Origin of the sequence: Stenotrophomonas sp. NPDC078853 (genome assembly GCF_044901215.1) — a bacterium.
In the GTDB taxonomy this organism is placed as follows: Bacteria; Pseudomonadota; Gammaproteobacteria; order Xanthomonadales; family Xanthomonadaceae; genus Stenotrophomonas; species Stenotrophomonas lacuserhaii.
Genome location: NZ_JBJDOQ010000008.1, coordinates 111,106 through 167,178 on the forward strand (window position 1 = coordinate 111,106; position 56,073 = coordinate 167,178).

Below are 56,073 nucleotides of genomic sequence, written 5' to 3' on the forward strand. Positions count from 1 at the left end.
CTGTAGAAATCGACGTTCGGTACAGCTTGCGGGCAACGAAGTACTCGTCCTGCAGCGCGGCCTGCTCCAGCTTCACGGCCACGTCCAGCAGCGGATCCTGCACGCCCAGCTGCTTGAGCACCTTGCCGGTCATTTCGCCGATGACCTTGGCGCGCGGGTCGAAGTTCTTGTACACGCGGTGGCCGAAGCCCATCAGGCGGAAGCCGGAGGTCTTGTCCTTGGCCTTGACCACGGCCGATTCGACGTTGTCGGCCGAACCGATTTCTTCCAGCATCTTCAGCACGGCTTCGTTGGCACCGCCATGGGCGGGGCCCCACAGCGCGGTGACGCCTGCGGCCACCGACGCGTAGGGGTTGGCACCGGTCGAACCGACCAGGCGCACGGTGGAAGTCGACGCGTTCTGCTCGTGGTCGGCATGCAGGATGAACAGCAGGTCCAGTGCCTTGACCACGTCCTGGTTGAGTTCGTAGCTGCCGTCGGCGGCTTCGAAGGTCTGCTTCAGGAAGCGGCTGACATAGTCCAGCGAGGTATCCGGCGTGTTGGCCGGCAGGCCCTTGCCATGGCGATAGATCAGCGCCGACAGGGTCGGCACCTTGGCGATCAGGCGCACGGCGGCCTTGCGGCGCTGTTCGGCGTCGGCCAGGTCGAGCGAGGCGTGGTAGATACCCGACAGCTGCGCGATCGCGGCGGTCAGGATCGCCATCGGATGGGCATCCTTGGCGAAGCTGCCGATCAACGTGTTGATCGATGCATCGACGGTGGCTTCGGCAGCCAGCTCTTCGTTGAATGCCTTCAACTGGGCCGCGTCGGGACGCTCGCCGTTGATCAGCAGGTAGACGACTTCGACATAGCTCGACTTTTCCGAGAGCTGCTCGATCGGATAGCCGCGATACAACAGAACGCCCTTGTCGCCATCGATGTACGTGATGGCCGACTTGCAGCTTGCGGTGGCAGTGAAGCCGGAATCGTAGGTGAAATACCCCGTTTCCTTGGTCAGCTTCGAAATGTCGACGCAGTCGTTGCCGAGAGTGGGTTTGATGACCGGCAGAACGACCGACTTTTCGCCGGCGTTGAGCGTGACCTGATCAAGATCGGACACTGTGTGCGCTCCTTCAAGGGGAAGGCGCCTGCCCAAGCGCATTGGTCAGGCACGTGAATGACGTCCACGACCTGTGCCGCGGATCCCGCCATTATCGCACAGCAGCATTTTCCGGGGGTTAGACGGAAGTCGTAGATGTCGTATAAGGACCCGCCCGAGGCCTCGCCGGGGGGGCGCCCTGCGGTGCGCCGATGCCGGCAACCGGACGCTGCGTTCCACCACCATACGCCACGGCACCGCATCCCGGAAAAGCAAACGGCCGCGCAATGCGCGGCCGCTCACCCAAGCGTGGATCGACGGATCAGCGCGCGTAGCGCTTCTGGAACTTGTCGATACGGCCGGAGGTGTCGATCACCTTGTGCTTGCCCGTGTAGAACGGGTGCGACGAGGAGGAGATTTCGACCTTCACGAGCGGATACTCGTTACCGTCTTCCCACTTGGTGGTTTCCTTCGACGCCATGGTCGAGCGGGTCAGGATCTTGAAATCAGAGGTGACGTCTTCGAAGACGACGTCACGGTACTCGGGATGGATATCGTCCTTCATGGGCGTACACCGTAAATAGGTAAGGGAAACACAAGAGCGGCATTATAAGCCCCACTTCGCGCCGGAGCAACCCGCCTTGAGGCGGGCGCCCCGTGCCTGCCCCGTGCCTGTCTTCAGGCACCCAGCGCCTGCCGCACCAGTGCCTCGAAACGGGACTGATCGTAGGCCATCAGAAGCGCGCAGTTGTCCGGCTGGCCGGTCTGGCGATTCCAGTCGACGAGGGTGGCGCCACGGCTGAACGTGCCGTTCAGCTCGATGTTCACCGGCCGCGACTCCACCTGCAGCTGCCCTTCCGGGTTCAGCGCCCAGGCCATCGCCAGGGCATCGGCGGTGAACCAGCGTCCGCCCTTGCTGTCTTCGGACAGCGCACGGGTCTTGCGCGAGATCAGTTCATAGAAGCGCGCGCGGTCCGAATCAGCGGCCAGCCACTGTTCGGCCTGCTGCAGCGGCAATCCGTGGGCCACGGTCGCTTCCCAGTCCGACACCAGCAGGTGCGGGAAGGCGGCGAACACCACGTGCGCGGCTTCCGGATCGAAGGCGATGTTGAACTCGGCAGCAGGGGTGATGTTGCCGTGGCAGGTGACCGCCCCGCCCATCACCACGATGCGCTTGATGCGGGTGGGCAGGGTGGGATCCAGCTTCAGCGCCAGCGCCAGGTTGGTCAGCGGGCCAAGCATGACCAGCATCAGCTCGCCACGGTACTGGTGCGACAGGCGCAGGATCGCCAGCGCGGCATGTTCAGCTTCGGCGCGGCGGGCGGGGGGCGGCAGGTCGACATCGCCATAGCCGTCGCGCCCGTGCACGTGGGCGGCATCCAGCGAGGGATGCAGCAGCGGATCGGGGCTGCCGGCGAACACGGGGACGTCGTCACGGCCGACCACTTCACACAGCTTGAGTGCGTTGCGGACGGTGTAATCCAGGCCGACGTTGCCGGCGGCGATGGTCAGCGCGACCACCTCATGGCGGGTATCGGCGAAGGCCATCAGCAGGGCCAGTGCGTCGTCCACACCGGGGTCGGTGTCGATCAACAGCGGGATCTTGTGGGTCATCGTTGCCGTCTTCTGAGCGGCAACGGAGTGTCGCACCGCGGTGGCTGCAAATACAACCGGGCGCACCAGCGATGCGCGTTTTCTGGGGGCGGGGCCCGGCGGGAGGGACGGTAGCGCCGACCCATGGTCGGCGGATGCTGCCTGCCATCGCATCGTCTGACGCAGGCCGCGCTTGGCGCTCGCCGAGCGCGGCTCGGCGCTACCGCTTTTCTTCATTTCCCTGCTGGACGCGCGCGCAGCTTGTCAGGGCCGGGCGGGAGGGGGTTGCAGGGGCGTTGAGCGCCATGGATGGCGCGAAACGAGGCCCGCAGGATGCCGCTGTTGCCGTCCCCTGCAAACCCCTCCCGCCCGGCCCCTCAGCCAGCTGGCGAGCATCGGCCGATGCATCCGCTCAGGCCGAGGCGTAACGCACGGCGGTGCCGATCCAGCGGTCGACCACCCGGTCGGCCAGGCCGGGCTGCTCCTGCAGCAGCCGTTCGGCCAGTGCGTGCACGTCCGGCAGCAGGTTGGCGTCGCGCGCCAGGTCGGCGATGCGGAAACCGGCCAGGCCGGTCTGCCGGGTGCCCAGCAACTCGCCCGGGCCGCGCAGCTCCAGGTCTTTCTCGGCGATGACGAAGCCATCGTTGGTCTCGCGCATGGTCTGCAGGCGTTCGCGCGCCATCGTCGACAACGGCGTCTGGTACAGCAGCATGCAGCGCGATACCGCCGATCCGCGCCCTACCCGCCCGCGCAGCTGGTGCAGCTGCGCCAACCCCAATCGTTCGGCGTTCTCGATCACCATCAACGACGCATTGGGGACGTCCACGCCCACTTCGATCACGGTGGTCGCCACCAGCAGATCGATCTGCCCGGCCTTGAACGCCACCATCGTCGCCAGTTTTTCGGCGGCCTTCAGGCGCCCGTGCACCAGCCCGACACGCACGCCCGGCAGCAGCGCCTGCAGTGACTCGTAGGTGGCCTGCGCCGGCGTGGCATCGAGCTCCTCGCTTTCTTCGATCAGCGTGCAGACCCAGTACACCTGGCGTCCCTCGCTGCAGGCCAGCGCGATCCGCTCGATCAGCTCGGGGCGGCGATCGGCGTTGAGCGCCACGGTCTGCACCGGGGTGCGCCCGGGCGGCAGCTCATCGATGGCCGACACGTCCAGATCGGCATATTCGGACATCGCCAGCGTGCGCGGAATCGGCGTGGCGGTCATCACCAGCTGGTGCGGCACGCTGTTGCCGCCCGCGCCCTTGTCGCGCAGCGCCAACCGCTGGTGCACGCCGAAGCGGTGCTGCTCATCGACGATCGCCAGCGCAAGGTCCTGGAACACCACCGCGTCCTGCATCAACGCATGGGTGCCGACCACCACCTTCGCCTCGCCGTTGGCCACATCGGCCAGCACCTTGGCACGAGCCTTGCCGGTGACCTTGCCGGCCAGCCAGGCGACCTGCACGCCCAGCGGTTCCAGCCAGCCGCGCAGGTTGTTGAGATGCTGTTCGGCCAGCAGTTCGGTGGGCGCGGCCAGCGCGACCTGCTTGCCCTGCTCCACCGCCAGCATGGCCGCCAATGCGGCCACCACCGTCTTGCCCGAACCGACGTCACCCTGCACCAGCCGCAACATCGGGCTGGGCCGGGCGAGGTCGTCGCGGATCTGCTTGAACACGCGCTGCTGCGCGCCGGTCAAGGCGAACGGCAGCTGCTTGAGCAGCGCCTTGGCCAGCCTTCCCGGCCCGTCCAGCGGCGGCGCATGGTGGGCCTGCAGGGCGATGCGCTGGCGGCGCAGGCTCAGGTGGTGGGCGAGCAGTTCTTCCAGCGCCAGCCGGCGCTGTGCGGGATGGATGCCATTGGCCAGCGCGGAAAGATCCGCATCCTGCGGCGGCTGGTGCACGGTCAGCAGTGCGCTGCGCAACGATGGCAGGCCCAGGCCATCCAGCCATCCGGGGGGCAGCAGTTCCAGCAGGGATTCGTCCGGCAAGCGCTCCAGCGCCTGCAGGATCAGCTTGCGCATGGTTGCCGGGCCGACCCCTTCCACTGCCGGGTACACCGGATCCAGCCTGTCCCCCAGCGCAGGATCATCGTGGCGCCCCAGCACCTGGTAACTGGGATGGACGATCTCCAGGCCCAGCTGGCCGGGCCGCGGGGTACCGAAGCAGCGCAGCCGGTTGCCGACCGCGAACTGCCCGAGCTGCTGCTGGCGGAAATGGAAGAAACGCAGCACCAGCGTGCCGCGCCCTTCGTCTTCAATGGCGACCTTGAGCATCGGCCGGTAGCGCATGCCGCGCTCCACCGCCATCACCCGGCCTTCGACCTGCGCCGGCACGCCCGAACGCAGGTCTTCGATCAGGGTCAACCGGGTCCGGTCTTCATAGCGCAGCGGCAGGTGCAGCCACAGATCCTGCAGCGTGCCCAGGCCGCGCGCCTGCAGCTTGCCGGCCACCGCCGGACCGACCCCGGCGAGCATCGCCAGCGAGGCTTCACCGGATGGAGCCAGTGCAGGGGCGGCCTTGCGTGCCACGCGGGGTTCAGCCGATGACCATCACCGCATCGACTTCGAAGTTGGCGCCCTTCGGCAGGCCGGAGACTTCGATGGTCGAACGCGCCGGGAACGGCGCCTTGAAATAGTCCTGCATGACGGCGTTGACCTTGGCGAACTCGGCCAGGTCGGTCAGGTACAGGCCCAGGCGGACGACCTGGTCGAGCGAGCCGCCGGCTTCCTCGGCCACGGCCTTGAGGTTGTCGAAGGCACGACGGGCCTGGGCTTCCACGTCACCGACGCCGACGATGTCGCCAGTGGCCGGGTCCAGCGGGATCTGGCCGGAGAAGTACACGGTGTTGCCGGCGCGCACGGCCTGCGAGTAAGGACCGATGGCGGCGGGGGCCTTTTCGGTGTTGATGATCTGGCGGGTCATGGGGGCTCCGGTATCAGGAAAAACAGAGCGTCCATTGTACCGCCCGGGGCGCTTGTATCGGTGGGTGGCGCAGCCGTGCTGGTGGGTGACGAAGCCATGCTGGTGGGTGACGACCGTTGGTCGTCACGCTCTTGTTCCACGCAGAAGCGTGACGACCAACGGTCGTCACCCACCATCAGGTCGTCACCCACTACTACTGGCGACGCACCGATTGCACCACCGACAGGCGACGCAGCCGGCGCATGACTTCGGCAAGGTGGTTGCGGTCGCGCACCTGCACGTTGAAGGCCAGCACGGCGGCATTGAAGTCGCGGTCCAGGTAGTCCACGCGTTCAATGTTGGACTGGCTCTGCGCGATCGCCGCGGCCAGCTGCGCCAGCACGCCGGTACCGTTCTCCACTTCGACCACCAGCGAGGTGTCGTAGTCGCCGGATACCGACGAATCCCAGCCGATCGGTACCCAGCGCTCCGGCGACTTGCGCAGCTCGGCCAGGTTCGGGCAGTCCATCCGGTGCACCACGATGCCCTTGCCGGCGGTGTGGTAGCCCATGATCTCATCGCCTGGAATCGGCTGGCAGCAGTTGGCGAAGGTGACCACGCCGCGTTCGCTGCCGTTGATCAGGATCTTTTCCTGCGAATGGTGACGTGCACCGCCACGCAGTTCGGCGTAGGCCATCAGCGCCTGCGCGGCCTGCGTCGGCATCCAGTTGCCCAGCGCCACTTCGGCCAGCAGCGCCTCCAGCCGCGGGAACCGGTGCTCGGCCAGGAACGCATCCAGGCGGCCCTTGGGCAGGCGCTCCAGCGACGAATCCATCGCTTCCAGCGCACGATCAAGCATGCGGTGGCCCAGCTGCACGGCGTCTTCGTGCTCGAGCTGCTTGAGCTGGTGGCGGATGGCCGTGCGGGCCTTGCTGGTGACCACGAATTCCAGCCACTGCGGCTTGGGCGTGGCCGAACGGGCGGTGATGATCTCGATTGTCTGGCCACTGACCAGCTTGGTGCGCAACGGCACCAGCTTCTTGTCCACCCGTGACGCCACTGCCGTATTGCCGACGTCGGTATGCACCGCGTAGGCGAAGTCCAACGCGGTCGCATTGCGCGGCAGGGCCATGATCTTGCCCTTCGGCGTGAACAGGTAGACCTCGTCCGGGAACAGGTCGACCTTGACGTTGTCGAGGAACTCCAGCGAGGAACCGGCCGCGCGCTGGGAGTCGATCAGTTCGACGATCCACGCATGGGCACGGCTCTGCGCGCTGTTGGGGGTGTCGCCACCGAACTTGTAGGTCCAGTGCGCGGCCACGCCGCGTTCGGCGATCAGGTCCATTTCCTCGGTGCGGATCTGCACTTCGATCGGCGAGCCGTACGGGCCGAACAGCACCGTGTGCAGCGACTGGTAGCCGTTGGCCTTGGGAATGGCGATGAAGTCGCGGAAGCGCCCGTCCAGCGGCTTGAACGCGGCATGCACCGCGCCCAGCGCGTGGTAGGCGTTGGGCACGCTGCGCACCACCAGCCGGAAACCGAACACATCCATGACCTGGTCGAAGGATTTGTTTTCGTCGTGCATCTTGTTGTAGATGCTCCACGGGGTCTTGATCCGGCTGACCAGCCGATGTTCCAGCCCTTCCTTGGCCAGGCGCTGGCTGAGCTGCACTTCCACCTGCGCCATCGCTTCGCGGCGTACCACCGGCTGGCTGCGGATGTGCTTTTCCAGGATCGCATGGCGCCACGGATACAGCGCCTTGAAACCGAGGTTCTGCAGTTCGCTCTTGACCAGGCTCATGCCCAGCCGCTGCGCGATGGGCGCATAGATTTCCAGCGTCTCGCGCGCGATCCGGCCGCGCGCCTCGCTGCTCTGCGCGCCCAGCGTGCGCATGTTGTGCAGGCGGTCGGCCAGCTTGATCATGATCACGCGCAGGTCGCGCGACATCGCCAGCAGCATCTTGCGGAAGCTCTCGGCGGCCGCTTCCTGGCGGTCGCGGAACTTCAGCTTGTCCAGCTTGGTGACCCCGTCCACCAGTTCGGCCACCGGTTCGCCGAACTCGGCGGCCAGCTCTTCGCGGGTCAGCGGCGTGTCTTCGATGGTGTCGTGCAGGATCGCGGCGATCAGCGCTTCCATGTCCAGCCCCAGCTCGGCCAGCACCTGCGCCACGGCAACCGGGTGGGTGATGTAGGGCTCGCCGGACTTGCGGGTCTGACCGGCGTGCGCGGCGGCCCCCACTTCCCACGCACGGCGCAGCAGTGGCAGCTGCTCCGGCGGCAGGTAGTGCGCTGCGCGCTCGAGTTGAAGGACGTAATCGGGTACATCCGCGCGGGATGGCGCGGCTACCTTGGCAGTGGGGCCTGGGTTCATGGCCGAAGCCTATGCCAGCGTCACAATTTCAGCAAATCCTGAATGCGAAACAGCCCGCTTGCGGCGGGCTGTTTCGCATCTGGCCAAGGGTGTCGACTGGACTCAGTCGTCGTTCTTGGACATGTCCTCGTCGGCGACCACTTCGGCGGCGGCCCATTCCAGCGCTTCACGCTCGGCACGCTCGCGCTCGGCCTTTTCGACTTCGTCGATCAGCGCGTTGTCGATGCGACGGGCGGCGATTTCGCGCAGCGCCAGCACGGTCGGCTTGTCTTCGGTTTCGCTGTTGTCCAGCGTGGCCTGCACGCCGTTGGCAAGCTGGCGGGCGCGCTTGGACGCCATCATGACCAGCTCGAAACGGTTGTTAACGACTTCCAGGCAATCTTCTACGGTGATGCGGGCCATACGGGCTCCCGGCGACCGGTCGGCCGCTCAGTCGAATGAGGGAAAGGGGACGGAGTGTAAGGGCAGGGGCTGGACAAAATCAAGCCAACCCTTCCCTGTTCCTTTTGCAATCAGTCAGTTGCAGAAGGATCTGCGGTCAAAAGGGCCTGGATCAGCCCGGCATGGCGGACCTTCTGCGCTTCGCGGCGCAGCCGGCTGGCGGTGAAGATGGCGCACAGCTCATCCACCGCGGTGTCGAAGATCTCGTTGACGATGACGTAGTCGAAGTCGTTGAAGTGCAGCATTTCCTCGCGCGCGGCCGACAGCCGCTGGCTGATCACCGCCTCGCTGTCCTGGCCGCGCTTGCGCATGCGGTCCTGCAGCGCCTGCTTCGATGGCGGCAGGATGAACACCGTCACCGTGCCGGGCACCAGCTGGCGCACCTGCTGCGCGCCCTGCCAGTCGATTTCCAGCAGCACGTCCTGGCCGGCGGCCAGCTGCGGCTCCACCGACTGCCGGGCGGTGCCCTTCCAGTCGCCGTGCACCCAGGCGTGTTCAAAGAAATCGCCGGCGGCGATCATCGCCTCGAACTCGGTCGCGCTGACGAAATGGTAGTGCTCGCCGTTGACCTCGCCCGGACGCGTGGCCCGCGAGGTGAACGAGATCGACAGCGCGATCTGCGGGTCGCGCGCCAGGGTGGCGTTGACGATGCTGCTCTTGCCGGCACCGGAAGGCGCGGCAACGATGTACAGGGTGCCGCGCGCGGGCGTGCCGACCGGGGAAGGTTGGATGCTCATTCGATGTTCTGTACCTGTTCGCGGATCTGGTCGATCAGCACTTTCAGCTCCACCGCAGCATTGGAGGTGCGGCTGTCCACCGACTTGGAGCCCAGCGTATTGGCTTCGCGGTTGAACTCCTGCAGCAGGAAGTCCAGCCGGCGCCCGACCGGATCGCGCTGCTTCAGCACGCGGCGGATTTCCACGATATGGCTGCCGAGGCGGTCCAGCTCTTCATCCACGTCCAGCTTCTGCAGCCACATCACCAGTTCCTGCTCGGCGCGGCCCGGATCCACCGGGTGCGGCAGGTCGGCCAGGCGCGCGGCCAGTTTGACCCGCTGGCCTTCGCGGATCGCGGGAATCAGGGTGCGCACGTCCGCAGCGATGCGCTCGATGGCATCCACACGTTCACTGATGGCGGTTGCCAGCTTGTCGCCTTCGCGTTCGCGCCCAGCGATGAAGCCGTCCAGGGTCTGTTCCAGCAGCGCCAGCGCCTCGGCCTGCAGCGCGGTGGCATCGGTGGCTTCGCCCTGCATCACGCCGGGCAGCTGCAGCAGGTCGGTGAAGCTGACCTGCAGGTTGGGGAAGTCGGACGTCAGCCGGTGCGCCAGCTGGCCCAGCTGGCCGAGCAGGACGTCGTTGACCTGCAGGCTGGCTGAGGTTTCCGGCGTGCGCAGGCGCATCACCAGGTCCAGCTTGCCGCGGCTCAGGCGTGCGGAAATGCGTTCACGCAGCTGCGGTTCCAGCGCGCGCAGTTCCTCCGGCAGGCGGGTGCCGACTTCGAGGAACCGGTGGTTCACCGAGCGCAGCTCGCAGCCCAGCGTGCCCCAGGCGGTGGCGCGCTCGCCCCCGGCGTAAGCGGTCATGCTTCGGATCATGGGGTTTTCCAGATGCTCCCAAAGAGGGAATGGTACCCTAGCGGCTTCATTCGAGCCTCCTGCCTGCCCCCTCCCCGGCGCGGGCATGGACCCGTTCCCCCGCTCCAACGGTACCCCGCCATGTCCGATACCCGCCCCAGTGGCCGCCAGCCTGACCAGATGCGCCAGGTCACCCTCCAACGCGGTTTCACCCGCCACGCCGAAGGCTCGGTGCTGGTCTGCTTCGGCGAAACCCGCGTGCTGTGCACCGCCACCGTGGAAAACCGCGTGCCGGGCTTCCTGCGTGGCAAGGGTGAAGGCTGGGTCACCGCCGAATACGGCATGCTGCCACGCGCCACCCACACCCGCAGCGACCGCGAAGCAGCGCGTGGCAAGCAGGGCGGCCGCACGCTGGAAATCCAGCGTCTGATCGGCCGCAGCCTGCGCGCCTGCGTGGACCGCAATGCGCTGGGCGAGCGCACCATCACCCTGGACTGCGACGTGCTGCAGGCCGACGGCGGCACCCGCACCGCGGCCATCACCGGCGCCTACGTGGCCCTGGCCGATGCAGTGAACCTGCTGCTCAAACGCGGTGACATCAAGCGCAACCCGATCATCGGCGCGGTGGCGGCGGTATCGGTGGGCGTCTACCGCGGCACCCCGGTGCTGGACCTGGACTATGCCGAAGACAGCGACTGCGACACCGACATGAATGTCGTCATGAACGATGGCGGCGGCTTCATCGAACTGCAGGGCACCGCCGAAGGCCATGCGTTCCGTCGCGACGAACTGGATGCGCTGCTGGCGCTGGCCGACAAGGGCGTGGGCGAGCTGCTGGCCGCGCAGCAGGCGGCACTGGCCGCATGAGTCGCCGGCTGGCCCTGACCACCTTGCTGGTGGATGACTACGACCGCGCGATCACTTGGTTCACCGGTGCGCTCGGCTTCCACCTGCAGCAGGACATCGACCAGGGCGGCGGCAAGCGCTGGGTGGTGGTATCGCCCGCCACCGACGGCGCTGCCGGGCTGCTGCTGGCGCGCGCCAGTTCGGACGTGCAGGCCGCGCGGATCGGCGACCAGACCGGTGGACGGGTCGGCTTCTTCCTGGAGACCGACGACTTCGCGCGTGACCACGCCGCGATGCTGGCTGCGGGCGTGGAGTTCCTCGAAGCACCGCGCAGGGAACCCTATGCCACCGTGGCGGTGTTCCGCGACCTGTACGGCAACACCTGGGACCTGCTGGAGCTGGCCTGATGCGTCTTCCCGCTACTGCCAAACTGGTACTTGCCAGCCACAACGCCGGCAAGCTGAAGGAGATGCAGGCGATGCTGGCCGACCTGCCGCTGCAGATCCTGTCGGCCGCCGATGCCGGGGTGGGCGATGTGCCCGAAACCGGCCTGACCTTCGTGGAAAACGCACTGATCAAGGCGCGTGCGGCCTGCCAGGCCAGCGGCCTGCCGGCGCTGGCCGACGACTCCGGCCTGATCGTGGACGCCCTCGGCGGCGCACCGGGACTGTACAGCGCGCGCTACGCCGGCAGCCCCACCGACGATGCCGCCAACAACGCCAAGCTGCTGGCCGACCTGCGCGATGTACCTGCCGGGCAGCGCACCGCACGCTTCTTCGCGGTGATCGTACTGCTGCGCCACGCCGCCGATCCGCAGCCGCTGGTCTGCGAAGGCAGCTGGGAAGGCGTGATCCTGGAGGCGCCGCGCGGCCACAACGGATTCGGCTACAACCCGGTGTTCCTGGACCCGCGCCATGGGCTGACCGCCGCGGAAATGGAGCCTGCCCTGAAGAATACGCTCAGCCACCGTGCGCTGGCCCTGCAGCAGCTGAAGCAGCGGCTGTCCTCGCTTTCCCTGTAACCGACGCTGATGCCCGCCCTCATTCCGCCGCCGCTGTCGCTCTACGTGCACCTGCCTTGGTGCGTGCGCAAATGCCCGTACTGCGATTTCAACTCGCACCAGGCCAAGGGCGAACTGCCCTTCGATGCTTACATCGATGCGCTGGTGCGCGACCTGGACCAGGACCTGCCGCTGGTATGGGGACGGGTGGTGCACAGCGTATTCTTCGGCGGCGGCACGCCCAGCCTGTTCCCGGCCGAGGCGATCGACCGCTTCCTGCAGCAGGCCTCGGCGCGGCTGCGCTTCGCCCCGAACGCCGAAGTCACCCTGGAGACCAACCCGGGCACGACCGAGCATGGCCGTTTCGACGGCTACCGTGCGGCTGGTGTCAACCGGCTCAGCTTCGGCATCCAGACCTTCAACGACGACGCGCTCAAGCGCCTGGGCCGTATCCATGACAGCGCCGAAGCCGAGCGCGCGGTCAAGATGGCGCAGGATGCGGGCTTGGACAATTTCAACATCGACCTGATGTATGCCCTGCCCGGCCAGACCCTGGCCGCCGCCGAACACGACCTGGAGCGCGCCTTCGCGCTGCAGCCGGCGCATCTTTCGCACTACCAGCTCACGCTGGAACCGAACACGGTGTTCTTCGCCCGCCCGCCACAGGGCATTCCGGACGAAGACAGCGCGTGGGACATGCAGGAACACTGCCAGGCGCTGCTGGCGCAGGCCGGCTTCGACCAGTACGAGGTCAGTGCCTATGCGCGGCCCGGGCGGCAGAGTGCGCACAACCTGAATTACTGGCGCTTCGGCGACTACCTCGGCATCGGTGCCGGTGCGCACGGCAAGATCAGCTCCGGGGCCGAGCAGAACGTGCGCCGGCGCTGGAAGCTGAAGCATCCGCAGGCCTACATGGACGCCGCCGGCAGCCCTGCCAGCTTCGGCGGCGATGACATCATCGCGGCGGACCGGCTGCCGTTCGAGTACATGCTCAACCTGCTGCGCCTGCACGAAGGCTTCAGCCTGCGCGACTTCCAGTCGCGTACCGGGCTGACGGCCAGCGCGATCGATGCGCCGCTGCAACAGGCGCTGCAGCGCGGCTGGCTGGAACGCGTGGGCGGCGGCCATGATCACGGACATGGCTGCGACGACCACGGCTGTGCGGGCGCAGACGCCCACGACCACGGCGGGCTGCTGCGGCCGACGGAGCTGGGACGCCGCTTCACCAACGATGTGGTGGAGCTGTTCCTGGGCGAGTAGCGCCGCCCCGCCCGACACGGTAGATTCCGAGCCCGACCCCGGGAAAACGGATGCCCAGCCCCATGCCCTCCTCGCCTCCGCCGATGCCTGAGGACACTGCACGCTTCGCCGCGGTCGACGCCCCACCGCGCGTGCGCCGGCTGCTGGGCGCGCTGCTGGCGCTGTCGCGGCAGTCGTTGACCGCGCCGCTGACGCTGACCGTGGTTGAGCTGGAGCGTGAACTGCTGCGCGAGGCCGAGCGCGCCCGCAACAGCCAGGTGCAGGCCGACCTGTTGGCGCAGGCCCGTCAGATCCATCCCTTCGCCGAAGGCTTCAGCCACCGCTTCCTGGAACACCTCGCGCAGGCCTTGGCGGCGCTGTTCGCGCCTGCCAGCGAAGCACCGGCGGCAGCCGAACCGCCGCGCCCGTCGATGTCCGCGCTGACCCTGGTCAACGACACCGACATCGATCGCGACATCGTGCTCAACGAGATCATGCGGCGCGAAATACTGCGCTCGGCCAACGCGCTGCAACTGCTCGGACAGCGGCTGGCGGTGCTGGCCGCCGCGCCGGCGCTGGATGCCGAGCATGTACCGTTCGGCCCGGTGATCCTGTGCGGCATCGTGCGCCGGATCGGCGATGAAGGCGGGCTCGAACTGGAAGCCCAGCTGGCGCTGTATCGCAGCTTCGAACGCCAGGTGCTGGAGCGGCTGGGCGAGCTGCTGGAGCGCGTCAACGTGCTGCTGGGTCACGAAGGCGTGCTGCCCGGACTGGTCTACACCCCTTACCTGGCGCGCTCGGCGGCGACCCGCCGGATCGTCACCCAGCCAGGCCGCAGCCAAGCCGGGGCCGCACGCGCCCGCACCACGCCGGTCACCAGCTGGAACGGTGCCAGCAGCACTGCCGCCAGTTCCTGGTCGGCGATGATGCAGGCCGAACTGGGCGGGCATCCCGCCCAGAACGGCGCGCCCCAGCCGCCGCCGCTGCCCACCGCTGCGCCGGATCAACCGGCGACCGCGCCCCCGGTGGTGGACCTCGCAGCGCCGGCTATGAGTGCACTGCACGAACTGCTCGCCGGTGCGCGGCAGGCGATGGCCGCCGAGGTGGCTCCGTCGCACCGCCCGGAGGCACCGCTGCCGGGCGCTGCGGTGGCAGACGAACGCGCCGTGGCGGGGGGTACGGCCGATGCCAACGCGGTACCCAGCGCGATGGTCGACGCGATCCTCGGGCAGCTGCAGGCACGCATCGCCGGCGGCGCCACCTCACGCAGCATGTCCGACCTGCAGACCGCCCTGCTGACCCAGCTGCGCGCCGAACACGGCGAGCAGGCGGCGCTGACGGTCAAGGATGGCGACACGCTGGACCTGCTCGGCCTGTTGTTCCAGCAGATCCGTCAGGAGCAGCGTCCGCAGACCGCAGGCAACGACCTGGTCGGCAGGCTGCAGGTGCCGCTGGCACGCGCCGCGCTGGCCGACCCGGGCTTCTTCGTGCGCGACGAGCACCCGGCCCGCGAGCTGCTCAACACCATCGCCGAACTGGGCGCCAGCGGCCTGCAGGAAGATGACCTGGACCCGCAGCTGGTGCAGAAGCTGGAGCGCACGGTGGATACCGTGGTGGCGCAGTACCACGACGATCCGGCCGTGTTCGCCGCCGCCAACGAAGAAGTACAGCAGCACTTCCGTGCCGCTGCGCACAAGGCCGAGCTGGCCGAGCGCCGCCACGTGGAAGCCGCGCGCGGCAAGGAGCGGCTGGAGGTCGCACGCCAGCAGGCTGCCGCGCTGATTGAACAGGCCTGCGCGCAGGACCAGCCGCCACGCTTCGTGCAGACGCTGCTGCGCCAGGCCTGGGCCGACGTGCTGACCCTGGCCCAGCTGCGCCACGGCGAAGACTCCGCACTGTGGCAGCAGCGCTTGCAGCAGACCGCGCGCATCACCGCGGTTACCGCCCAGCCCCCCGGCGGCGAGCATGCGGCCGACGACGTCCTGTTCGGCGAAATCGAGGCAGCCGTCGTGCAGATCGGCTGCCACCATGACGAAGCGCGAGCCATCGCGCGCCGCCTCTCCACCCCCGGCGGCGAAGACGACAGCACCTCGCGGACCGAGCTGAGCGCGCGGCTGAAGGCACGCACCCGGCTGGGCGAACAGGCCGAAGCCCATGACACCCGCCGGCTCGCACCGCTGGCACGCAGCAACGTCGAAGAAGACTGCTACCGACAGCTGCGCACGCTGCCGTTCGGCACCTGGTTCGAGTTCATCAGCAACCAGCAGGGCGACCTGCACCGCCAGCGCCTGTCCTGGTACAGCCTGGTCACCGAACATGCCCTGTTCGTCAATCCGCGCGGGCAGAAAGTGGCCGAGTACACACTGGATACACTGGCCCGGCTGATGGCCCTGGAGCAGGCGCGCATCGTTACCGAAGACAAGGGACGGCTGATCGATCGCGCCTGGCAGGCCACCCTGCGCACGCTGCGCTCACTGGCCGGCACTGAACAAGGGGAAGCCGCATGAGCGCCGACGACGACAGCCCCGACACCCGCCGCGCGCCACGCCGCAACGTGACCGACCTGGTGCCGGTGACCGACCTGGTCGCCGAACGCGTGGTCGGCCGCCTCGGCAATATTTCCGAGACCGGCATGCTGATGCTGGCCTCGGTGCCGCTGCGCGAAGACGCGCTGTACCAGCTGCAGTTCACCCTGCCACTGGCCGATGGCCGCGCCGCCCCGGTCGAGGTCGGCGTGCACCTGCTGTGGGCCGATCCGGCGCACGTGGCAGGACAGGCCTGGGCCGGTTTCCGCTTCATCACCCTCTCGCGCGAACACCGCGAACTGCTGCGCGGATGGATCGGACAGGAATCTCCGGCGCCCTGAGCGCCGGTTCCGGCACAGCAGTCGCGCGGCGCATGCGGCACAATCAGGGGCTGTTTTCCAGCGAGTCACCGCGATGATCCAGCACGACCCCGGCGCCCTTTATCCCGACCACCTGGCCGTGCTTTGCCGGCGGGCCGAAACAGCGCTGGCGCGCGGCGGTTTCGACCATCTGGTGGTTCCCAGCGGCACCCTGCACTACCACCTGTTCGACGACCGCGATTATCCCTATGCGGTGAATCCGCAGTTCAAGGCGTGGTTGCCGCTGACCCGCGTACCGCACAGCTGGCTGGTGTTCACCCCGGGCAAGCGTCCCACGGTGATCTTCCACCAACCCTTCGACTACTGGCACGTGGTGCCCGACGCACCGGGTGGCTGGTGGGTGGAGCACTTCGACATCCAGGTCATCCGCAAGCCGGAAGAAGCGCTGGCACTGCTGCCGCGCGACCGTTCGCGCTGCGCCGTGCTGGGCGAGGCCCAGAGCACGCTGGGCGAGTGGGTGCCGAACAACCCGGCGCCGGTGCTGGATTACCTGGAATACCACCGGGCTTGCAAAACGCCGTATGAGATCGCACTGATGCGCCAGGCGCAGGTGCTGGGCGTACGCGGCCATCGCGCCGCCGAAGCGGCGTTCCGCAACGGCGCCGATGAGTTTTCCATCCACATGGCGTACTGCGCGGCAGTCGGCCAGGATGCCAACGAGCTGCCGTACGGCAACATCGTGGCACTCAACGAGCACGCCGCCGTGCTGCACTACACCGAACTGGGCCGCACCGCGCCGCAGCCGCTGCGCAGCTTCCTGATCGATGCCGGCGCCAGCGCACTCGGCTATGCCAGCGACATCACCCGCACCCATGCGGCGCACGGCCACGACGAGTTCGCCGCGATGATCGGCGCGGTCGACGCCGCCCAGCAGCAGATGTGTGCCGCGGTCCGCCCGGGCTTCGACTACAAGCAGCTGCACGTGGACGCGCACCTGTCGTTGATGGGCGTACTGAAGGACTTCGGCGTGCTCAAGGTATCGCCGCAGACGGCGGTGGAAACCGGCATCAGCGCGGCCTTCTTCCCGCACGGCATCGGCCACCTGATCGGCCTGCAGGTGCACGACGTGGCGGGCTTCGCCGCAGGCGACGCCGGTGGCCGGATCGAACGTCCGTCAGGCCACCCCTACCTGCGCCTGACCCGCGTGCTGGAGGCGGGCATGGTGGTGACCATCGAGCCGGGCCTGTACTTCATCGACATGCTGCTGGACGAAGTGAAGCAGGCCGGGCATGGCGCCAGCATCGACTGGGATCGCGTGGATTTCTTCCGTCCTTACGGCGGGATCCGGATCGAGGACGAAGTGCTGTGCACTGATGGCGAGGCGGACAACCTGACCCGGCCGGAGTTTGTGTTGGCGAACGGGTGAAACCCCTCGCGGGTGGCGTTTAGAGCTGCAGCTGAGGGTGGGCCGGGCGGGGAGGCTGTGCGGGGCACGCGCAAGTACGTCCATGTAGCTCTTCGCGGCTCCTTCCGCTCAAGGCCCCGCACACCCTCCCCGCCCGAACCCGTGACAGGTTCCGGTGGCCGCCACCCGCGCAAAAAAAGAAGAAGAAAAGCGGTAGCGCCGAAGGCAGCGGCAGGAGCCGCTGCCAACGTCGCTTGCGACGGCCCGCAGGGTGCCGGTCAGGACGACCGGCATAGCCATCCTCGGCGAGCGCAGCGGGCAGTTGGCGGAAACAGTCCGCCGACCATGGGTCGGCGCTACCGAAGGTCCCAACGCCACCATGGACCTGTCGAAGGTGGGGCGGGGTGGCTGTGCAGGACCGTCTTTTCGCATGGATGCGAAAAGCGAGCCTACACGGACGTACTTGCGGCGTGTCCTGCACAGCCACCCCGCCCCGCCAACACGCAGCGCTGCAGCTCTTGACGTTGACGTTGCCGTGGCTTGAAAAAAAGCGGGCCGCCGGGCCGCAGGCCCGGCAAACCCCCTCACCCCTGCATGAACGCTTCGATCTCGTCGGCGCTGCGCGCCAGGCCCTCGGTCAACACCCGATGCCCATCGGCGGTGATCAGCACGTCATCCTCGGTGCGGATGCCGATGCCGCGCCAGCGCGCCTCCACGCTGGTGTCGTCGGCACCGACATACAACCCCGGCTCGATGGTGAACACCATGCCGGGCTCCAGCAGCCGCGACTCACCCGCCAGGCGGTAATCACCGACGTCGTGCACGTCCATCCCGATCCAGTGCCCGGTCTTGTGGCGATAGAAGCGCTTGTACTGCTCCTGGGCGATGTTGTCCTCCACGCTGCCCTTGAGCAGCCCCAGCCGCAACAGCCCCTCGGTCAGCACCTGCACCGCGGCCAGGTGGCCCGCTTCATACGACACGCCCGGCCGTGCCTGCGCCAGCGCGGCCGCCTGCGCGGCGCCGACCAGATCGTGCAGCGCGCGCTGTTCGGCAGTGAAGCGACCGTTGACCGGGAAGGTGCGGGTGATGTCGCTGGCATAGCCACGGTACTCCGCGCCGGCATCGATCAGCACCAGATCACCGTCGCGCGTACGCGCGTTGTTGTCGCGGTAATGCAGGATGCAGCCGTTGCGCCCTGCACCGACGATGCTCGAATACGCCGGGCACGCATCATGGGCGCGGAACACCCGCTCCAGCTCGGCCTGCAGCTCATACTCATGGATGCCCGCGCGCGCAGCCCGCATCGCCGCGCAGTGCGCCTGCACGCTGATCTGCGCGGCCTGTTCCATCAGCGCGATCTCCGCGCCGGACTTGAACAGGCGCTGCTCGTGCAGCAGATGGCCCAGCTCCTGGAACTCGTGCGGAGGCTGCGCGCCATGGCGTACCTGCGAACGTACGCGGTTGACCCAGCCGATCAGCTTCAGGTCGAAATCAGCATCGCGCCCGAAGTGGTAATACACCCGCGAGCGCCCTTCCAGCATCCCCGGCAGAATGTCGTCGAGGTCCTCGATGGGATAGGCGTCGTCCATGCCGAAATCCGCCACGGCGCCTTCCTGGCCGGCACGACTGCCATCCCAGGCTTCACGCTCGGCATCGCGTTCGCGGCAGAACAGGATGACCTCGCCGTGCCGGCGCCCGGGAATCAGCACCAGTACCGCTTCGGGCTCCGGGAAGCCGCAGAGGTACTGGAAATCCGAATCCTGGCGGTACGGGTAATGCGTATCCAGGCTGCGCACTTTCTCCGAGGCGGCCGGCAGCACCAGGATCGCCTCATCGCCGGCCATCTCCATCAACTGGCGTCGGCGCCGCTTGTACTCGGCCGCGCCGATCCCGGTGCGCTGGCGCAGGTCCATGCGATCGCCCGCCATCAGTTGAGGCGCTGGCGGTGGCGCGCGGCCATGACGCAGTCACCGTGCAGCAGCAGCACGGCAATGCGGATGAATTCCTCGATCTCGGCCAGCGCTTCGTCGTCGTCCTCGCCGTCACTGTCGAAGTCCTCGCTGGACGCCTGGGCCAGCTTGGCCAGGTCGTTCAGGGCCTCCTCGCCCTCTTCGGACAGCGCCGGGCGCTTGTGCCCCGAACCCAGCCCGAAGCCCCCCAGGAACGCGCGCGCCCAGGTGAACAGGGCATCCACCTGCGGCTCGGTCTCGGTGCTGTCGCTGAGCAGCAGCTCGAAGCCGAAATCACGGTCCTCCAGCTGCTTGATGGTCACCTCCAGCAACTGCGCCAGCGCGCTGCCCTCGGCCACCGGCTGCAGCGCATCATCGGCCAGCACGCGGGCCGGCCAGTCATTGCCCGGCGCGCCGCCAGCGGCCAGCCAGCCACACAGGCCGCCGTGCAGCTCGGCCGGGCTGGCGCCCAGCCCGAGCGCTGCGCTGGCACGGGAAACGTCGTCGATGGAAGGAAGTTCGGTCATCTGCGGGCTCATAGGTGATGGGGACGACCCACGCATTGCTGCCTGCGTCGTCGATGGGCTAGTTTAGAACGTGGCGCGTCGCCCCGCAGCCCGTGCCGCTGACGCTTGACCGTCATCAACGGCCCTGAGACTCTTGCCGCCATGGACCATCCCAGCCCGCTCGACCAGTTGCAGGCCTTCGCCGCCCGGGTGGAGGCGCTGCTTGAGCGTAACCAGCGGCTGGCCGAGGAGAACCGCAGCCTGCGCCACCAGCAGGAACAGCTGGTCAACGAACGCTCCACGCTGCTGGCCAAGAACGAGCAGGCCCGCTCGCGCGTGGAAGCGATGATCACCCGGCTCAAATCCCTGGAGCAGCACACATGAGCGGTGCCGAACCGGTAAACGTCCGCCTGCTTGATCGCGATTACACGGTCGGGGTCACCGCCGAGGAGCGCGACAGCCTGGTCGCCGCCTCGCGCCTGCTGGACGCGAAGATGCGCGAAATCCGCGGCAGCAACCGCATGGCGGCCGTCGACCGCGTCGCCGTGCTGGCGGCATTGAACCTGGCGCATGAGCTGCAACAGCTGCGCGATGAAAACGACCGCCAGGCCGTCGCCCTGCAGCAGACGTTGGCCGACATGAACCGTCGCCTGGACCGCGCGATCGACGCGTAACATCGTGGAGTCTGAATTGGCACGCACTGTTGCCGACGAACGGACTCCCCCTGCGCAGCGAGCTGGTTATACTGTTCCTGCGTTCTCTGCGGTACACGACGGCATGTGCAAACATTCGCCTTGTCCCTTAAGAACGACACCGGGAGCGCGACGGCGCCGGGAGTGCATGTCCGCCTTGCAGCGGGAAGCCCGATGGTTCCCCAGCGTTCCCACTTGAGCCCCTGGGTTCAAGGTCGTTTCGCATGCATCGTCATCGCGGAGAGTGCAATATTCGACAAAGGCGGCGTCTTCGGATGTCGCCTTTGTTTTTTCCGGTCGGCGGCGCGGCACAATAGCGCCATGCCCTCCTCGCCCCCCTCGATACCCGCCCCCCGCAACGCGCTGCGCGCCGAACTCAGGCAGCGTCGCCGTGACCTGCCCGCTGCCGCCCGGATCGACGCCGCCGACCACCTCGCTGCACGCCTGCTGGCCCTGCCGTTCGCCCCGCAACGCGGGCATGTGGCCGGTTACTGGGCGATGGATGGCGAAATCGCCCTGCACCGCTGGCAGTTGACCTTGCCCGACACGGTGGCCTACTGCCTGCCGGTGCTGCACGAAAACGTCCTGCGCTTCGCGCCCTGGCGTCCGGGCCAGGCGCTGCGGCAGAACCGTTTCGGCATTCCCGAACCCGACCTGGACCCTGCCGATACGCTGGATGCCGGCGCGATGGACCTGGTGGTGACCCCGCTGGTCGGCTTCGACGCACAGGGCGGCCGGCTGGGCATGGGAGGGGGCTGGTATGATCGCAGCTTCGCCTTCCGGCACGACCGCCCTGCACCGCCGTGGCTGGTCGGCGCGGCATTTGCCGTGCAGCAGGTCGATGCGTTGCCGGTCGCGTCCTGGGACGTGGCGGTGGACGCCATCTGCACCGAAGCCGACACCCTTTTCGCCTCGCACGTGACCGCATGACCGCCCGCAAGCGCTACTGGCTGATGAAGTCCGAACCGGACGCCTTTTCCATCGACGACCTGCAACGCGTCGGCACCGAGCCCTGGAACGGCGTCCGCAATTACCAGGCGCGCAATTTCATGCGCGACGGGATGCACGTCGGCGACGGCATCCTGTTCTACCACTCCAACACCAAGGTGCCCGGCATTGTCGGCATCGCCACGGTGGCCAGTGCCGCCTATCCCGATGACACCCAGTTCGATCCGCAATCGGACTACCACGACCCCAAGGCCACCCGCGAAGAGCCGCGCTGGATGCTGGTGGACGTGGGCTTCGAGCGCAAGCTGGAGCGCGTCATCGCGCTGGATGAAATCAAGCTGCACGCCGATGCGCTGGGCGAGGGTTTTCCGCTCACCGCCAAGGGCAACCGCCTTTCCGTTTTCCCGGTGACTGCCGCGCAGTGGAAGCTGCTGCTGTCGCTGGAACGCAGATCCTGATCCTGATCCTCCATCGAGACCGCCCGCATGTCCGAAGCCAAGCGCCTGGCCGCTGAAAAAGCCATCGAATACGTCGAAGACGGCATGATCGTCGGGGTCGGCACCGGCTCCACGGTCGCCTACTTCATCGATGCGCTGGGCCACATCCAGCACCGCATCAAGGGCGCGGTGTCCAGTTCCGAACAGAGCACCGCGCGCCTGAAGCAGCTCGGCATCGAGGTGCTGGAGCTCAACCACACCGGCACGCTGTCGCTGTATGTCGACGGCGCCGACGAGTGTGATCCGGGCAAGTGCCTGATCAAGGGCGGCGGCGCCGCACTGACCCGCGAGAAGATCATCGCCGAGGCCAGCGAGCGCTTCATCTGCATCGTGGACCCGTCCAAGCAGGTGCCGGTGCTGGGGCGGTTCCCGCTGCCGGTGGAAGTGATCCCGATGGCACGCAGCCTGGTCGCCCGCCAGATCCGCGACATGACCGCCGGCCAGCCAACCTGGCGCGAGGGCGTGGTGACCGACAACGGCAACCAGATCCTGGACATCCACCACCTGCAGATCACCGATCCGGAAAAGCTCGAGCGTGAGCTCAACCAGCTGCCCGGCGTGGTCTGCGTGGGCCTGTTCGCGCGCCGCCGCGCCGATGTGGTGATCGTCGGCGGCGAACCGCCGGTGGTGCTCTGATTCCCTGCGGGGCGTGCGCTGCAAGGCCCGCCTGACCGTTTCCCCTCTCAAGGAAAACCCCATGTCGATCCGTTCCCTGCTCCTGCTGCCGCTGCTCGCGCTGGCCGGCTGCGCCACCGGTGCGTCCCAGCACTGGGTGGAGCTCGATGGCGCCCGCTACAAGGTGGAACTTGCGCAGAACGATGAAACCCGCGCGCGCGGACTGATGTTCCGCGACAGCCTGCCCGAAGACCACGGCATGCTCTTCATCCACGAGCGCGAGGAACCCCTCGCCTATTGGATGAAGAACACCCGGATCGGCCTGGACATCCTGTACTTCGACAGTGCACGCAGGCTGGTCAGCCAGCAGCGCGATGTGCCGCCGTGCTCGGCGGGTGACCGTTGCCCGCCGTATCCCAGCAGTGGGCCGGCACGCTACGTGCTGGAGCTCAACGCCGGCCAGGCGGAGAAGATCAAGTTGAAGGACGGCACTGAACTGAAACTGGGCCCGGGCATCCCGCCGCTCTGACCGCAAGGACCAGGATGCCGGTCGTCGGCCGGCATTCTTTCACCTGCTGCAGCTTGAAACCTTGCGGCATTGCCGCCAGTCTGTAGGCATGCAGGAGCGCATCACATTGCCCGACTGGGACACCCTGGCCGAACTCGACGACGAGTCGCTGCCACTGCTGCCCACTGCGTTGCTGATCGCGCGCGACGAGTATCCGGCACTGGACCCTACGGTGTACGACGCGACGGTGCAGGCCCATGTCGACCACCTGCGCGCGGAAGTGGAGATCATCCCTTCAGCACCGCTGAAGATGGCCGCGATCAACCGCCATCTGTTCGATGAGCTGGGTTACAGCGGCGACCACGACGAATACTACGATCCGCGCAACAGCTACCTCAACGAAGTCTTCGAACGCCGCCTGGGCAACCCGATCTCGTTGGCCCTGGTGCAGATGGAGGTCGCGCGGCGGTTGGGCATCGCGCTGGATGGGGTGTCCTTCCCCGGCCACTTCCTGGTACGCCTGCCGATGGAAGAAGGAATGCTGGTGATGGATCCGTTCAACGGCGGCCGGCCGCTGGGCGTGGAAGAACTGCGCGAGCGCGCAAGCTCCCACCTGGGTGGCCAGCGACCGGATGACCAGGTGCTGGCGCAGATCCTCGATGCCGCGCCCAGCCGCGCGATCCTGATGCGCATGCTGCGCAACCTGCAGGGCGTCTATGCGGAAAACCACCAGTGGGACCGTGCGGCGCGCAGTGCCGACCGCCTGCTGAAACTGGCACCGGAAAACGACGATGCGCTGCGCGATCGCGGCCTGGCCTACCTGAAGCTGGAGTACCTGGCCGGTGCGCGTCGCGACCTGGGGCGTTACGTGCAGCGCAATCCCGATGCGGGCGACGCGCAGGCCCTGCGCGAGAAACTGGTGGACCTGGGCGGGCCGCGCACGCGGCTGCATTGAGCGGCCGCTACGACGCCCGCCTCAGTCCAGCTCGACCATCTCGAAGTCATCCTTGCTCACCCCGCAGTCCGGGCAGGTCCAGCTTCCGGGGACATCTTCCCAGGACGTGCCCGGCGCGATGCCCTCCTCGGGCAGCCCGTCCGCTTCGTGGTACAGGAATCCGCAGACCACGCACATCCAGGTGCGCAGCCGGGCCCGGGGGGTGTCGCTCATCGGATGTTCCCCTTCAAAATGACGTCCTTCCATGCATTTTCCGGCCATTGTCCCATCGTGGCCACGCAACCGGTAGCCATCCATGTCCCAAGCACCTGCCACGCCTCGCGGCGTGTACCTGATCACCCCCGACGAAGCCGATACCGCGCGCCTGCTGGCCCGTGTCGAGCCCCTGCTCGCCGCCGGCGCCACGTGGCTGCAATACCGCAACAAGACCGCCACGGCGGCCCTGCGCCACGAGCAGGCGACCGCGCTGCAGGCGCTGTGCGGACGTCACGGCGTGCCGCTGCTGATCAACGACGACGCAGCGCTGGCGCATGCGGTCGGCGCGGCCGGCGTGCATATCGGTGAAGACGATGGGGGCGTGGCGGCGGCACGCGCGCTGCTGGGGCCGGCGGCGCTGATCGGTGCGTCCTGTTACGACGAACAGATGCTGGCGCAGCAGGCGGTCGCCGCGGGCGCCAGCTACGTGGCCTTCGGCGCCTTCTTCCCCAGCCGCAGCAAGGCGACCACCCGCCGCGCCACCCCGGAGCTGCTGCGGCAAAGCGCCGCACTGGGCGTGCCGCGGGTGGCGATCGGCGGGCTGACGCCGGACAATGTCGGTCCCGTCATCGCCGCCGGTGCAGACCTGGTGGCGGTGATCAGCAGCGTGTTCGAGGCCGCCGACCCGGTCTCCGCCCTGCGTGCCTATCTCGCCTGCTTCAAGGATCCCGCATGAACCACGACCAGTCCCACGCCCTGTTCACCCGCGCCCAGGCGCTGCTGCCCGGTGGCGTCAATTCGCCGGTGCGCGCGTTCAAGTCGGTGGGCGGCGAGCCGTTCTTCGTCGAACGCGCCGACGGCGCCTACCTGTACGACGTGGATGGCAACCGTTACATCGACTACGTCGGTTCGTGGGGCCCGATGATCGTCGGCCACAACCACCCGGCGGTGCGCCAGGCCGTCAAGAAGGCCGCTGACAGTGGCCTGTCCTTCGGCGCGCCGTGCGCGGCGGAAGTCACCATGGCCGAGACGCTGACCCGGCTGGTGCCCTCCTGCGAGATGGTGCGGATGGTCAACTCCGGTACCGAAGCCACGCTGTCGGCGATCCGCCTGGCGCGCGGTGCCACCGGCCGCAGCCGCATCGTCAAGTTCGAAGGCTGCTACCACGGCCATGGCGACTCGTTCCTGGTCAAGGCCGGCAGCGGCATGCTGACCCTCGGCGTGCCGACCTCACCGGGCGTGCCGGCCGGCCTGAGCGAGCTGACCCTGACCCTGCCCTACAACGATTTCGATGCCGCCACCGCGCTGTTCGAAGCCCAGGGCGAGCAGATCGCCGGCTTGATCATCGAACCGGTGGTCGGCAATGCCAATTGCATCGCGCCGCGCGAGGGCTACCTGCAGCACCTGCGCGAGCTGTGCACGCGCTTCGGCACCGTGCTGATCTTCGATGAAGTAATGACCGGGTTCCGGGTTGCGCTGGGCGGCGCACAGGCGCATTACGGCGTCACCCCGGACCTGACCACCTTCGGCAAGATCATCGGCGGCGGCATGCCGGTGGGCGCTTACGGCGGCAAGCGCGAACTGATGCAGCAGATCTCACCGGCCGGCCCGATCTACCAGGCCGGCACGCTGAGCGGCAATCCGGTGGCGATGGCCGCGGGCCTTGCGATGCTGGAGCTGGTGCAGCAGCCGGGCTTCCACGCGCAGTTGTCGGCGCGCGCCGCGCGCCTGTGCGCGGGGCTGGAACAGGCCGCCGCCGAGGCCGGCGTGAGCGTGACCACCACCCAGGTGGGCGGCATGTTCGGCCTGTTCTTCACCGACCAGAAGGTAGAGACCTATGCCCAGGCCACTGCCTGTGACATCCCCGCCTTCAACCGTTTCTTCCACGCGATGCTGGAACAGGGCGTGTTCCTGGCCCCGTCCGCCTACGAGGCGGGCTTCCTGTCCAGCGCACACGACGACGCGGTGATCGAGGCCACCCTCGCCGCCGCCCGCATCGCCTTCAAGGCCTAACCGAACACCAGTCTGCCCTTCATCATCGCGAAGTGACCGGGGAACGAGCAGAAGAAGGTGTAGTCGCCGCCTTTCTGCAGGGCGCGGGTGGAGAACCGCACGCTGGTACTCTGCCCGCCGCCGATCACCTTGGTATGCGCCAGCACGCGCGGATCGCCCTTGGGCAGGTAGCTGTCGGCGAGCGTGCCGCGCATGCCGGCCATTGCCACCGGTTGGTAATCGGCGGTGCGCGTCAGCACCCAGTTGTGGCCCATCGCGGTGGCCGCCATGCGGCCGGTGTGGCGCAGTGTCAGGGCCACTTCGGTGCAGTCGGCGGCAAGCTTGATCTCGCGCGCGCTGAAGGTCATCTGGTCGGTGCTGTCGATGTTCACCGCGCAGACGCGCGCCATTGCCGCCGGCGCCAACAGCACCGCGCCCAGCCCTGCCCCCCATGCCCATTGCTTCATCGTTGGCTGCTCTTGGTTGTTGGTGCGCCCCATTGTAGGAAAGCAGGGCGGCGCGCGGCTGTGACCGGCTGTCGCAGCCGCGCCGGCATATCGGGCATCCTTCGGTCATGAAACCGAGCATCGAGTTGCTGCTGCTGGACGTGGATGGCGTGCTGCTGGATTACCAGCGCAGCGTGCGTGTGCGGCATATCGCCCACGGCCTGTGCGTGGACAGCGCGCAGGTGCAGCAGGTGCTGTTCGAAACTGGCCTGGAAACGCGCTACGACAGCGGCATGACCGATACCGCCGCTTACCTGCGCGCGTTGAGCGAGGGCCTGCAGGCCGAGGTCAGCGAGGCGCTGTGGATCCAGGCACGGCTGGCGGCATCGCGGCCGCGCGCCGAGGTGGTGCAGCGGATCCTGGCCCTTTCCGAATCCGTGCGCATCGGTGTGCTGACCAACAACGGGCCGTTGATGGCCGAGGTGCTTCGCGCCCTGCTGCCGACGCTGTGCCACCGCGTGGGCGAGGGCCTGCTGTGCAGTGGCGCGCTGGGTGGCCGCAAACCTGATCCGGCGCTGTACCTACGCGCGCTGCAGCGACTGCAGGCCGCGCCGTCGCGCACGCTGTTCATCGATGACCTGTTCACCAACGTGCGCGGTGCGCGGCTGGCCGGCCTGCAGGCCGAAACCGTGCGCGACGGGCGCAGCGTGGGCCGCTTGCTGAAGCGCCACGGCCTGCAATGACGGCCGGAGGCCGTCACTGCGTCCGCAGCGCTCAGCGTGCGGCGATATAGCTGGCCACGGCTGCGCGCAGGCGCTTGAGGCCTTCGGCGATTTCCTCGTCGCTGATGTTCAGCGAAGGCACGAAACGCAGCACGTCCGGACCGGCCTGCAGGGTCAGCAGGCCGTGTTCGGCGGCGTGGTCCAGGATCACGCCGGCCTGGCCCAGGTGCTCCTTGGACAGCACCGCACCGAGCATCAGCCCGCGTCCACGCACCTGCCCGAACACGCCGAACTCGGCGTTGATGCGCTCCAAGCCCTCGCGCAGCGCGCGTGACTGGCGCTCGACGTTGGCGGCGATTTCATCGGAAGCCAGCTTGCGCAGCGCCACCCGTGCCACCGCAGCGGCCAGCGGATTGCCGCCGAAGGTGGTGCCATGGGCCCCGAACTGCATGGTCTCGGCGACCTTCGGGCCGGCCAGCATCGCACCGATCGGGAAACCGCCGCCGAGCGCCTTGGCCAGGGTCACCATGTCCGGCACCACGCCATCCTGCCAGTGCGCGAACAGGGTACCGGTGCGGCCCATGCCGGCCTGGATCTCATCCAGCACCAGCAGCGCACCGTGCTGGTCGCACAGTTCACGCACGCGCTTGAGGAAGCCCGGCGAGGCCGGCATCACCCCGCCCTCGCCCTGCACCGGCTCCAGCATCACCGCGGCCACGTCACCGGCGGCCATCGCGGTTTCCAGCTGCACTTCATCGTTGAAATCCACGTAGCGGAAGCCCTGCGGCAGCGGCTCGTAGCCTTCCTGGTACTTCGGCTGGGCCGTGGCGGTCACTGCCGCCAGGGTGCGGCCGTGGAAGCTGCCGCGGAAGGTGACGATGACCCGCCGATCCGCCGGGCGCCCCTGCGAGGAGGCCCACTTGCGCACCATCTTGATCGCCACTTCGTTGGCTTCGGCACCGGAGTTGCACAGGAACACGCGCTCGGCGAAACGGCTGGCCTTGACCAGTTCCTCGGCCAGGTGCAGCGGCGGGGCGCTGTAGAACACATTGCTGGTGTGCCACAGCTTGCCGGCCTGTTCCAGCAGCGCCGCCGTCAGGTCCGGATCGTTGTGGCCCAGGCCGCACACGGCGATGCCCGCCGCCAGGTCGATGTATTCGCGGCCCTGCGAATCCCAGACGCGCGCGCCCTGCCCGCGCTCGAGCACGACCTGGCGCGGCTTGTACACCGGCAGGTAGTAGTGCGACAGGGAAATCAGGGGGTCGGTGGCGGCGGTCATGGCGGTCCGGCGAGCTTCGGAAAGCGCCCATTCTCGCCCCGCAGCCGGTGCGGCACAATGCGCCCATGCGCCCTTTCTCCGCTCCACAGCTCAATCCCGCCAGCGCCACCGGCTGGCGCCGGTACTGGTTCGACATCATCTACCGCCACGACACCCAGCCTTCGCGCAACTTCGACCTGCTGCTGGTGTTGGCGATCATCGCCAGCGTCATCGTGGTGATGGTCGACAGCGTGCAGCACCTGCACCTGCGCTGGGCCGCAGGCCTGTACGTGCTGGAATGGGCGTTCACGGCGATGTTCACGCTGGAATACGTGCTGCGGTTGGCGGTGGTGAAGCGCCCGCTGCGCTACGCGGTCAGCATCTGGGGAATCATCGACCTGCTGTCGATCCTGCCGACCTACCTGTCCCTGTTCATCCCCGGCGCGCAGAGCCTGCTGGTGGTGCGTGCGCTGCGCATCCTGCGGGTGTTCCGCATCCTCAAGCTGACCCGTTACATCGAAGAAAGCGGCGTGCTGATGCTGGCGCTGTGGCGCAGCCGGCGCAAAGTCCTGGTGTTCCTGTTCACGGTCATCACCATCACCATCATCGCCGGTGCGCTGATGTACCTGATCGAAGGGCCGCACAACGGCTTCACCAGCATCCCCAGCAGCATGTACTGGGCGGTGGTGACCATGGCCACGGTCGGCTTCGGCGACATCGTGCCGCAGACCATGCTCGGCCGCTTCGTCACCTCCATCCTGATCCTGATCGGCTACAGCATCATCGCGGTGCCGACCGGCATCTACACCGCCGAACTGGCCAGCACGATGCGCGAGGCCGAGCACAACGAGAAACGCGATGGACGTGGCTGCCTGCGCTGCGGGCTGGAAGGCCACGCGCCCGACGCACGCTACTGCCGGCAGTGCGCCGAGCCCCTGCCGGAACTGTTCAACCAGGTGTAACGGGCGGGCGGCGCAGGCGCGCCCCCGCCCTGCCGACCTCAACGTGCCATGCGGTTGCTCATGTCGACCAGGTCGTTGTAGCTGGCCAGCAGTGCCGGCGCGGTGCCGGACGGCGGCATGCCACCGCTCTCCAGCAGGATCTGGTCACTGCGGCTCAACGGCTGGTTGGCCTGCAGGCGTTCGATGCGGCGCCCGCCCTCGCTGGCCAGCTTGTCCGCCGAACGCTCCATGTGGCCCCACATCGGATCGCCCTGGCCGATCTTCGCCTTGGCCGCTTCTTCCAGCACGGCCTGGTAGCGCGCCAGTTGTGCACGGCCGGCGGCGAGGTCCGGCGCGTCGCCGTCCAGCACCTTCACCAGCTGCTTGCCCTCGCCGATGATGCTCAGGTGGTAGAACGCCGCACTGCGTCCCTCTTCCTTCTCGATCGCTGCGATCTGCTCCTTGCGGCGCTGGTCTTCGTTCGCTTCCAGCGCCGCATCCATCGCATCACCGGCTTCGAAGAACGCCGAATAGGCCTGCATCAGCGGCGCATGGCGCTGGCGCATGCCCTCACCGCCATCGCGCTTGTAGTCTTCGCGATCGTAGTAACGCACGGCATCGCCGATCTTCTCGTTGAGCGCGGTGAAGGTTTCCTGGTAACGGCGCGCGGCCGGATCCAGCGCCGCATTGGCCGGCTGCTGTGCCAGGGCGGCGGTCAGCGGCGCGCTGCAGAACTCGACGCGGTGGGACAGCACCGTGCCCGGTGCGCGTACGGTTTCTTCCTTGCCGGTGGGGCCGGCCGCCGGATCGGCGATCCACGAAACATAGCGCTGGAAGCTTTCCTGGATCGGCTGCTGCACACCGTTGAAGCAGGCGATGTAGGCGTTGATCTTGTCGGCGCCCTCATTGGCGGCAGGCGTCGATGCGCCCTTCTGGCAGGCGGCCAGGCAAAGCGCAACGGAGGCGGCGAGCAAGGCCGTACGGAAGGTCGGATTCATGGGGTACTTCCCTGTTGGAAACGATTACAGCCGCGCACCATAGCAGACGCCGCTGTCAACGCGCCGTTGAATCAATCCAGGAAAAGATCCGGCAGCAGTCGATGCGCGGGATCCACCGCGTAACCGGAAAGATCGGTCACGCCGGCCGCGGCGAGCACCTCGTCATCGAGCAGGAACTGGCCGTGGAAGCCGGCCGCTTCGCGCACCAGCACCGCGTGCGCGGCATCGGCCACGATCTGCGGCGTGCGGCAGCCCTGCACGTCCACGCCCGGGATCATGTTGATCGCATCGGTGGCGATCACCGTGCGTGGCCACAGCGCATTGACGGCCACGCCGCGTGGGCCGAACTCCGCCGCCAGCCCCAGCGTGACCAGGCTCATGCCCATCTTGGCCAACGTATAGCCGGTATGCGGCCCCCACCACTTCGGGTCCAGGCTGGGCGGCGGCGCCAGGCTCAGGATGTGCGGGTTGGGCGCCTGCAGCAGGTACGGCAGGCAGGCCTGCGCGCACAGGAAACTGCCACGCGCGTTGACCTGCTGCATCAGGTCGAAGCGCTTCATCGGCGTCTCCAGGGTGCCGCGCAGCCAGATCGCACTGGCATTGTTGACCAGGATGTCGATGCCGCCGAAGGTGTCCACGGCCGCTGCAACCGCCGCCTGCACCTGGTCTTCCTCGCGGATGTCGCACTTCAGCGCCAGCGCCTGCCCGCCAGCGGCGGTGACCGCTTCGGCGGCACTGTGGATGGTGCCGGGCAGTTTCGGGTTGGCCACCGAGGATTTGGCCGCGATGGCCACGTTGGCGCCATCGCGCGCCGCACGCAGGGCGATCGCCAGCCCGATCCCGCGCGATGCGCCGGTGATGAATAGAGTCTTGCCCTGCAGGTTGGACACCACGTTTCTCCTGGTCACCGGCCAACGCCGACGCTGCATTATGCGCGCGGCCACCGCGCGCGGTCGCAGTGCGGCCTCAGGGCTTGGGCCCCTGTCCCTCGTTGTCTTCCCAGTGCAGGATGCGCCGGGTGACGAAACGATAGACCGGCTTGCCGGTGGCGAACCACAGCTCACGCACCCACGAGGTGCGCTTGAGCACGCGCATTTCCACCGGCGTCAGCGATCCGCGGCAGTACATCCGTTTGTGCTTGAGCAGGTGGCGCAGGTCTTCGCGCGCCAGCAGGCGCATCCAGCGCGAACGCGGGTTGCCGATCACCGCCAGCTGGAAATCGATCAACGCCGGATGCCCGGCTTCGGTCACCAGCCAGTTGGCTTCCTTGGCCAGGTCGTTGTGTGCCACCCCGCGCCGGTGCAGGTCCTGCAGCAGACGGCGCGCATCATGGAACCAGGCCACGTCGCCGCGTGGCGGCCGCTGGTACATCGCATCGCCGGCCATGAAGCTGCGGTCCAGCCAGCGGCCGTCCCATGCCAGCAGCTTCGGCACCGCCTGCATGCCATCGATGTGTCGCAGCGCGCGCGCTTCGCGTCGTGCCAGCCACCAGGCAGGCACCCGCAACCACCACGGCGTAGCACCCAGGTCGCGACGCACGAAATGGCCTTCGGCCTGCTGCACCAGCAGGATGCGGCCGAAACTGTCTGACTTGAGCGCGTGCTGCGCGAGCGTGCGGTTATCTGCCATGGCCCATTCTAGGCGATCCCTCCAGGCGAGCCACGTGTCTCGATCAGCCTGCATCAAGCAGGCAACCAGTCACCTGCACGCCTTTATAATCCGGCGATGGACTCTTCATGGATCGACGCCACCCTCGCCTGGATTGCCGCCAATCCGGTGCTTGCCGGTGCAGCCATCTTCCTCATCGCCTTCTGCGATGCGGTCATCATCCTGGGCGCCATCGTGCCTGCCCTGCCGTTGTTGTTCGCGGTGGGCGTGTTCATCGGCCTGGGGCAGATATCCGGCCCGTATGCGGTGGCCTGTGCGGCGCTGGGCGCGTTCGCCGGCGATGGCATCAGTTACTGGATCGGCCGCCGCTGGGGCGACCGGCTGCGCGGCGTGTTCCCTTTCAGCCGCTATCCGCAGCTGCTGGACCGCGGCGAAACGATGTTCCGCCGCAATGCCTTCAAGAGCATCCTGGTGGCCCGTTACGTCGGCGCCATCCGGCCGTTCGTGCCGGCCATCGCCGGCATGATGAAGATGCAGGCCAGCCGCTACATGCGGGCCAGCGCCATCGCCAGCGTGTCCTGGGCGGTCCTGTTCCTGTTGCCGGGCTGGGTGCTGGGCGGCGCGTATGACGCCGTCGCGGCGGTCGCCGGGCGGCTGGTGGTGGTGGTTGGCCTGCTCGGCGTGATTCTCGGGTTGGTGTGGGCCATCGTGCTGTATGGCTATCGCTGGTCGGCCGCACGCATGGATACCTGGCTGGCGCGGCTGCTGGACTGGTCGCAGCGCCACCCCACGCTGGGGCGTTACTCGGTGTCGGTATTCGATCCGCAGCGGCGCGAATCGGTGCCGCTGGCGATGCTGGCGCTGATGCTGCTGGTGCTGGGCTGGTGCTGGTTCGCACTGCTGATGGTGGTGGTGGCGCACGGCGAACCACTGCGCATCGACCTGGCCGTGCACCACGCGATGCTGGCACTGCGCAACCCGCTGGCCGACTACCCGATGGCCGCGCTGGCTTCGCTGGGCGCCTGGCAGGTGCTGCTGCCGGCCACCGCGGTCGGCATGGGGTACCTGCTGTGGCGTCGGCGCTGGATGGCCGCCGCACACTGGCTGGCGGCACTGGCCTTCGGCCTGGCACTGACGATGCTGCTGGGCGCCACCGTGGACGTGGTGCGCCCGCCGGATGCCAGCAGCGGCTTCGGCTTCCCGTCCGTCTCGGTAACCATGGCGACGATCACCTTCGGTTTCTTCGCCGTGCTGATCGCCCGGGAGCTGCCTGGCCGGACCCGCGTCTGGCCCTACCTGGTGTCCGGTTTCGTGGTCAGCCTGATCGGCTTCTCGCGCATCTACCTCGGCGCGCACTGGCTGAGCGATGTGATCGGCGGCATGTTGTTCGGGCTGTTCTGGCTGCTGGTGCTGGGCATCGCCTACCGCCGCCGCTTCAACCGTTCGTTCTGGGTCAAGCCGGTCGCCTGGCTGTTCTACGGCACCTTCCTGGTGGCGGCGGTGTGGTACGCGCCGCGCAACATCCCGGTCAAGCTGGAACGCTTCGAACCGCACCAGGCCGCCCCGGCGCCGCTGCAGGCCGATCGCTGGTGGCAGCAGGACTGGCAGACCATGCCGGCGCGTCGCAACGAATTCGACGATGACCAGCGCTGGCCGCTGGACGTGCAGGTGGCCGGCCCGCTGGCCCCGTTGCAGGCGCGGCTGGAATCACAAGGCTGGAGGATGCAGCCGCAGGCCGGATGGGAACAGGCCTTGTTGATGCTCGACCAGGACACCGGCCCGGAAGCGCTGCCGGTGCTGCCGGCCACGCTGGATACGCAGGTGGAAAGCCTGCTGATGGTGCGCGATGGCGAGCGGCCGGACGAGCGCCACGTGCTGCGCCTGTGGCCGGCGACCAAGGTGCTGCAGCCGGGCGACGTGCCGCTGTGGCTGGGCAGTGCGCAGACGCTGCGTTTCACCCGCCACTTCGAGTGGATCGGCATGTGGCATCCGCTGCGCGGGATCGACCCGGCGATGGCGGCGGTCAAGGCATCGGTGGACGGCCTGCCGATGCAGGAAGGCGTGCATCCGGGATCGGGCCTGCCGGTGCTGCGCCTGCGCACCGAATAACGCCTCGGCCGTTACGGGATCCAGCCCAGCAGCAGGTCCAGGCGGGCGTGGACATCGTCGAGCTGCAGCAACTGCAGCCGCTGGGATTCTTCCAGCGGCAGCAGCTGCGCCAGCTGCCAGCCTACCCAGGATGCCTGGTCGAGCAGCGCCGGCGTGGCAGGTGCATAGTCCTCACCGGCCTGTTCGATGATGTGCTGCAGCAGGGTCGACAGCAGCGCGTGCTGCGGCCGGAGTTCGTCGTCGGTATCCGGCGCGCACCAGCGCACCTCGCCCACCACCAGCCCGTTGTCGCGCACGCGGGTCTGCTCGACGTGGAAGCGCCGCGCACCGCGCAGCCGCAGCTGCAGCACGCCATCGCTGCCCATGTCGAAATCATCCACCCGGGCTTCCACGCCGAAGGCTGCAGGCACCGCAGGCGCGCCTGCTTCATCACCCTGCAGGATCAGGCACAGCCCGAATCCACCGCCGTCGCGGCTCGAATCACGCAGCATGTCCAGGTAGCGCCGCTCGAACACGCGCAGGCCGATGCTCGCACCCGGCAACAGCACCGCGTGCAACGGAAACAACGGCAGCGTCGCGACCACGCTCATGCCCCCTGCAGCTGCGCCAGGAAGCGGCGCGGCGCGGCATCGAAGCCGCCATTGGACATGAACACCACGTGGTCACCGGCTCTGGCGAGGGCGTCCAACCGGGCCAGCAACGCGTCGGTATCGGCCACCGCCAGCGCCTGGCCGCGCACCGCGTCCATCACCGCGGCGGCATCCCATTCCAGCCCGGGCCGGTGCAGGAACACCACCGCATCGGCCAACGCCAGCGAAGGCGCCAGGGCCTCGGCGTGTGCGCCCAGCCGCATCGAATTGCTGCGGGGCTCCATCGCCACCACGATGCGCGCATCGCCCACCTTGGCACGCAGGCCCTCCAGCGTGGTGGCGATGGCGGTGGGGTGATGGGCGAAGTCGTCGTACACGGTAATGCCGCCGGCCTGGCCGATCACTTCCAGCCGCCGTTTGACGCTGTGGAAGCGTGACAACGCCGGCAGCACGTCGGCCAGCACCACGCCCACGGCGTGTGCGGCGGCCAGCGCAGCCAAGCCATTGAGCACGTTGTGGCGGCCCAGCAACGCCCAATGGACCTCGCCCACCCGCTGACCGCGATGATGCACGATGAACGCGCTGCCATCGGCGCGCAGCAGTTCGGCGTGCCATTCCAGCGTCGCATCGAAACCGAAGCGCTCCACCGGGGTCCAGCAGCCCATCGCCAGCACCTCGGCCAGGCGCGGATCCTCGCCGTTGACGATCAGCCGGCCGCGCGCCGGTACGGTGCGCACCAGATGATGGAACTGGCGCTGGATCGCCGCCACGTCCGGGAAGATGTCCGCGTGGTCGTATTCGAGGTTGTTGAGGATCGCCACCAGCGGCCGGTAGTGCACGAACTTGCTGCGCTTGTCGAAGAAGGCGGTGTCGTACTCGTCGGCCTCGACCACGAACTCGCGGCCCTGCCCCACCCGTGCGGACACGCCGAAATCCTCGGCGACCCCGCCGATCAGGAAGCCGGGCGCGCGCCCTGCGCTTTCCAGCAGCCAGGCCAGGATGGTGGTGGTGGTGGTCTTGCCATGCGTGCCGGCCACGGCCAGTGTGTCACGACCTGGCAACACCCGCTCGCTGAGCCACTGTGCGCCGGAAATATAGCGCTGGCCGGCGTCGAGCACCGCTTCGACGGCGGGATTGCCGCGCGAAAGGGCATTGCCGATGACCACCTCGGCACTGTCCGGCGGGACGCTGTCGGCACGATACCCCTGGTCCAGCTGGATCCCCAGCGTTTCCAACTGGGTCGACATCGGCGGGTAGATCGCCTGGTCGCTGCCGCTGACGCCATGTCCCAGCTCACGCGCCAGTGCGGCCACGCCGCCCATGAAGGTGCCGGCGATTCCAAGAATATGTACGTTGCTCATGACCCGCATTGTTACCGATCGGCCCGGTGGTGGGCCATCCTGACAAGCAGAAGGTCAGATAAGTCCGACAGACAGCTCAGACAAAGCCAAAGACATGTCAGGGAAATCCTGATAGCGGCTGCCTATGAACATAGACACAATTCACAGTGCCAGCCGCAGTTCCCAACCGGTCCTACTCCCCAAGAGGCCATCCCCATGGGAGCTCACGCTGCGGGGCCCTGAGCAAGCCCACCGCTGGCTTTAACATGACACAGGCCTGGTCCGAAGGGACCAGGCCTGTGTTTTTTCAGGCGCGAACCGCAGGCCTCGACGGCCTCATCCGGCCTTCGGCAGCACGGCGTGGATGCGCGCTTCGACTTCTTCCAGCTCGCCGATGCCATCCAGGCGCGCCAGGGTGCCCCGTTCGGCATAGAAATCCACCACCGGCGCAGTCTGCTCGGTGTAGACCTGCAGGCGATGGCGGACCGAATCCGGATTGTCATCCGCACGGCCCTGCTCCTTCGCACGGCCCGCCAGGCGCTCGATCAGCTGGTCGGCATCCACGTCCAGCTGCACCACCGCATCCAGCGGCTGGCCGATGTCGGCGAGCACGCCGTCCAGTGCCTTGGCCTGGGCCACGTTGCGCGGATAGCCATCCAGGATGAAGCCCTTGGCCACGTCGTCCTGCGACAGGCGCGAACGCAGCATGCCGAGCAGGATCTCGTCGGACACCAGGTTGCCGGCATCCATCACCGCCTTGGCCTGCTTGCCCAGCTCGGAGCCAGCGGCCACTTCGGCGCGCAGCAGGTCGCCGGTGGAAATGTGGGCGATGCCGAGCTTTTCCTTCAGGCGGGTTGCCTGCGTACCCTTGCCCGAACCGGGCGGCCCCAACAGAACCAATCGCATCTAGCTGACTCCAACGTGTTGAAATTCATGAACGCACGGCGTCCGGACGGACCGGTATCGCTGCACCGCAATACCCGCACTTTACCGCATCCGGGTAATGTCCCTGCAATGTCCCTGTCCCGACACGAGGTTCCGATGCGCCCAGGCACCCTGCTCTACGCCCAGTCAGGTGGCGTCACCGCCGTCATCAATGCCACCGCTTCGGCGGTGATCCAGGAAGCCCGCGCACGTGGTGTCAAGGTGCTTGCCGCACGCAACGGCATCCTCGGCGCGCTGCGCGAAGACCTTATCGATACCTCGCGCGAGCCGATCAGTGCCATCCGGGCGCTGGCCCACACGCCCGGCGGCGCGTTCGGGTCCTGCCGTTACAAGCTCAAATCCCTGCAACAGGATGCAGCCCGTTACGACCGGCTGCTGCAGGTGCTGCAGGCCCATGGCGTGCGCTGGTTCCTGTACAACGGCGGCAATGATTCGGCCGACACCGCGTTGAAGGTGTCCGAACTGGCGCGCGAGCGCGGGGTCGAGCTGAGCTGCATCGGCGTGCCCAAGACCATCGACAACGACCTGGCCGTGACCGATACCTGCCCCGGCTTCGGCTCGGCGGCCAAGTACACCGCGGTATCGGTTCGCGAGGCGGCGCTGGACGTGGCGGCCATGGCCGAGACCTCCACCCGCGTGTTCATCTACGAAGCGATGGGCCGCCACGCCGGCTGGCTGGCAGCGGCAGGCGGATTGGCCGGTACGAACCCGGACGAGGCCCCGCAGGTGATCCTGCTGCCGGAACGCGCCTATGACGAAGCGGCCTTCCTGGCCAAGGTAAGCGCGGTGATCGAACAGGTGGGCTACTGCGTGGTGGTGGCCTCCGAAGGCATCGCCACGGCCGATGGGACCTTCGTCGCCGATGCCGGCGGCAGCAAGGATTCTTTCGGCCACACCCAGCTCGGCGGCGTGGCCGCGCACCTCGCCGGCCGGGTCAAGGACCAGCTAGGCCTGAAGGTGCACTGGACCGTGCCTGACTACCTGCAGCGCTCGGCACGCCACATCGCCTCCCGGACCGACTGGGAACAGGCGCAGGCGGTGGGCAAGGCGGCGGTGCGGTTGGCGCTGGCCGGCCACAACGGGGTGATGCCGGTGATCGTGCGCAGCAGCGACAAGCCCTACCGCTGGAAGATCGAATCGGCGCCGCTGGCGAAGATCGCCAACCATGAGAAGAAGATGCCGGCCAGCTTCATCCGCAAGGACGGTTTCGGCATCACCGAAAAGGCCCGGGCCTACCTGCAGCCGCTGATCAAGGGCGAAGCCCCCCTGCCCTACGGGCCGGACGGGCTGCCGAAGTACGTCACACTGAAGAATGTCGCGGTGAAGAAGAAGCTGGAGCCGTTCGAGGCCTGAGGCTGATACCGGTAGCGCCGAGCCATGCTCGGCGGCTTCTCCGGGCCGTGCATCGGTGTCCGATCCAGGCCGCGTGTGGCGCCCGCCGAGCATGGCTCGGCGCTACCAGTTCTACTGGCAGGCCTTGCCTTCCATCTGCAGCTGCGCGGCGAACATCGTCACCTTCGGGATCGCGCCGCTGCTGGCCTGCTTCTTGGCGTCTTCCAGATAGATGCGCGACTGGCCCTGGCCGTCGCGTTCGGTGGTCAGCGCCACCGGCAGCCGCCACACCCGCACCACGGCCTGCTGGGCCGGACACGCCGCCGACGGCACCCGGATCACGTCGTTGAGCTTCCAGCCCTTGGCCTCGCTCGGCTGCGCCTTGGCGTAATCGACGAAGCGCGCCCGCGGCTGGCACTGCTCGCTGGTGCGTACCGGTGCGAAGCGGTAGGGCTGCGCCGCATCACCGGTGAAGGTGCCTTCCAGCCGCGCGCAGGCTTCGGGAATCTGGCGCAAGGTATGCACCGCGCCGACCGCCTGGGCGGCGCCCACCGCACGCTGCAGCTCGGGCGTTTCCACCGCCAGCGCCGGCAGCGCCGGGGCCAGCAGGGCCATCATCAATACGGGCAGGCGCATCGGTGTTCTCCACGACAGTAGTGGCCGCACGGTCGCAGAGCCTGGCTTAACCGCGCGCAAAGGCGCTGGCGCCTGCTGGCCCCGGACCGCATACTGCGGCCACCAGGGAATGCTGAACACCGCCATACGTCGGACGACCATCACGGTCAGTTACGGGTTGGTTACAAGGCTGCAGCCCGTCGTCCCCCTCGTGGTGAAGTTCACCACCGCTGGATGTCTTTCATCCACATCGGGAGAGGTCATGCTGGAACGTCACGGGCTGTCATTGGCGCTGCTGTGCGCCGTCATCGCAATCCTGTTCGGAATAGTCTCGGTGCGCTGGATCCTGCGCCAACCCAGTGGCAATGCACGCATGGCCGAGATCGCCGGCGCGATCCAGGAAGGTGCCCGTGCGTACCTCAACCGCCAGTACCTGACCATCGGCATCGCCGGGGCGGTGCTGTTCGTGCTGGTCGGGATCTTCCTGAGCTGGTACACCGCGATCGGCTTCGCGATCGGCGCGGTACTGTCCGGTGCCGCCGGCTACATCGGCATGAACGTCTCGGTACGCGCCAACGTGCGCACCGCCGAAGCGGCGCGGCATGGCATCAGCGCGGCGATGGACGTGGCGTTCCGCGGCGGCGCGATCACCGGCATGCTGGTGGTCGGGCTGGGACTGCTGGGCGTGGCCGGCTACTACGCCATCCTGCTGCGGCTCGGCCTGGACGTGGCGCAGGCCCTGCATGCACTGGTCGGGCTGGCCTTCGGCTCCTCGCTGATCTCGATCTTCGCGCGCCTCGGCGGCGGCATCTTCACCAAGGGCGCGGACGTCGGCGCCGATCTTGTCGGGAAGGTGGAAGCCGGCATTCCTGAGGATGATCCGCGCAATCCCGCCGTCATCGCCGACAACGTCGGTGACAACGTCGGCGACTGCGCCGGCATGGCCGCCGACCTGTTCGAGACCTACGCGGTGACGGTGATCGCCACGATGCTGCTGGGCAGCCTGATGATCGCCGAAGCCGGACGCAACGCGGTGCTGTATCCGCTGGTGCTGGGCGGGGTGTCGATCATCGCCTCGATCATCGGCGCGCTGTTCGTCAAGGTGAAGCCGGGCGGATCGATCATGGGCGCGCTGTACAAGGGGGTGATCGTGTCCGGCGTGCTGGCGGCGATCGCTTTCTATCCAGTCACCACCGCATTGATGGATGACAATGTATTCGGGCCCTACGCGCTGTACGGCTGCGCCCTGATCGGCCTGGTGCTGACCGGGCTGATCGTGTGGATCACCGAGTACTACACCGGCACCCAGTACAAGCCGGTGCAGCACGTGGCGCAGGCGTCCACCACCGGCCATGGCACCAACATCATCGCCGGGCTGGGGATCTCGATGAAGTCCACCGCGCTGCCGGTGATCGCAGTGTGCGTGGCGATCTGGGGCGCGCATGCGCTGGCCGGGTTGTACGGCATTGCCATCGCGGCCACCGCGATGCTGTCGATGGCCGGCATGATCGTCGCGCTGGATGCCTACGGCCCGATCACCGACAACGCCGGTGGCATCGCCGAAATGGCCGACCTGCCGCCAGAAATCCGCGCCATCACCGATCCGCTGGATGCCGTCGGCAACACCACCAAAGCGGTCACCAAGGGCTATGCGATCGGCTCGGCGGCGCTGGCTGCGCTGGTGCTGTTCGCCGATTACACGCACAACCTGCAGGCGGCCAATCCGGGCATCGAGTTCCGCTTCGACCTGTCCGACCATGAGGTGATCATCGGCCTGCTGATCGGCGGGTTGATTCCCTACCTGTTCGGTGCGATGGCGATGGAAGCGGTAGGCCGCGCGGCAGGCGCGGTGGTGGAAGAAGTCCGCCGCCAGTTCCGCGAGATCCCGGGCATCATGGAAGGCACCGGCAAGCCGCAGTACGACCGCGCGGTGGACATGCTGACCCGTTCTGCGATCCGCGAAATGATCGTCCCGTCCCTGCTGCCGGTCGCCGTGCCGGTGGTGGTCGGCCTGCTGCTGGGACCGCGCGCGCTCGGCGGGTTGTTGATCGGCACCATCGTCACCGGACTGTTCGTGGCCATCTCGATGACCACCGGCGGCGGCGCGTGGGACAACGCCAAGAAGTACATCGAGGATGGCAATTTCGGCGGCAAGGGCAGCGAAGCGCACAAGGCCGCGGTGACCGGCGACACCGTGGGCGACCCCTACAAGGACACCGCAGGACCGGCGATCAATCCGCTTATCAAGATCATCAACATCGTGGCACTGCTGCTGGTGCCACTGCTCTGACAGCGGCGGGCGCGATGGGATGGGCACATCCATCACATCGCGCCCGCGCAGGGTCCCGGCATAATGGCGGTGACCTTTCCCAGCAGATGCAGCGATACGATGATCACCACCGAACCGAACATGACCAACCTGTTCCTGCAGCTCGGCCTGGACGCCGGTGAAGCGGACATCGCCGCCTTCATCCTGCAGCACCAGCTGCCGGCGCAGACCAAGGTCACCACGGCCTCGTTCTGGAGCGAAGGGCAGCGTCATTTCCTGGCCGAGTCGCTGAAGTCGGACAACGACTGGGCGATCGTGGTGGATGAGTTGAACGAAGCACTGCACAGCGACGCCACCGCGCAGGCGAATCCGGCCTGAGCCGCAGCGCTCAGAGGCAGTCGGTCAGCGCCTGGTAACTGCTGACATCCGTGCCGGGCAATGGCGTATCCAGCGCGTCCGGCCCGCGCAGGCGCTCCAGCAGGGCCGCCAGCGATGTACCCGGCACCACCGGCAGGCGGCAGGCCCAGGTCCGCGCATCCACCGAAGGCTTCGGATCAAAGGATCCGACCGAGGCATGGCTGCCGGCAAAGCTCCACAGACATGCGGCGACCGTGCCGCCATCGCGGGAGACCGCACAGCGCAGCTGCAGGGCACGCAGGTTGCCGTAGTCGCCTTCGCAGAAGGTGTCGCCGCAGATGTAATCGAAGCCGCGCACCAGCGCGCGTTCCATCACCGCGAAGGCCGCCTCGCCCGCGCCCGCGCTGGGGTAATCCCGTGCATCGACATGGCTGCCCGCGGCGAGCGGTGCAGCCGCAAGCAGCAGCATTCCGGCGATGATCATGAGGCGGCGCCCTGCTTGGCCAGGCACCGCGCAACGGCCTGCCGCAGGCTTTCGGCCGCGCCGGGCAGCCGAACCGCCAGCGGATCGTCCACCTCCAGCGCTGCGTGGAAGGCGTCCACTGCGACGGCGTCGCCGAGCGGCAGCACGCAACGCCAGACCACCACGTCGGGGTCGATGCTGCCTGACGCGCGCACCTGCAGATCGCTGCCGGCGATGACCCAGACGCACGCCGCGACCGTGGCGTCGGCCACCCGGACCGAACAGCGCAGCTGCATCGGCCACAGGAATCGCCGGGGCAGGCAGGCCCCTTCGCCACATGCCATGTGGAAGGCACCGGCCAGATGGTCCTCCAGGGCATGGAACCGGTCCCAGTTGGCCTCCGGGGCCGGATGGTCGACCAGATCGATGAAGGTCGCCGGCCCCGGTGATCGGGGCGCCAGCGGCCCATCCGCAGCAACGGCGATGCCGGCGACCACCAGCAGGCTGCTGATTGCCCACGCCGCGGGACGCCCGGAACGTACCTTCAAGTCATTGAAGAAAAACATGAATCACCCCTTCGGCAGGTGTATCCATCCTCCCCCTGCGCGGCCGTTCGCTCCATCAGAGAACCTCGTGGTGCCGGTCGCGGGCATGCCGCAGCACGCTGCCGGGCAAACGCATAAAATGGTCTTCTTTTTTCGCCCCACAACCGGAGTACACCCATGGGTCTGGAACTCGTCTCCCCCGGCAAGAACCCGCCGGAAGAAATCAACGTCATCATCGAGATCCCGAAGGATTCCGAGCCGGTGAAGTACGAAGTGGACAAGGACACCGGCGCGATCTTCGTCGACCGCATCCTCTCCACCCCGATGCGCTACCCCTGCAACTACGGCTACGTGCCGAGCACCCTGTGTGGCGATGGCGACCCGGCCGACGTGCTGGTGGTGCTGCCGCTGCCGCTGATCCCCGGTTCGGTGGTGCGCTGCCGTCCGGTGGGTGTGCTGAAGATGAGCGATGAAGCCGGCAGCGACGAGAAGATCCTGGCCGTGCCGATCTCCAAGGTGTTCAGCGGCTACGCCCACGTGGAAGACATCGCCCAGGTGTCCAGCCACTGGCTGGAGCGCATCGGCCACTTCTTCGAGCATTACAAGGACCTGGAGAAGGGCAAGTGGGTCAAGCTGGACGGCTGGGCCGGCGCTGCCGAAGCCAAGGCGATCCTGGTCGAAGCCCACCAGCGTTACCTCGACGGCAAGGCCTGAGCCTTCCGTCCGTCGCCCTGGCCTCCCCGCCAGGGCGGTGCAGTTCGCGGTTTTCGGCCTTGTGGCACATCTCTCGTCACGCCGAATCGGTTAAATTGCGACACTTCACATCGACCATGGCCGTGCCATGGTCCGCAAGGGGAACGTGTCGTGCGCATTCTGTTTGTTGGGGACGAAGCCAGCCTGCCGGCTGAGCTGAGCGAATTCATTGCCGATCTTGGGGAAGAATGGCATACCACCACCGTTGTCGACGGCCATGCCGCGATGGCGGCCGTAGCGGCATCATCGCTGGATGCGGTGATCGTCAGCCCTTACCTGCCGGACATGGATGCCACCACGCTGCTGGGGCAGATCCGCACCCTGCGCCCGGAAACCATCCGCGTGGCGCTGATCGATGCCCAGCAGGGCAACCGCCCGCCGCCGGCGCGCTTGATCGGCATCGCCCATCGTTTCCTGCCGCTGCCGCTGGCGCCGGAGGTGCTGCTTGAGGCGCTGAGCAGCCTGGAAGAGCTGCGCGAACTGCTGGACAGCCCGCGCCTGCGCGATGCCATCGGCCGCATCGAGAAGCTGCCTTCCCCGCCGCATCTCTACATGAGCCTGACCCGCGCGCTGGAACGTGACGACGACGCCGACAGCAACGAGGTCGCCAAGCTGGTGGCGGCCGACCCGGCGATCGCCGCCAAGGTGCTGCAGCTGTCCAACTCGGCCTTCTTCAGCAGCGGCCGCACCATCTCCGACCTGCGTACGGCGGTGACCCGCCTGGGCCTGTCCACGCTGCGTGACCTGGTTCTGGCCAGCGAGGTCTTTTCCGCCTCCACGCTGTCGGCGGCCGAACGCAATGCGCTGCAGCAGCGCGCGCTGCTCGCTTCGCGGCTTGCCGCGCGCCTGTTGCCGGCATCCAGCGCCGAACTGGGATCCACCGCTGCGCTGCTGGCCGACATCGGCCTGTTGCTGCCGGGGGTACGCAACGAACGCACTGAACCGGCCGCTGCAGGCACCGACGATGGCCGTCCGGGACATGCCGAAGCGGGCGCTTATCTGCTCGGCTTGTGGGGCCTGCCGATGCCGATCGTGGAGGCGGTCGGCTTCCACCTGCAGCCGCAGCGCTCGAACACCCGCAGTTTCTGGGTGACCGGCGCGGTGCACGTGGCGCTGGCACTGGTCAACGGCGAAGCGGTGGACGAAGACTACCTGCAGCGCGCCAACGTGCTGCACAAGCTGCCGGAATGGCGCGAGCACGCCAATGCGTTGATGGGATTGTCACCGGCGGACGCCTGATCGCCATCGCGGAAGGCTGAGGCCCGCGTTGTCATTGGGTAGGCGGGACGGGGTGACTGTGCAGGATACGCCGCAAGTAAGTCCCTGTAAGCTCGCTTTTCGCATCCATGCGAGAAGACGGTTCCTGCACAGTCACCCCGCCCCGCCTTCGACACGCCTGCGGTGGTCGGCGGAGCGTGTCAGGGGACATGACAGGCAACCGCCCAGCATGGCTCGGCGCTACCGGTTTCCTTCGCAGACAAAGAAAAGGGGCGGACCTTGCGGTCCGCCCCTTTTCACTTACGCATCAGTGCTTCGATGGATCAGAAGCGCTGGGTGTACTTCATGTAGAGGAAGCGACCGACATCGAAACCGCCGTAGTAGGCGAAGGCGCTGTTCGGAGCCGAGTACTGCAATGCGCCGCGGTGGTCGAACACGTTGTTCGCGCCAACTGCGATGGTGGCGTCCCACGGTGCGGTGTAGCTGACCTGCAGATCGTGGAAGGTGTTCGAACCGGTCTTGCGGATCGGCGCTGCTTCACCATTCTGGTAACGATCCGGATCGGTGCAGCCGATGTCGATGCAGTCTTCGGCCATGCCCGAGTAGTAACGCGCGGTCCAGTTGACGCCGAAGTCACCCTTGGTCCAACCCACGGTGGCGTTGGAACGGACGCGGAACAGGCCCGGAGTACCGACCTGACCGATGGTGATGGTGTCACCGGCGCTGTTCTGGCCTTCTTCATCGTAGGAGGACAGGTAGCTGGTCTGCCAGTCGATGCTGAAGTTACCGATCGCCATTTCCGGCAGACGATACTTCACACCCAGGTCGTAGCCCTGCGTTTCCACCTTGCCCAGGTTGGCGGTGCCGTAGGTCAGCGCGGTGATGTTGCCGGCCGGACCACGAACCACGCTGGCGCAACGCGAGGAATTGCCGAGCACGTAGCAGTCACGCAGGATGCGGTCGACGCTGTCGGCGATGATCATGTCGCTGATTTCGTACTTGTACCAATCCAGCGAGATGTCCAGGCCCTGCACCCAACGCGGGCTCCAGACCAGACCTGCGGTCGTGCTCTTGGAGGTTTCCGGGCTCAGGTTCGGATTGGCACCCGAGATGAACTGGTCGTTGGTCGCACACGGCAGGGTGGTGCAGGGATTGCCGCCCTGGCCCAGCTGCACGTAGTTGGCCGGCACGCCGGCGGCGGAGCAGGCAGCATTGCCGGCAACACTGCCCGGCGCGGTGACACCGCACGGATCGATGTAGCGTTCAAAGCTCGAGCTCAGGCCACCGTACAGATCGCTGATCGTCGGAGCGCGGAAGCCCTCGGCGTAGGTACCACGGACCAGCAGTTCGTCGATCGGACGCCAGGTCACGCCGAACTTGCTGTTGAGGGTGTCGCCGAAGTTGCTGTAATCCGAGTAACGGGTCGCCATGTTCAGCGACAGTTCCTTGGCGAACGGCATATCCGAGAGGATCGGCACGTTCAGCTCGAGATAGGCCTCGTTCAGGTCGTACTCGCCGCGGGTCGGCTTCTGGCCCAGACCGGTCGACATGCCCGACTGTGCGAAGGCGTCCGGCACGTAGCTGCCTTCTTCCTTGCGGTGCTCCACGCCCACGGCGAAGCCGAGGTCACCGGCCGGCATGGTCACGATGGAACCAGCCAGGTTGGCGGTGAAGCTGGTGGTCTTGGTCTCACCACGGGTGGTGTAGGTCGGGAACAGGAATTCCTGCAGCGCCGGGTCAGCCAGCGAGCCCTGGCCTGCAACGCCGTTCGGCAGCAGCGGGTTCCACGGACGGCAGTCGCCCACGATCGGGTCTGCAGCGGTGCCGCAGGTCGCGACGCCAGCGCTGTTGATGAATGACGGGCCCAGGGCCTGCTCGGTGGCGATCAGGCTGGCATCACCACGCTGGGTGACGATCGACTCGTTGCGGTTCCACAGCGCGCCGACGTCCCAGTCGAAGGTCTTGCCGGCGAAGTCGAAGAAGCCGCTGATGGTCGGCGCGAAGCGCGTGGTCTTCAGCTGGCTTTCGGTGGTGCGCGGCACTTCCCACAGGCGGCGGCGGAAGTCGATGTCCTGGCCGAGCGGGTTGAAGGCGCTGTCAGCCGACAGCGGGGTGAGGAAGCTGCGCGACTGGTACGGATAACCGGCGATCTGCTGGAACGTGTTGCGCTCGTTGTACAGCAGGTCGGTATTGAGGCTGATCGAGTCGGTGAAGTCGTAGGTGCCGTTGATGTAGACGGACTTGCGCTCCACGCCGGTCAGCGCGGTCATCTGCTGATTGGCGTTGGCCCACTCATTCTGGGTCAGCGGGTGGTAATCGGCCGCATTCAGCGGATCGCCACCAGCGTTCAGGGTCTGCCACACGGCCGAGGCGCTGCCGCAGTTGTAGATGGTCGGGTTGCACCAGCTGCCGTTCTGGCTCAGTGCGCTCCAGGACGCCGGGGTCGAGTTCGGACCCAGGTTGCCGTCCTTGCTGTACCAACGGTCCTTGGCGAAGACCGGATCGGCCTTGTTGTATTCAGCCGACAGGGTCAGGCTGCCGCGCTCGCCGGTAGCACCCAGGGTCATCGAGTACTGTTCGGTGTTGCCGTCACCTTCGCCGTACTGCCCGAAGTAGGCGGTGGCTTCGCCACCTTCCACGTTCTTGCGGGTAATCACGTTGACCACGGCGGCGATCGCGTCGGAACCGTAGATGGCGGACGCGCCATCCTTCAGCACTTCGATGCGCTCGACGGCGCCCATCGGGATCTGGCTCAGATCCTGCAGGCCCGAGGTGGTCGCGCCCAGGCGCTTGCCGTTCATCAGCACCAGGGTGCGCTCAGCGCCCAGGTTGCGGATGTCGACATAGTAGCCGCCCACGTTCTCACCCGAAGCCAGCGACTCCGAACGGGAGATCGCCGGGGAACCGGCCGAGGTCAGGTTGTTCAGCACGTCGGCGACCGAAGAGAAGCCCTGCTTTTCCAGGCTCTCGCGGCTCAGCGTCAGGATCGGCTGCTGGGTTTCAACGTTGGCCGCGCGGATGCGCGAGCCGGTGACCGAGATGCGATCCAGGTCGGTGGTGCCTGCTGCGGCGTCCTGCGCCGAGGCGAAGCTCGGGCTCAGCGCCAGCGCAATGCCGGCCGGCAGCATGCCCAGCCGCACGGCGGGGGTACGGAAATTCATGTCTCTCTCCAAGGTACGTTAGTGGCGTGTTAAAAACGCCATCAAACGTTACGATTGTGTTGCGATCCTTGGTTTGCGTGATGCAGCGAGAGACTTTGCCGAGTGTGGCGACAGCTTGGCGGCGCTTTCACGATAATGCGACGCAGACGTGCCGAAACGGGCACGGAATGCCCTGGCGAAGCTGCAGCAGTTGTCAAAGCCACTGGCAGAAGCGACTTCGCCGATCATCATGTCGGTATCGCGCAGCAGGTCGGCCGCGCGCTCCAGCCGCAGCCGTGCCGACAGTGCCTGCGGGCTTTCTTCGTACAGGCTCTGGAAGGTCTTGGACAGGTACCAGCTGGAGAAGTTGGTCAGTTCGGCCAGTTCGCCGATGCGCACCACGCGGTGGCTGTTGCCTTCCAGATACAGGCGGGCGCGCTGCATGCGACCGAACACCTGGCGCTTGCGGCTGCGCGAGCGGCCCGGGCAACGCTGCACGGTGCCGGCCATCGTGCGCTGCAGCGATGCAAGGTGCAGCAGCATCGGGCGCAGCGCCTGCGCCGGCAGGCCACTGTCCAGCGCATCGCGCCACAGGCGCAGGGCAACCCGCAGCTCGGCCTGCTTCATCAGGCCACGGCCGGCATACAGGCCGCAATCGGCAAGTTCCATCAACATGCGCATGGCATCGGCATTCAGCGCCAGGCCGATGCACAGGCCACTGCGGCCGGCCTGGACCAGCGGACGCGATTCCTTCTCGAAGGCGATCCACTCCCCACGGCGCATCCGGAAGCGACCCTCCTTGGCCTCCACCCACGCACTGCCGCGGACCTGGATCCACACGGTGAAGCAGCTGCCGGCGGTCTGCAGGCTGCCCAGCCGGGCCACGCTCAGGCAGATCGGCGTCGCGTCATCGGGCGACTTGTCGAGGGAGATCGTTTGACCGCGATCGGCCAGGGAGAGCTGACGCATGGAGCACCACGTATTTACCAATACAGGGTGTCCGTTTTGCCAAATCAGGCGTCAGCGGTCAGGACGTTGCGACGACTTCGCGACGAAATCGACACGATGTCCGCACGAAAAACTTACGAAACCATTTATGGCTTTATTTTCAATGAGTTGACGAAAGCAGGGAAGACTTCTGCCGGGCGTTCGGGCAGCGCCATCACGCCGATGTCGGCACCGTCGGACACGGCGAGCGACACATACACGTCATTCCCGTCAACGCTGCTGCTCAATCCATTGCCGGCACTGAGCCGAGACGCATCCAGGCAACGCGAAACCGCCTCGACGCCATCGGCGATGCGCAGCAGGCCGGAGCTGCACTGGCTGGATTCATCCAGATAGTCGACGCGGCCGCCGCCGGCCACCGACCATGCCCGGTAGCGCCAGCGCGAGGGCTTGTCGGCGCTCAGCTGCTGGACGCTGGCCGGCGACAGTGATGCATCCACCGACCACAGTCCACTGGCGCCCAGCTGGGTGAAGACCACGCGTCGCCGCTCACTGTCAAAGCGCGCCTGGGACACGCCGTACAAGGTCGCCAGTCGCTGCCAGTCGCGCCGGTCGTACAGACTCATGCGGGTGCGCTGGTCGTCGCCCCGCTCTATGACCAGCAAACGATCCGGATCATCCAGGTACAAGGCCTGCAATGGGCGCGCCACCGGCACCGGCACCACGCTCAGCTGTTCATCGCGCGGAGTTATCTCGTAGATGTGGGGCTCGCCCTGGTCATCACGGCCCAGTACCAGCAGGTGGCGGCTGTCGGCCGACCATGCCGGTGGCTGCCGGGTATCCGGCCGCAGTCCCTCGATGGGGCGCAGGGATTGCGGCTGCTGCAGGTCGGCCCACCACAGGGCGTAGCTGCCGGAACGGTCTGAAGCGAACACCATCTGCCGGTCGTCCGGTGCCAGCATGGGCTGGCTGTCGCGGCCGCTGGAGGCGAACAGCCGCTGTGCCCGCGCAGGGTCCTTCACAGGCACCTTGTACAGCCCGAACTGTGCCTTGCGATGGACGAAGGCCAGGAAGTTCGTCGAGCGCGCCACCGCCGGCCACTGTGCGTCGTCCAGGCCGAGGTCGCGCAGCGTGCGTGCCTCGGTGTCCAGCTGGTACAGGCGCGCTTCGCTGTCCACCCGGCGACCGAACACGATCTGCCGGCTGTCACCCAGCCAGGCCCAGCCACGGAACTCGGCCGCGTCGTCGGTCAGCTGCTCAAGCGGCCCGCCTTCGGCCGGCATCCGCCACAGGTCACCGACCTGCGGGTTGCGCACGAACACCAGCCAGCGCCCGTCCGGGGAAATACGCGGGGCGTAATCGAAGTCGTCCTTGTGCGCGGCATAGGTCAACGCACGCCACCGCCCGCTGGCAAGGTCCAGTACCCGGATCCCGCGGTGGGCGTAGGTGCCCACCATGCTGCCGAACACCAGCCCGCTGCCGTCCGGCGTCCAGTCGAAACTGAGCAGTTCGGTACCGTCGCAGCGCGTGGCCTCGCGCACGTTGCCGCCGGTCGCGCTGGCGATCAGCACTTCGCAGCGACCATCGCCGGAGAAGCGCGCGAAGGCGATCTCGCGGCCGTCCGGGGACCAGTTCGGGAAGCGGTCCACCGCCCCGTCCGGACGGTCCACCAGATTGCGCGCCGGCGCGTTGCCGGAGGTCTGCACCTTGATCTGGCCGCTGCCGTCTTCTTCACTGGCTTCGTACGCTACCTGCGAGCCATCCGGCGACAGCGTGGGATAGGTTTCAAAGCCCGCACTGGCGGTGATGAGTCGATACGGGCGCTGCGGACTGCCGATCACCCGCGTGCCGTTTTCCACCGCCGCGTCGACTGCCGAGGGTGACGTATCCCGATGCAGCAGCAGCCAGGCCATCACGCCCAGCGCCAGCAGCATGGACAGACCCACGCCCAGCAGCACCCAGCGCCGGACGCGTCGCCAGGCACTGCGGGGCCGTATCGGCGCCAGCAGCAGGGGCTCGGGGGGCGTGTGGGTGGCGCCCATCTCCGTGTCCATGTGCATGGCCAGGTCCACGTGGTTGTCTGCGTCTACGTCCACATCCCTGCCAGCGGGCGGCTGCACCGGCGGCGGCGTTGGCGCTTCGCCCGCCGGCAGGGCGGACCGTTCAACCAGGTCCACCGCAGTCACCGCTACCCGCAGGCGGTAGCCGGTCTTGGCGATCGTCTCGATGTAGGCAGGACCGTCCTCGCTGTCGGCGGTGAAGGCCTTGCGCAGCTGGGTCACGGCCTGGGTCAGCACATCATTGGTGGGAAGCGTGTCCGGCCACACCTCGGCGAACAGCTCATCCCGGGTCACCACGCGCCCATTGCTGCGGACGAGCACGCGCAGCACGCCCACCGCCTTCGGGGTGAGCCTGCGAAGTCGCCGCGCGCCGGGCACCTGCACTTCACGTGACGACAAGGTCACGGTGCATTCGCCGATGCGCAGGATATCTGCATCATGGAAAGGGCTGTTGCTGATGGTCATCTATCTCGAACGCGGGCGGCAGGCGGGATGCCAGCCAGGCGCGCGTGAATGACCGGGAGGTGCAATCGCGAACAGCCAGACTCTGCAAACAGCATGAACCCATAACGCAAATGAATCGAAGCGCGCGAATACTAGCCTATGAGAGTTAACCGCACATGCTGCGGCGGACATCAGGCACTCTCTCGCCCACGTATTCAGATAATCAGTTTCACTCTTCGCGCCTTCCGGGGCGCGATTTTTTTATCTGCCATTCATTTTTGTCGGTGCTCAAGCATGGTCAGGCCGACCAGTCGCGATACCACCAGGGCCACGTACATGACCCCGCAGAACTGCGCCAGCATTACCAATGCGCGTGCCTGGGGGTGCACCGGCACCACGTCGCTGAGCCCCACCCCGGACAGTAAGCTGAAGCTGAGATAAAGCAGCTCCATCCAAGTGCGGAATTCTGCATCGCTGGTGGCCAGGAAACTCCCTGGATACCACTGCTGGCAGACCGAAAACGCAAACGCGAACGCCCACGCGAGCAGGGTAAAGGTGGCGCCTGCAGCAAACAGTTCGTCGCGGGTGACTTTATGGTCCTGCAGCATGTAGGCGATCAACGCACCGGCGGTATAGAAGTACAGCAGGCTTTCCAGCAGCTGCGCCGTGGTACCCAACCCGGTCTTGCCCAACAGCACCGCGGCGATGGAAAACACCACCGAGGGAATGGCCAGCAACAACGCAAGCCAGGTGCCCAGCGGGCTGCGCTGCACCACCCACAGGGCGAGCCCGAGCACGGCGATGCCGAAGGTGCCCACTGCCGCCCGCCCCGCCGCGGTGTCATCCATTGCCGGATACACCAGCACGCCCAGCAACTGCACCGCCAGCAACCAGGCGGAGGGATGGCGACGGGCGATGGCGAGCCAGCGCAGGGTGGGCGGGATGGGCATGGCGCGGCCTTGGGAAACGATGGGCGGAGGATACCGGGGGCGAGCGTGACGACCAACGGTCGTCACCCACCAGGACCGTTGGTCGTCACCTGCCAGCGGCTACGGTTGTCCGTCCCCTACCCGCCCGCGGACCTCCTGGCTGATCTTCATCGAACAGAACTGTGGCCCGCACATCGAGCAGAAATGGGCGCTCTTGTGTGCGTCCTTCGGCAGGGTCTGGTCGTGCAGCTCCCGGGCCTTTTCAGGATCCAGGCCGAGGTGGAACTGGTCTTCCCAGCGGAACTCGAAACGGGCCTTGCTGAGCGCGTTGTCGCGCACCTGCGCGCCGGGGTGGCCCTTGGCCAGGTCCGAGGCGTGGGCGGCGATGCGATAGGCCATGATGCCGTCGCGCACGTCCTGCCGGTCCGGCAGGCCCAGGTGTTCCTTGGGGGTGACGTAGCAGAGCATCGCCGTGCCGTACCAGCCGATCATCGCCGCGCCGATCGCACTGGTGATGTGGTCGTAGCCCGGCGCGATGTCGGTGGTCAGCGGCCCCAGGGTATAGAACGGCGCCTCGCCGCATTCGCGCAGCTGCTTGTCCATGTTCTCCTTGATGAGGTGCATCGGCACGTGGCCCGGCCCCTCCACCATCACCTGCACGTCGTGCTGCCAGGCCACCTTGGTCAGTTCGCCGAGGGTTTCCAGTTCGGCGAACTGCGCCGCGTCGTTCGCATCGGCGATGCAGCCCGGGCGCAATCCGTCGCCCAGCGAGAACGTCACGTCGTAGGCCTTCATGATTTCGCAGATGTCCTCGAAATGCGCATGCAGGAAATTCTCCCTGCGATGCGCCATGCACCATTTGGCCAGGATGCTGCCGCCGCGCGAGACGATGCCGGTCATCCGGCTCGCTGTCAGCGGCACGTGCGCGGCCCGCACCCCCGCGTGCACGGTGAAGTAATCCACGCCCTGTTCGGCCTGTTCGACCAAGGTATCGCGGTACACCTCCCAACTGAGGTCTTCGGCACGACCGCCGACCTTTTCCAGCGCCTGGTAGATCGGCACGGTACCGATCGGCACCGGTGAGTTGCGGATGATCCACTCGCGGGTTTCGTGGATGTGTTTGCCGGTGGACAGGTCCATCACCGTATCGCCGCCCCAGCGGATCGCCCAGACCAGTTTCTCCACTTCTTCGGCGATGCCCGAGGACACCGCGCTGTTGCCGATGTTGGCGTTGATCTTGGTCAGGAAGTTGCGGCCGATGATCATCGGCTCGCTTTCTGGATGGTTGATGTTGTTGGGGAGTACCGCCCGGCCACGTGCGATCTCGCTTCGCACGAATTCCGGCGTGATGACGCGCGGGATGGCAGCACCGAAGGACTGCCCCGGATGCTGCTGCAGCAGTCCGGCATCGAGCACCGCATGCAGGCGCTGGTTCTCGCGGATGGCGACGAACTCCATCTCCGGGGTGATGACGCCCTGGCGGGCGTAGTGCATCTGGGTCACGTTGGCGCCGGCATGCGCGCGACGGGGCGGGTTGCGCGCCGGGAACCGCACCGCGGCCAGCCGGGCATCGCGTTCGCGCGAGCGACCAAACACCGATCCCGGCCCGCCCTGCAGTCCCGTGTCGGCGCGTTCTTCGATCCAGCCCCGGCGCAGCGCCGGCAGGCCCACCGCCAGCTCGATCCGCGCCATTGGATCGGTATAGGGGCCCGAGCTGTCATAGACCGCCAACGCGGCATTGTCGCCGCCGCCGAACGCGTCCGGGGTGGGGCTGAGCGCGATTTCGCGCATCGGCACCTGCAGGTCGGGCCGGGAACCGGCCACATGCACCTTGCGCGATCCCGGGATCGGCCGGGTGACGGTTTCGGAAAGCTGCTGCACCTGCCGCTGCAGGTCATCGTACTGTGCGTTCATCGGGCTTCGTCCAGTCAGGTTCGGGGACGAAGCGGCGGTGCGCCGACGCACGCACGCCGACCCCGGGAGGGCCCACGCACGGACGGCATTGCAAAGCTTCCCTACGCCGGTATGAGCCGGATCAGGTTCCAAGGGACTATCTCAACCACGGCCAGTTCGCCGCGGTACCCCCGCTTCAGCGCGCATTAGAACACACCACCGCTGTCGCGGACGACACACTGACGAGTCCATGACGCCACGCTGGGTAACATCACCCAGCGCACTGTCGCGCCTGCTCCTGCAGGCATGCGGCCGTCCGCCGTCCTCCGCCCTGCTGGCATTGCCCGGCATCGCACCGCAAGCTTCTGCTCGCTCCCTCATTCGCTGATCGGAGAAGCCCCTCCATGGTGTTTCGAATTTCCATCGCACTGGTCGCTGTCCTGGTGCTGCTCGCCGGGCTCGCACCGGACTCCTTCAACGCCGTCGTACAGGCCGTGCTGGCCGAGGTGGTCCGCGGCGCTGGCTGGCTGTACCTGCTGGTCGTGTTCCTTGCGCTGACCTTCCTGCTGTACCTGGCGTTCGGACGCTTCGCCAACCTGCGCATCGGTGGCGAAGATGCCGAGCCGGACTTCTCCCGCGCCAGCTGGATGTCGATGCTGTTCGCCGCTGGCATGGGCATCGGTCTGGTGTTCTGGGGCGCGGCCGAGCCCGTTTCGCATTTCGTCAAACCGCCGGAAGGGCTGGAACCCATGGGCATGGACGCGGCGCGTGCCTCGATGCGCTATGCCTTCTTCCATTGGGGCCCGCATCCATGGGCGGTGTACGCGTTGATCGGCCTGGCCATGGCCTGGTTCCAGTTCAACCGCAACGGCCGCGGCCTGGTCAGCGACATGCTGCAGCCGATCATCGGCCGACACCATCGCGGCTGGATCGGCCACGCGGTCAACATCTCCGCCGTGGTGGCGACCGCGGTCGGCGTGGCCACCACGCTGGGCTTCGGCACCATCCAGATCGCGGCGGGTCTGGAGCGGGTGTTCGGCATTCCCTCCAGCGTACCGACCCAGATGGTGATCATCGCGGTGGCGTTCGTGCTGTACATGGCATCGACCCTGAGCGGGGTGGAGCGCGGGGTCAAATGGCTGTCCAACTTCAACCTCGGCCTGGCTGCGTTGCTGTTGGCCATGGTGCTGGTGCTGGGTCCGACCGGCTTCATCTTCGACACTTTCACCACCACGCTGGGGTCCTACCTCAACCAGCTGGTGACGATGAGCCTGCGCATGTCGCCGTTTTCCGGCAGCACGTGGGTGGCCGACTGGACCATCTTCTACTGGGCGTGGTGGATTGCCTGGGCACCGTTCGTGGGGTCGTTCATCGCGCGCATCTCGCGAGGGCGCAGCGTGCGGGAGTTCGTGATCGGCGTGGTCATCGCGCCCACCGTGCTGGGCTTCGTCTGGTTCTCCGTATTTGGGGGCACCGCGCTGTGGTCGCAGTTGTTCGGCCATGTCGATCTGGTGGCCGCGCTGGGCAATGGCTACGAAACGGTGCTGTTCACCATGTTCGACAGCCTGCCCTTCCCGCTGCTGCTGGCCAGCGTCGCGCTGGTGCTGCTGATGATCTTCTTCGTGACCTCTGCCGATTCGGCAGTACTGGTGTTGGCCAGCATGTCCACCGATGAGGCCGGTGACCCGCCGCCGAAGCGCAAGCTGGCGTGGGGCGTGGGGGTTGCGCTGATCGCGGCGGCCTTGTTGCTGGCCGGCGGGCTGTCCGCGCTGCAGGGCATGATCACCATCGCCGCGCTGCCCTTCGCCGTGCTGATGATCCTGGTGATGGTGTCGTTGTACCGCGTGCTGGACCAGGAATGGACACGCGAGCGGCGCAAGGCGCAGCGCGCGCGGCAGATGATCGAGGCGTGGATCGAACGCGAGATGGCGGCGCAGGAAGAGACGCGGCTGGAAGCAGAGAACGCGGCTGAGCGCGACTGATGTGTGTGGTGGGTTGCCGGGCTGCGCCC

52 protein-coding genes, 1 other RNA gene, 1 pseudogene and 1 riboswitch are annotated in these 56,073 nt (G+C 67.2%); of the genes and pseudogenes, 26 read left to right on the forward strand and 28 right to left on the reverse strand.

Annotated features, from left to right (window positions below; genetic code table 11):
* The 9 genes from ACI2JH_RS10440 to ACI2JH_RS10480 form a co-directional block, all read right to left on the reverse strand.
* Positions 1-1,099: citrate synthase (locus ACI2JH_RS10440; RefSeq protein ID WP_404736143.1), on the reverse strand; the 1,099-nt coding region annotated here is incomplete at its 3' end.
* A gap of 301 nt (positions 1,100-1,400) precedes the next feature.
* Complete coding sequence (locus ACI2JH_RS10445; protein WP_042614414.1) at positions 1,401-1,643, reverse strand: type B 50S ribosomal protein L31; 243 nt, start codon at positions 1,641-1,643, stop codon at positions 1,401-1,403.
* A 113-nt stretch (positions 1,644-1,756) separates the two neighbouring features.
* Complete coding sequence (locus tag ACI2JH_RS10450; protein WP_404736144.1) at positions 1,757-2,692, reverse strand: nucleoside hydrolase; 936 nt, start codon at positions 2,690-2,692, stop codon at positions 1,757-1,759.
* Positions 2,693-3,083: 391 nt separating this feature from the next.
* Positions 3,084-5,189 (reverse strand): ATP-dependent DNA helicase RecG, encoded by a 2,106-nt coding sequence (gene recG, locus ACI2JH_RS10455; RefSeq protein WP_319278797.1) that lies wholly within the window; start codon positions 5,187-5,189, stop codon positions 3,084-3,086.
* 7 nt (positions 5,190-5,196) lie between these two features.
* Positions 5,197-5,583: a RidA family protein gene (locus ACI2JH_RS10460; RefSeq protein ID WP_101098300.1), complete on the reverse strand. Its 387-nt coding sequence runs from the start codon at positions 5,581-5,583 to the stop codon at positions 5,197-5,199.
* A 193-nt stretch (positions 5,584-5,776) separates the two neighbouring features.
* A complete protein-coding gene (locus tag ACI2JH_RS10465) occupies positions 5,777-7,933 on the reverse strand; it encodes a bifunctional (p)ppGpp synthetase/guanosine-3',5'-bis(diphosphate) 3'-pyrophosphohydrolase (RefSeq protein WP_101098301.1) in 2,157 nt (718 codons plus the stop codon).
* A 102-nt stretch (positions 7,934-8,035) separates the two neighbouring features.
* Positions 8,036-8,335 (reverse strand): DNA-directed RNA polymerase subunit omega, encoded by a 300-nt coding sequence (rpoZ, locus tag ACI2JH_RS10470; protein ID WP_042614409.1) that lies wholly within the window; start codon positions 8,333-8,335, stop codon positions 8,036-8,038.
* Between the two features lie 110 nt (positions 8,336-8,445).
* On the reverse strand, positions 8,446-9,111 hold the full coding sequence (gmk, locus tag ACI2JH_RS10475; protein ID WP_042614408.1) for a guanylate kinase: 666 nt from the start codon (positions 9,109-9,111) through the stop codon (positions 8,446-8,448).
* Positions 9,108-9,968: a YicC/YloC family endoribonuclease gene (locus ACI2JH_RS10480; protein ID WP_182657675.1), complete on the reverse strand. Its 861-nt coding sequence runs from the start codon at positions 9,966-9,968 to the stop codon at positions 9,108-9,110. Before ACI2JH_RS10480 ends, gmk begins: the two co-directional genes overlap by 4 nt.
* A 120-nt stretch (positions 9,969-10,088) precedes the next feature.
* On the opposite strand from ACI2JH_RS10480, the gene rph reads away from it, so the two are divergent.
* The 7 genes from rph (at position 10,089) to pepQ (ending at position 17,303) form a co-directional block, all read left to right on the forward strand.
* On the forward strand, positions 10,089-10,814 hold the full coding sequence (gene rph, locus ACI2JH_RS10485) for a ribonuclease PH (RefSeq protein WP_182657677.1): 726 nt from the start codon (positions 10,089-10,091) through the stop codon (positions 10,812-10,814).
* Positions 10,811-11,200 carry a VOC family protein gene (locus ACI2JH_RS10490; RefSeq protein WP_349998343.1) on the forward strand — a complete coding sequence of 130 codons (390 nt, stop codon included), beginning with the start codon at positions 10,811-10,813 and terminating at the stop codon, positions 11,198-11,200. The genes rph and ACI2JH_RS10490 overlap by 4 nt, the downstream gene beginning before the upstream one ends.
* Positions 11,200-11,814, forward strand: coding sequence for an RdgB/HAM1 family non-canonical purine NTP pyrophosphatase (rdgB, locus tag ACI2JH_RS10495; protein WP_101098305.1), 615 nt, complete (start codon positions 11,200-11,202; stop codon positions 11,812-11,814). The genes ACI2JH_RS10490 and rdgB overlap by 1 nt, the downstream gene beginning before the upstream one ends.
* 9 nt (positions 11,815-11,823) lie before the next feature.
* Complete coding sequence (gene hemW, locus ACI2JH_RS10500) at positions 11,824-13,053, forward strand: radical SAM family heme chaperone HemW (protein WP_101098306.1); 1,230 nt, start codon at positions 11,824-11,826, stop codon at positions 13,051-13,053.
* Positions 13,054-13,103: 50 nt separating this feature from the next.
* A complete protein-coding gene (locus ACI2JH_RS10505) occupies positions 13,104-15,539 on the forward strand; it encodes a DUF1631 family protein (RefSeq protein ID WP_404736145.1) in 2,436 nt (811 codons plus the stop codon).
* On the forward strand, positions 15,536-15,898 hold the full coding sequence (locus ACI2JH_RS10510) for a PilZ domain-containing protein (protein WP_404736146.1): 363 nt from the start codon (positions 15,536-15,538) through the stop codon (positions 15,896-15,898). Before ACI2JH_RS10505 ends, ACI2JH_RS10510 begins: the two co-directional genes overlap by 4 nt.
* A 73-nt stretch (positions 15,899-15,971) precedes the next feature.
* The gene (gene pepQ, locus ACI2JH_RS10515; protein WP_404736147.1) at positions 15,972-17,303 is read left to right on the forward strand and encodes a Xaa-Pro dipeptidase; all 1,332 of its coding nucleotides are present in this window, start codon (positions 15,972-15,974) and stop codon (positions 17,301-17,303) included.
* Positions 17,304-17,866: 563 nt separating this feature from the next.
* On the opposite strand, the gene ACI2JH_RS10520 is transcribed toward pepQ, so the two are convergent.
* On the reverse strand, positions 17,867-19,189 hold the full coding sequence (locus tag ACI2JH_RS10520; protein ID WP_404736168.1) for an aminopeptidase P N-terminal domain-containing protein: 1,323 nt from the start codon (positions 19,187-19,189) through the stop codon (positions 17,867-17,869).
* Positions 19,190-19,209: 20 nt separating this feature from the next.
* Positions 19,210-19,758, reverse strand: coding sequence for a UPF0149 family protein (locus ACI2JH_RS10525; RefSeq protein WP_191769791.1), 549 nt, complete (start codon positions 19,756-19,758; stop codon positions 19,210-19,212).
* 141 nt (positions 19,759-19,899) lie between these two features.
* On the opposite strand from ACI2JH_RS10525, the gene ACI2JH_RS10530 reads away from it, so the two are divergent.
* The 8 genes from ACI2JH_RS10530 (at position 19,900) to ACI2JH_RS10565 (ending at position 23,952) form a co-directional block, all read left to right on the forward strand.
* Positions 19,900-20,121, forward strand: coding sequence for a TIGR02449 family protein (locus tag ACI2JH_RS10530; RefSeq protein ID WP_057509155.1), 222 nt, complete (start codon positions 19,900-19,902; stop codon positions 20,119-20,121).
* Positions 20,118-20,411: a cell division protein ZapA gene (locus ACI2JH_RS10535; RefSeq protein ID WP_404736148.1), complete on the forward strand. Its 294-nt coding sequence runs from the start codon at positions 20,118-20,120 to the stop codon at positions 20,409-20,411. The genes ACI2JH_RS10530 and ACI2JH_RS10535 overlap by 4 nt, the downstream gene beginning before the upstream one ends.
* Before the next feature lie 80 nt (positions 20,412-20,491).
* A non-coding RNA gene (ssrS, locus tag ACI2JH_RS10540) (6S RNA) lies at positions 20,492-20,677 on the forward strand.
* Positions 20,678-20,771: 94 nt separating this feature from the next.
* Entirely contained in the window at positions 20,772-21,359 is a 588-nt protein-coding gene (locus ACI2JH_RS10545; protein WP_182657598.1) for a 5-formyltetrahydrofolate cyclo-ligase, read from the forward strand.
* The gene (locus ACI2JH_RS10550) at positions 21,356-21,835 is read left to right on the forward strand and encodes an EVE domain-containing protein (RefSeq protein ID WP_101098206.1); all 480 of its coding nucleotides are present in this window, start codon (positions 21,356-21,358) and stop codon (positions 21,833-21,835) included. Before ACI2JH_RS10545 ends, ACI2JH_RS10550 begins: the two co-directional genes overlap by 4 nt.
* A 27-nt stretch (positions 21,836-21,862) precedes the next feature.
* On the forward strand, positions 21,863-22,510 hold the full coding sequence (rpiA, locus tag ACI2JH_RS10555; RefSeq protein WP_404736149.1) for a ribose-5-phosphate isomerase RpiA: 648 nt from the start codon (positions 21,863-21,865) through the stop codon (positions 22,508-22,510).
* A gap of 61 nt (positions 22,511-22,571) precedes the next feature.
* Positions 22,572-23,018: a DUF192 domain-containing protein gene (locus tag ACI2JH_RS10560; RefSeq protein WP_404736150.1), complete on the forward strand. Its 447-nt coding sequence runs from the start codon at positions 22,572-22,574 to the stop codon at positions 23,016-23,018.
* Between the two features lie 88 nt (positions 23,019-23,106).
* On the forward strand, positions 23,107-23,952 hold the full coding sequence (locus ACI2JH_RS10565; protein ID WP_101098203.1) for a SirB1 family protein: 846 nt from the start codon (positions 23,107-23,109) through the stop codon (positions 23,950-23,952).
* Between the two features lie 21 nt (positions 23,953-23,973).
* Here ACI2JH_RS10565 and ACI2JH_RS10570 read toward each other — a convergent pair whose 3' ends face one another.
* Positions 23,974-24,198 carry a rubredoxin gene (locus tag ACI2JH_RS10570; RefSeq protein WP_404736151.1) on the reverse strand — a complete coding sequence of 75 codons (225 nt, stop codon included), beginning with the start codon at positions 24,196-24,198 and terminating at the stop codon, positions 23,974-23,976.
* Between the two features lie 49 nt (positions 24,199-24,247).
* Here ACI2JH_RS10570 and thiE point away from each other — a divergent pair, with 49 nt between their 5' ends.
* Positions 24,248-24,883, forward strand: coding sequence for a thiamine phosphate synthase (gene thiE, locus ACI2JH_RS10575; protein ID WP_319278689.1), 636 nt, complete (start codon positions 24,248-24,250; stop codon positions 24,881-24,883).
* Positions 24,880-26,160, forward strand: coding sequence for a glutamate-1-semialdehyde 2,1-aminomutase (gene hemL / locus ACI2JH_RS10580; protein ID WP_349998335.1), 1,281 nt, complete (start codon positions 24,880-24,882; stop codon positions 26,158-26,160). The genes thiE and hemL overlap by 4 nt, the downstream gene beginning before the upstream one ends.
* Here the strand turns inward: hemL and azu are convergent.
* Positions 26,157-26,606, reverse strand: coding sequence for an azurin (gene azu, locus ACI2JH_RS10585; protein ID WP_319278684.1), 450 nt, complete (start codon positions 26,604-26,606; stop codon positions 26,157-26,159). The genes hemL and azu overlap by 4 nt on opposite strands.
* A gap of 107 nt (positions 26,607-26,713) precedes the next feature.
* Here azu and ACI2JH_RS10590 point away from each other — a divergent pair, with 107 nt between their 5' ends.
* Entirely contained in the window at positions 26,714-27,328 is a 615-nt protein-coding gene (locus ACI2JH_RS10590; protein WP_404736152.1) for an HAD-IA family hydrolase, read from the forward strand.
* A gap of 31 nt (positions 27,329-27,359) precedes the next feature.
* Here the strand turns inward: ACI2JH_RS10590 and ACI2JH_RS10595 are convergent, their stop codons facing one another.
* On the reverse strand, positions 27,360-28,586 hold the full coding sequence (locus tag ACI2JH_RS10595; RefSeq protein ID WP_404736153.1) for an acetylornithine transaminase: 1,227 nt from the start codon (positions 28,584-28,586) through the stop codon (positions 27,360-27,362).
* Positions 28,587-28,651: 65 nt separating this feature from the next.
* Between ACI2JH_RS10595 and ACI2JH_RS10600 the strand changes: the two genes are divergently transcribed.
* Positions 28,652-29,527, forward strand: a complete 876-nt coding sequence (locus ACI2JH_RS10600; RefSeq protein WP_101098198.1) for an ion transporter — start codon at positions 28,652-28,654, stop codon at positions 29,525-29,527.
* A gap of 38 nt (positions 29,528-29,565) precedes the next feature.
* Here ACI2JH_RS10600 and ACI2JH_RS10605 read toward each other — a convergent pair whose 3' ends face one another.
* The 3 genes from ACI2JH_RS10605 to ACI2JH_RS10615 form a co-directional block, all read right to left on the reverse strand.
* A complete protein-coding gene (locus ACI2JH_RS10605; protein ID WP_404736154.1) occupies positions 29,566-30,504 on the reverse strand; it encodes a YiiG family protein in 939 nt (312 codons plus the stop codon).
* Between the two features lie 71 nt (positions 30,505-30,575).
* A complete protein-coding gene (locus ACI2JH_RS10610; RefSeq protein ID WP_404736155.1) occupies positions 30,576-31,394 on the reverse strand; it encodes an SDR family oxidoreductase in 819 nt (272 codons plus the stop codon).
* Between the two features lie 76 nt (positions 31,395-31,470).
* Positions 31,471-32,133: a serine/threonine protein kinase gene (locus ACI2JH_RS10615; protein WP_101098195.1), complete on the reverse strand. Its 663-nt coding sequence runs from the start codon at positions 32,131-32,133 to the stop codon at positions 31,471-31,473.
* Positions 32,134-32,229: 96 nt separating this feature from the next.
* Between ACI2JH_RS10615 and ACI2JH_RS10620 the strand changes: the two genes are divergently transcribed.
* Complete coding sequence (locus tag ACI2JH_RS10620; RefSeq protein WP_101098194.1) at positions 32,230-34,221, forward strand: bifunctional DedA family/phosphatase PAP2 family protein; 1,992 nt, start codon at positions 32,230-32,232, stop codon at positions 34,219-34,221.
* A gap of 11 nt (positions 34,222-34,232) precedes the next feature.
* Here ACI2JH_RS10620 and ACI2JH_RS10625 read toward each other — a convergent pair whose 3' ends face one another.
* The 3 genes from ACI2JH_RS10625 to ACI2JH_RS10635 all read right to left on the reverse strand — a co-directional run bounded on the left by ACI2JH_RS10625 (position 34,233) and on the right by ACI2JH_RS10635 (position 37,057).
* The gene (locus ACI2JH_RS10625; RefSeq protein ID WP_182657586.1) at positions 34,233-34,811 is read right to left on the reverse strand and encodes an LON peptidase substrate-binding domain-containing protein; all 579 of its coding nucleotides are present in this window, start codon (positions 34,809-34,811) and stop codon (positions 34,233-34,235) included.
* Complete coding sequence (mpl, locus tag ACI2JH_RS10630; protein WP_404736156.1) at positions 34,808-36,172, reverse strand: UDP-N-acetylmuramate:L-alanyl-gamma-D-glutamyl-meso-diaminopimelate ligase; 1,365 nt, start codon at positions 36,170-36,172, stop codon at positions 34,808-34,810. Before mpl ends, ACI2JH_RS10625 begins: the two co-directional genes overlap by 4 nt.
* 315 nt (positions 36,173-36,487) lie before the next feature.
* On the reverse strand, positions 36,488-37,057 hold the full coding sequence (locus ACI2JH_RS10635; protein ID WP_042614999.1) for an adenylate kinase: 570 nt from the start codon (positions 37,055-37,057) through the stop codon (positions 36,488-36,490).
* A 135-nt stretch (positions 37,058-37,192) separates the two neighbouring features.
* On the opposite strand from ACI2JH_RS10635, the gene ACI2JH_RS10640 reads away from it, so the two are divergent.
* On the forward strand, positions 37,193-38,449 hold the full coding sequence (locus ACI2JH_RS10640; protein ID WP_404736157.1) for a 6-phosphofructokinase: 1,257 nt from the start codon (positions 37,193-37,195) through the stop codon (positions 38,447-38,449).
* Between the two features lie 111 nt (positions 38,450-38,560).
* Here ACI2JH_RS10640 and ACI2JH_RS10645 read toward each other — a convergent pair whose 3' ends face one another.
* A complete protein-coding gene (locus ACI2JH_RS10645) occupies positions 38,561-39,064 on the reverse strand; it encodes a hypothetical protein (RefSeq protein WP_404736158.1) in 504 nt (167 codons plus the stop codon).
* Positions 39,065-39,305: 241 nt separating this feature from the next.
* On the opposite strand from ACI2JH_RS10645, the gene ACI2JH_RS10650 reads away from it, so the two are divergent.
* Both ACI2JH_RS10650 and ACI2JH_RS10655 read left to right on the forward strand, forming a co-directional pair.
* Positions 39,306-41,333, forward strand: coding sequence for a sodium-translocating pyrophosphatase (locus ACI2JH_RS10650; protein ID WP_404736159.1), 2,028 nt, complete (start codon positions 39,306-39,308; stop codon positions 41,331-41,333).
* A gap of 99 nt (positions 41,334-41,432) precedes the next feature.
* The gene (locus ACI2JH_RS10655; RefSeq protein ID WP_101098188.1) at positions 41,433-41,690 is read left to right on the forward strand and encodes a DUF2789 domain-containing protein; all 258 of its coding nucleotides are present in this window, start codon (positions 41,433-41,435) and stop codon (positions 41,688-41,690) included.
* Between the two features lie 10 nt (positions 41,691-41,700).
* Here ACI2JH_RS10655 and ACI2JH_RS10660 read toward each other — a convergent pair whose 3' ends face one another.
* Positions 41,701-42,153: a hypothetical protein gene (locus ACI2JH_RS10660; RefSeq protein WP_349998329.1), complete on the reverse strand. Its 453-nt coding sequence runs from the start codon at positions 42,151-42,153 to the stop codon at positions 41,701-41,703.
* Positions 42,150-42,698: a hypothetical protein gene (locus tag ACI2JH_RS10665; protein WP_404736160.1), complete on the reverse strand. Its 549-nt coding sequence runs from the start codon at positions 42,696-42,698 to the stop codon at positions 42,150-42,152. The genes ACI2JH_RS10660 and ACI2JH_RS10665 overlap by 4 nt, the downstream gene beginning before the upstream one ends.
* A gap of 156 nt (positions 42,699-42,854) precedes the next feature.
* Here ACI2JH_RS10665 and ppa point away from each other — a divergent pair, with 156 nt between their 5' ends.
* Both ppa and ACI2JH_RS10675 read left to right on the forward strand, forming a co-directional pair.
* Positions 42,855-43,391: an inorganic diphosphatase gene (gene ppa, locus ACI2JH_RS10670; RefSeq protein WP_042614993.1), complete on the forward strand. Its 537-nt coding sequence runs from the start codon at positions 42,855-42,857 to the stop codon at positions 43,389-43,391.
* A 150-nt stretch (positions 43,392-43,541) separates the two neighbouring features.
* Complete coding sequence (locus tag ACI2JH_RS10675) at positions 43,542-44,669, forward strand: HDOD domain-containing protein (RefSeq protein ID WP_101098185.1); 1,128 nt, start codon at positions 43,542-43,544, stop codon at positions 44,667-44,669.
* Positions 44,670-44,971: 302 nt separating this feature from the next.
* Here the strand turns inward: ACI2JH_RS10675 and ACI2JH_RS10680 are convergent, their stop codons facing one another.
* The 5 genes and pseudogenes from ACI2JH_RS10680 to thiC all read right to left on the reverse strand — a co-directional run.
* The gene (locus ACI2JH_RS10680) at positions 44,972-47,809 is read right to left on the reverse strand and encodes a TonB-dependent receptor (RefSeq protein WP_182657579.1); all 2,838 of its coding nucleotides are present in this window, start codon (positions 47,807-47,809) and stop codon (positions 44,972-44,974) included.
* A 48-nt stretch (positions 47,810-47,857) separates the two neighbouring features.
* Positions 47,858-48,757, reverse strand: coding sequence for a helix-turn-helix transcriptional regulator (locus ACI2JH_RS10685; RefSeq protein ID WP_057509181.1), 900 nt, complete (start codon positions 48,755-48,757; stop codon positions 47,858-47,860).
* A gap of 125 nt (positions 48,758-48,882) precedes the next feature.
* Entirely contained in the window at positions 48,883-51,261 is a 2,379-nt protein-coding gene (locus ACI2JH_RS10690; protein ID WP_404736161.1) for a winged helix-turn-helix domain-containing protein, read from the reverse strand.
* Between the two features lie 251 nt (positions 51,262-51,512).
* Positions 51,513-52,190, reverse strand: a complete 678-nt coding sequence (locus ACI2JH_RS10695) for an ion channel (RefSeq protein ID WP_182657577.1) — start codon at positions 52,188-52,190, stop codon at positions 51,513-51,515.
* A 126-nt stretch (positions 52,191-52,316) separates the two neighbouring features.
* Positions 52,317-54,083: pseudogene (gene thiC, locus ACI2JH_RS10700) on the reverse strand (phosphomethylpyrimidine synthase ThiC); the annotation flags it as partial.
* A gap of 80 nt (positions 54,084-54,163) precedes the next feature.
* Positions 54,164-54,265, reverse strand: a riboswitch (TPP riboswitch).
* A gap of 201 nt (positions 54,266-54,466) precedes the next feature.
* Between thiC and ACI2JH_RS10705 the strand changes: the two are divergent.
* On the forward strand, positions 54,467-56,044 hold the full coding sequence (locus ACI2JH_RS10705; protein ID WP_404736162.1) for a BCCT family transporter: 1,578 nt from the start codon (positions 54,467-54,469) through the stop codon (positions 56,042-56,044).
* Positions 56,045-56,073 lie beyond the last annotated feature (29 nt).

Coding starts and splice junctions, on each gene's coding strand:
- ACI2JH_RS10635 (WP_042614999.1), bottom strand. CDS start 37,057: ATGCGATTGGTTCTGTTGGGGCCGCCCGGTTCGGGCAAGGGTACGCAG.
- rpiA (WP_404736149.1), top strand. CDS start 21,863: ATGTCCGAAGCCAAGCGCCTGGCCGCTGAAAAAGCCATCGAATACGTC.
- ACI2JH_RS10680 (WP_182657579.1), bottom strand. CDS start 47,809: ATGAATTTCCGTACCCCCGCCGTGCGGCTGGGCATGCTGCCGGCCGGC.
- ACI2JH_RS10570 (WP_404736151.1), bottom strand. CDS start 24,198: ATGGAAGGACGTCATTTTGAAGGGGAACATCCGATGAGCGACACCCCC.
- azu (WP_319278684.1), bottom strand. CDS start 26,606: ATGAAGCAATGGGCATGGGGGGCAGGGCTGGGCGCGGTGCTGTTGGCG.
- ACI2JH_RS10690 (WP_404736161.1), bottom strand. CDS start 51,261: ATGACCATCAGCAACAGCCCTTTCCATGATGCAGATATCCTGCGCATC.
- hemL (WP_349998335.1), top strand. CDS start 24,880: ATGAACCACGACCAGTCCCACGCCCTGTTCACCCGCGCCCAGGCGCTG.
- ACI2JH_RS10660 (WP_349998329.1), bottom strand. CDS start 42,153: ATGATCATCGCCGGAATGCTGCTGCTTGCGGCTGCACCGCTCGCCGCG.
- ACI2JH_RS10650 (WP_404736159.1), top strand. CDS start 39,306: ATGCTGGAACGTCACGGGCTGTCATTGGCGCTGCTGTGCGCCGTCATC.
- rpoZ (WP_042614409.1), bottom strand. CDS start 8,335: ATGGCCCGCATCACCGTAGAAGATTGCCTGGAAGTCGTTAACAACCGT.
- hemW (WP_101098306.1), top strand. CDS start 11,824: ATGCCCGCCCTCATTCCGCCGCCGCTGTCGCTCTACGTGCACCTGCCT.
- ACI2JH_RS10505 (WP_404736145.1), top strand. CDS start 13,104: ATGCCCAGCCCCATGCCCTCCTCGCCTCCGCCGATGCCTGAGGACACT.
- ACI2JH_RS10480 (WP_182657675.1), bottom strand. CDS start 9,968: ATGATCCGAAGCATGACCGCTTACGCCGGGGGCGAGCGCGCCACCGCC.
- ACI2JH_RS10625 (WP_182657586.1), bottom strand. CDS start 34,811: ATGAGCGTGGTCGCGACGCTGCCGTTGTTTCCGTTGCACGCGGTGCTG.
- gmk (WP_042614408.1), bottom strand. CDS start 9,111: ATGAGCATCCAACCTTCCCCGGTCGGCACGCCCGCGCGCGGCACCCTG.
- ACI2JH_RS10595 (WP_404736153.1), bottom strand. CDS start 28,586: ATGACCGCCGCCACCGACCCCCTGATTTCCCTGTCGCACTACTACCTG.
- ACI2JH_RS10620 (WP_101098194.1), top strand. CDS start 32,230: ATGGACTCTTCATGGATCGACGCCACCCTCGCCTGGATTGCCGCCAAT.
- rph (WP_182657677.1), top strand. CDS start 10,089: ATGTCCGATACCCGCCCCAGTGGCCGCCAGCCTGACCAGATGCGCCAG.
- ACI2JH_RS10590 (WP_404736152.1), top strand. CDS start 26,714: ATGAAACCGAGCATCGAGTTGCTGCTGCTGGACGTGGATGGCGTGCTG.
- ACI2JH_RS10450 (WP_404736144.1), bottom strand. CDS start 2,692: ATGACCCACAAGATCCCGCTGTTGATCGACACCGACCCCGGTGTGGAC.
- ACI2JH_RS10535 (WP_404736148.1), top strand. CDS start 20,118: ATGAGCGGTGCCGAACCGGTAAACGTCCGCCTGCTTGATCGCGATTAC.
- ACI2JH_RS10550 (WP_101098206.1), top strand. CDS start 21,356: ATGACCGCCCGCAAGCGCTACTGGCTGATGAAGTCCGAACCGGACGCC.
- ppa (WP_042614993.1), top strand. CDS start 42,855: ATGGGTCTGGAACTCGTCTCCCCCGGCAAGAACCCGCCGGAAGAAATC.
- ACI2JH_RS10525 (WP_191769791.1), bottom strand. CDS start 19,758: ATGACCGAACTTCCTTCCATCGACGACGTTTCCCGTGCCAGCGCAGCG.
- rdgB (WP_101098305.1), top strand. CDS start 11,200: ATGCGTCTTCCCGCTACTGCCAAACTGGTACTTGCCAGCCACAACGCC.
- ACI2JH_RS10530 (WP_057509155.1), top strand. CDS start 19,900: ATGGACCATCCCAGCCCGCTCGACCAGTTGCAGGCCTTCGCCGCCCGG.
- ACI2JH_RS10460 (WP_101098300.1), bottom strand. CDS start 5,583: ATGACCCGCCAGATCATCAACACCGAAAAGGCCCCCGCCGCCATCGGT.
- ACI2JH_RS10465 (WP_101098301.1), bottom strand. CDS start 7,933: ATGAACCCAGGCCCCACTGCCAAGGTAGCCGCGCCATCCCGCGCGGAT.
- mpl (WP_404736156.1), bottom strand. CDS start 36,172: ATGAGCAACGTACATATTCTTGGAATCGCCGGCACCTTCATGGGCGGC.
- ACI2JH_RS10605 (WP_404736154.1), bottom strand. CDS start 30,504: ATGAATCCGACCTTCCGTACGGCCTTGCTCGCCGCCTCCGTTGCGCTT.
- ACI2JH_RS10490 (WP_349998343.1), top strand. CDS start 10,811: ATGAGTCGCCGGCTGGCCCTGACCACCTTGCTGGTGGATGACTACGAC.
- ACI2JH_RS10565 (WP_101098203.1), top strand. CDS start 23,107: ATGCAGGAGCGCATCACATTGCCCGACTGGGACACCCTGGCCGAACTC.
- ACI2JH_RS10655 (WP_101098188.1), top strand. CDS start 41,433: ATGATCACCACCGAACCGAACATGACCAACCTGTTCCTGCAGCTCGGC.
- ACI2JH_RS10510 (WP_404736146.1), top strand. CDS start 15,536: ATGAGCGCCGACGACGACAGCCCCGACACCCGCCGCGCGCCACGCCGC.
- ACI2JH_RS10645 (WP_404736158.1), bottom strand. CDS start 39,064: ATGCGCCTGCCCGTATTGATGATGGCCCTGCTGGCCCCGGCGCTGCCG.
- ACI2JH_RS10640 (WP_404736157.1), top strand. CDS start 37,193: ATGCGCCCAGGCACCCTGCTCTACGCCCAGTCAGGTGGCGTCACCGCC.
- ACI2JH_RS10600 (WP_101098198.1), top strand. CDS start 28,652: ATGCGCCCTTTCTCCGCTCCACAGCTCAATCCCGCCAGCGCCACCGGC.
- ACI2JH_RS10445 (WP_042614414.1), bottom strand. CDS start 1,643: ATGAAGGACGATATCCATCCCGAGTACCGTGACGTCGTCTTCGAAGAC.
- thiE (WP_319278689.1), top strand. CDS start 24,248: ATGTCCCAAGCACCTGCCACGCCTCGCGGCGTGTACCTGATCACCCCC.
- ACI2JH_RS10685 (WP_057509181.1), bottom strand. CDS start 48,757: ATGCGTCAGCTCTCCCTGGCCGATCGCGGTCAAACGATCTCCCTCGAC.
- ACI2JH_RS10615 (WP_101098195.1), bottom strand. CDS start 32,133: ATGGCAGATAACCGCACGCTCGCGCAGCACGCGCTCAAGTCAGACAGT.
- ACI2JH_RS10560 (WP_404736150.1), top strand. CDS start 22,572: ATGTCGATCCGTTCCCTGCTCCTGCTGCCGCTGCTCGCGCTGGCCGGC.
- ACI2JH_RS10665 (WP_404736160.1), bottom strand. CDS start 42,698: ATGTTTTTCTTCAATGACTTGAAGGTACGTTCCGGGCGTCCCGCGGCG.
- ACI2JH_RS10695 (WP_182657577.1), bottom strand. CDS start 52,190: ATGCCCATCCCGCCCACCCTGCGCTGGCTCGCCATCGCCCGTCGCCAT.
- pepQ (WP_404736147.1), top strand. CDS start 15,972: ATGATCCAGCACGACCCCGGCGCCCTTTATCCCGACCACCTGGCCGTG.
- ACI2JH_RS10705 (WP_404736162.1), top strand. CDS start 54,467: ATGGTGTTTCGAATTTCCATCGCACTGGTCGCTGTCCTGGTGCTGCTC.